The 57,671-nt window shown below is 73.9% G+C and carries 41 protein-coding genes and 1 rRNA gene (1 of these 42 running past the window's edge); 12 read left to right on the top strand and 30 right to left on the bottom strand.

The genetic code is table 11. From position 1 onward, the window contains the following. The 4 genes in view from ACFWP2_RS22250 to ACFWP2_RS22235 are tightly spaced (at most 9 nt apart) and all read right to left on the bottom strand, a layout consistent with a single transcriptional unit that may run on beyond the window. Window positions 1-1,590, bottom strand: the 5' portion of a protein-coding gene (locus ACFWP2_RS22250; RefSeq protein ID WP_380453989.1) for an IucA/IucC family protein. 234 nt of this gene lie to the left of the window's left edge; only the first 1,590 of its 1,824 coding nucleotides appear in the window; its start codon is at window positions 1,588-1,590; the stop codon falls past the left edge of the window. Then, the gene (locus ACFWP2_RS22245) at window positions 1,568-3,046 is read right to left on the bottom strand and encodes a lysine N(6)-hydroxylase/L-ornithine N(5)-oxygenase family protein (RefSeq protein ID WP_380453987.1); all 1,479 of its coding nucleotides are present in this window, start codon (window positions 3,044-3,046) and stop codon (window positions 1,568-1,570) included. The genes ACFWP2_RS22250 and ACFWP2_RS22245 overlap by 23 nt, the downstream gene beginning before the upstream one ends. A gap of 9 nt (window positions 3,047-3,055) precedes the next feature. Then, window positions 3,056-3,748, bottom strand: a complete 693-nt coding sequence (locus tag ACFWP2_RS22240; protein WP_380454126.1) for a GNAT family N-acetyltransferase — start codon at window positions 3,746-3,748, stop codon at window positions 3,056-3,058. Further along, window positions 3,640-5,436 (bottom strand): IucA/IucC family protein, encoded by a 1,797-nt coding sequence (locus tag ACFWP2_RS22235; protein ID WP_380453985.1) that lies wholly within the window; start codon window positions 5,434-5,436, stop codon window positions 3,640-3,642. Before ACFWP2_RS22235 ends, ACFWP2_RS22240 begins: the two co-directional genes overlap by 109 nt. Window positions 5,437-5,885: 449 nt before the next feature. Here ACFWP2_RS22235 and ACFWP2_RS22230 point away from each other — a divergent pair, with 449 nt between their 5' ends. Next, complete coding sequence (locus ACFWP2_RS22230) at window positions 5,886-7,082, top strand: trypsin-like serine peptidase (protein WP_380453983.1); 1,197 nt, start codon at window positions 5,886-5,888, stop codon at window positions 7,080-7,082. Window positions 7,083-7,153: 71 nt separating this feature from the next. Then, a complete protein-coding gene (locus tag ACFWP2_RS22225; protein ID WP_380453981.1) occupies window positions 7,154-8,275 on the top strand; it encodes a trypsin-like serine peptidase in 1,122 nt (373 codons plus the stop codon). A 124-nt stretch (window positions 8,276-8,399) separates the two neighbouring features. Here the strand turns inward: ACFWP2_RS22225 and hflX are convergent, their stop codons facing one another. The 5 genes from hflX to miaA all read right to left on the bottom strand — a co-directional run bounded on the left by hflX (window position 8,400) and on the right by miaA (window position 15,359). Continuing rightward, window positions 8,400-9,902 (bottom strand): GTPase HflX, encoded by a 1,503-nt coding sequence (hflX, locus tag ACFWP2_RS22220; protein ID WP_380453979.1) that lies wholly within the window; start codon window positions 9,900-9,902, stop codon window positions 8,400-8,402. Window positions 9,903-10,111: 209 nt separating this feature from the next. Next, on the bottom strand, window positions 10,112-12,343 hold the full coding sequence (locus ACFWP2_RS22215; RefSeq protein WP_380453977.1) for a RelA/SpoT family protein: 2,232 nt from the start codon (window positions 12,341-12,343) through the stop codon (window positions 10,112-10,114). Window positions 12,344-12,640: 297 nt separating this feature from the next. Further along, window positions 12,641-13,546, bottom strand: coding sequence for a diaminopimelate epimerase (gene dapF / locus ACFWP2_RS22210; protein ID WP_380453975.1), 906 nt, complete (start codon window positions 13,544-13,546; stop codon window positions 12,641-12,643). A 112-nt stretch (window positions 13,547-13,658) separates the two neighbouring features. Further along, window positions 13,659-14,171 (bottom strand): hypothetical protein, encoded by a 513-nt coding sequence (locus tag ACFWP2_RS22205; protein ID WP_380453973.1) that lies wholly within the window; start codon window positions 14,169-14,171, stop codon window positions 13,659-13,661. 228 nt (window positions 14,172-14,399) lie between these two features. Continuing rightward, window positions 14,400-15,359 carry a tRNA (adenosine(37)-N6)-dimethylallyltransferase MiaA gene (miaA, locus tag ACFWP2_RS22200; protein WP_380453971.1) on the bottom strand — a complete coding sequence of 320 codons (960 nt, stop codon included), beginning with the start codon at window positions 15,357-15,359 and terminating at the stop codon, window positions 14,400-14,402. Between the two features lie 186 nt (window positions 15,360-15,545). Here miaA and ACFWP2_RS22195 point away from each other — a divergent pair, with 186 nt between their 5' ends. Continuing rightward, entirely contained in the window at window positions 15,546-15,791 is a 246-nt protein-coding gene (locus ACFWP2_RS22195; RefSeq protein ID WP_360352935.1) for an antitoxin, read from the top strand. A 118-nt stretch (window positions 15,792-15,909) separates the two neighbouring features. Here ACFWP2_RS22195 and ACFWP2_RS22190 read toward each other — a convergent pair whose 3' ends face one another. Then, window positions 15,910-16,608 (bottom strand): class III extradiol dioxygenase subunit B-like domain-containing protein, encoded by a 699-nt coding sequence (locus ACFWP2_RS22190; protein ID WP_380453968.1) that lies wholly within the window; start codon window positions 16,606-16,608, stop codon window positions 15,910-15,912. An 80-nt stretch (window positions 16,609-16,688) separates the two neighbouring features. After that, window positions 16,689-18,191, bottom strand: coding sequence for a tRNA (N6-isopentenyl adenosine(37)-C2)-methylthiotransferase MiaB (gene miaB, locus ACFWP2_RS22185; protein WP_380453966.1), 1,503 nt, complete (start codon window positions 18,189-18,191; stop codon window positions 16,689-16,691). A 95-nt stretch (window positions 18,192-18,286) separates the two neighbouring features. Here miaB and ACFWP2_RS22180 point away from each other — a divergent pair, with 95 nt between their 5' ends. Continuing rightward, complete coding sequence (locus ACFWP2_RS22180) at window positions 18,287-19,306, top strand: TAXI family TRAP transporter solute-binding subunit (protein WP_380453964.1); 1,020 nt, start codon at window positions 18,287-18,289, stop codon at window positions 19,304-19,306. Window positions 19,307-19,365: 59 nt separating this feature from the next. Here the strand turns inward: ACFWP2_RS22180 and ACFWP2_RS22175 are convergent, their stop codons facing one another. After that, window positions 19,366-20,790, bottom strand: a complete 1,425-nt coding sequence (locus tag ACFWP2_RS22175) for a sensor histidine kinase (RefSeq protein WP_380453962.1) — start codon at window positions 20,788-20,790, stop codon at window positions 19,366-19,368. Window positions 20,791-20,796: 6 nt separating this feature from the next. Continuing rightward, the gene (locus tag ACFWP2_RS22170) at window positions 20,797-21,630 is read right to left on the bottom strand and encodes a response regulator transcription factor (RefSeq protein ID WP_380453960.1); all 834 of its coding nucleotides are present in this window, start codon (window positions 21,628-21,630) and stop codon (window positions 20,797-20,799) included. Window positions 21,631-22,022: 392 nt separating this feature from the next. Here ACFWP2_RS22170 and ACFWP2_RS22165 point away from each other — a divergent pair, with 392 nt between their 5' ends. The 5 genes from ACFWP2_RS22165 to ACFWP2_RS22145 all read left to right on the top strand — a co-directional run bounded on the left by ACFWP2_RS22165 (window position 22,023) and on the right by ACFWP2_RS22145 (window position 27,224). Then, entirely contained in the window at window positions 22,023-22,796 is a 774-nt protein-coding gene (locus ACFWP2_RS22165) for an amino acid ABC transporter ATP-binding protein (protein WP_380453958.1), read from the top strand. Window positions 22,797-22,911: 115 nt separating this feature from the next. Beyond that, entirely contained in the window at window positions 22,912-23,817 is a 906-nt protein-coding gene (locus tag ACFWP2_RS22160) for a glutamate ABC transporter substrate-binding protein (RefSeq protein ID WP_380453956.1), read from the top strand. Window positions 23,818-23,869: 52 nt separating this feature from the next. Then, window positions 23,870-24,520, top strand: a complete 651-nt coding sequence (locus tag ACFWP2_RS22155; protein ID WP_380453954.1) for an amino acid ABC transporter permease — start codon at window positions 23,870-23,872, stop codon at window positions 24,518-24,520. Next, a complete protein-coding gene (locus tag ACFWP2_RS22150; RefSeq protein ID WP_380453952.1) occupies window positions 24,517-25,365 on the top strand; it encodes an amino acid ABC transporter permease in 849 nt (282 codons plus the stop codon). Before ACFWP2_RS22155 ends, ACFWP2_RS22150 begins: the two co-directional genes overlap by 4 nt. Before the next feature lie 122 nt (window positions 25,366-25,487). Then, complete coding sequence (locus ACFWP2_RS22145) at window positions 25,488-27,224, top strand: FAD-dependent monooxygenase (RefSeq protein ID WP_380453950.1); 1,737 nt, start codon at window positions 25,488-25,490, stop codon at window positions 27,222-27,224. Window positions 27,225-27,279: 55 nt separating this feature from the next. Here ACFWP2_RS22145 and rny read toward each other — a convergent pair whose 3' ends face one another. The 6 genes from rny to ACFWP2_RS22115 all read right to left on the bottom strand — a co-directional run bounded on the left by rny (window position 27,280) and on the right by ACFWP2_RS22115 (window position 34,361). Then, window positions 27,280-28,749 (bottom strand): ribonuclease Y, encoded by a 1,470-nt coding sequence (rny, locus tag ACFWP2_RS22140; protein ID WP_380453948.1) that lies wholly within the window; start codon window positions 28,747-28,749, stop codon window positions 27,280-27,282. Between the two features lie 132 nt (window positions 28,750-28,881). Further along, window positions 28,882-29,952, bottom strand: a complete 1,071-nt coding sequence (gene recX / locus ACFWP2_RS22135) for a recombination regulator RecX (protein ID WP_380453945.1) — start codon at window positions 29,950-29,952, stop codon at window positions 28,882-28,884. Window positions 29,953-29,956: 4 nt separating this feature from the next. Continuing rightward, window positions 29,957-31,084 carry a recombinase RecA gene (recA, locus tag ACFWP2_RS22130; RefSeq protein WP_380453943.1) on the bottom strand — a complete coding sequence of 376 codons (1,128 nt, stop codon included), beginning with the start codon at window positions 31,082-31,084 and terminating at the stop codon, window positions 29,957-29,959. A gap of 196 nt (window positions 31,085-31,280) precedes the next feature. Continuing rightward, entirely contained in the window at window positions 31,281-32,507 is a 1,227-nt protein-coding gene (locus ACFWP2_RS22125) for an AI-2E family transporter (protein WP_380453941.1), read from the bottom strand. A 46-nt stretch (window positions 32,508-32,553) separates the two neighbouring features. Continuing rightward, window positions 32,554-32,748, bottom strand: coding sequence for a DUF3046 domain-containing protein (locus ACFWP2_RS22120; RefSeq protein WP_375877271.1), 195 nt, complete (start codon window positions 32,746-32,748; stop codon window positions 32,554-32,556). A 41-nt stretch (window positions 32,749-32,789) separates the two neighbouring features. Continuing rightward, on the bottom strand, window positions 32,790-34,361 hold the full coding sequence (locus ACFWP2_RS22115; protein ID WP_380453938.1) for a S8 family serine peptidase: 1,572 nt from the start codon (window positions 34,359-34,361) through the stop codon (window positions 32,790-32,792). Between the two features lie 209 nt (window positions 34,362-34,570). Here ACFWP2_RS22115 and ACFWP2_RS22110 point away from each other — a divergent pair, with 209 nt between their 5' ends. Continuing rightward, window positions 34,571-39,280 carry an ATP-dependent helicase gene (locus tag ACFWP2_RS22110; RefSeq protein WP_380453936.1) on the top strand — a complete coding sequence of 1,570 codons (4,710 nt, stop codon included), beginning with the start codon at window positions 34,571-34,573 and terminating at the stop codon, window positions 39,278-39,280. Window positions 39,281-39,394: 114 nt separating this feature from the next. Here the strand turns inward: ACFWP2_RS22110 and ACFWP2_RS22105 are convergent, their stop codons facing one another. The 9 genes from ACFWP2_RS22105 to ACFWP2_RS22065 all read right to left on the bottom strand — a co-directional run bounded on the left by ACFWP2_RS22105 (window position 39,395) and on the right by ACFWP2_RS22065 (window position 52,634). Continuing rightward, window positions 39,395-39,703, bottom strand: a complete 309-nt coding sequence (locus ACFWP2_RS22105; RefSeq protein ID WP_380453934.1) for a hypothetical protein — start codon at window positions 39,701-39,703, stop codon at window positions 39,395-39,397. Window positions 39,704-39,758: 55 nt separating this feature from the next. After that, window positions 39,759-40,127, bottom strand: a complete 369-nt coding sequence (locus ACFWP2_RS22100) for a helix-turn-helix domain-containing protein (protein WP_049660741.1) — start codon at window positions 40,125-40,127, stop codon at window positions 39,759-39,761. A gap of 318 nt (window positions 40,128-40,445) precedes the next feature. Further along, complete coding sequence (locus ACFWP2_RS22095; RefSeq protein ID WP_380453932.1) at window positions 40,446-40,958, bottom strand: CinA family protein; 513 nt, start codon at window positions 40,956-40,958, stop codon at window positions 40,446-40,448. 17 nt (window positions 40,959-40,975) lie between these two features. Then, complete coding sequence (gene pgsA, locus ACFWP2_RS22090) at window positions 40,976-41,614, bottom strand: CDP-diacylglycerol--glycerol-3-phosphate 3-phosphatidyltransferase (RefSeq protein WP_380453930.1); 639 nt, start codon at window positions 41,612-41,614, stop codon at window positions 40,976-40,978. Continuing rightward, the gene (gene rimO, locus ACFWP2_RS22085) at window positions 41,611-43,116 is read right to left on the bottom strand and encodes a 30S ribosomal protein S12 methylthiotransferase RimO (RefSeq protein WP_380453928.1); all 1,506 of its coding nucleotides are present in this window, start codon (window positions 43,114-43,116) and stop codon (window positions 41,611-41,613) included. The genes pgsA and rimO overlap by 4 nt, the downstream gene beginning before the upstream one ends. A 96-nt stretch (window positions 43,117-43,212) precedes the next feature. Further along, complete coding sequence (locus ACFWP2_RS22080; protein ID WP_380453926.1) at window positions 43,213-44,076, bottom strand: helix-turn-helix domain-containing protein; 864 nt, start codon at window positions 44,074-44,076, stop codon at window positions 43,213-43,215. A 282-nt stretch (window positions 44,077-44,358) separates the two neighbouring features. Next, entirely contained in the window at window positions 44,359-47,034 is a 2,676-nt protein-coding gene (locus ACFWP2_RS22075) for a DNA translocase FtsK (RefSeq protein ID WP_380453924.1), read from the bottom strand. Between the two features lie 158 nt (window positions 47,035-47,192). Further along, window positions 47,193-47,831, bottom strand: coding sequence for a two-component system response regulator (locus tag ACFWP2_RS22070; RefSeq protein WP_380454124.1), 639 nt, complete (start codon window positions 47,829-47,831; stop codon window positions 47,193-47,195). Between the two features lie 294 nt (window positions 47,832-48,125). Next, the gene (locus ACFWP2_RS22065) at window positions 48,126-52,634 is read right to left on the bottom strand and encodes a HAMP domain-containing protein (protein WP_380454122.1); all 4,509 of its coding nucleotides are present in this window, start codon (window positions 52,632-52,634) and stop codon (window positions 48,126-48,128) included. Window positions 52,635-53,208: 574 nt separating this feature from the next. Here ACFWP2_RS22065 and ACFWP2_RS22060 point away from each other — a divergent pair. After that, complete coding sequence (locus tag ACFWP2_RS22060) at window positions 53,209-55,773, top strand: SpoIIE family protein phosphatase (protein ID WP_380453922.1); 2,565 nt, start codon at window positions 53,209-53,211, stop codon at window positions 55,771-55,773. A 315-nt stretch (window positions 55,774-56,088) separates the two neighbouring features. After that, a complete protein-coding gene (locus tag ACFWP2_RS22055; protein WP_380453920.1) occupies window positions 56,089-56,652 on the top strand; it encodes a GPR1/FUN34/YaaH family transporter in 564 nt (187 codons plus the stop codon). A gap of 20 nt (window positions 56,653-56,672) precedes the next feature. Here ACFWP2_RS22055 and ACFWP2_RS22050 read toward each other — a convergent pair whose 3' ends face one another. Further along, complete coding sequence (locus ACFWP2_RS22050; RefSeq protein WP_380453918.1) at window positions 56,673-57,518, bottom strand: phosphatase PAP2 family protein; 846 nt, start codon at window positions 57,516-57,518, stop codon at window positions 56,673-56,675. A 61-nt stretch (window positions 57,519-57,579) separates the two neighbouring features. Next, window positions 57,580-57,671: ribosomal RNA gene (gene rrf, locus ACFWP2_RS22045) — 5S ribosomal RNA — on the bottom strand; the annotation flags it as partial.

Here is a 57,671-nt window from a genome sequence, read left to right as displayed (position 1 = left end):
CACCTCGGCGCGCAGCAGCGCCCAGAACTCGGTCTCGGGCAGCCCGGCCTGCGCCTCCAGCAGCGGGGCGAGGTAGCGGAAGACGCCGATGAACAGCCCGGAGTGGATGAACTGGCAGAGCCCCTGCGGGCTCTCCCGCAGCAGCACCTCGGCCACCTCGGCGGGCAGTCCGTCCAGTTCCGGCAGGTCGTGCGCGCTGAGGTTGACGTCGTCCACGAAGTCCTTGACCGCGAGCCGGACCGGCGCGTCGGTCGGGTCGAAGACCAGGATGGCGTTCTCGCCGTGGGGGGAGAAGACCAGCCCGTAGCGGTAGAGGAAGTGCAGCAGCGGGGGCATCATCGCGGCGAACAGCCGGGCGGTCCAGTCGCCGGGGAGCAGGCCGGAGCGGTCGATCAGCTCGGCGACGAGCGCCCGTCCGTCGGAGCCGGTCTGCAGCAGCGCGGCCAGGGTGCGGGCCCGCTCGCGGCCGTCCAGGAAGGGCCCGAGCGGCTGGCGCCAGATCGCGCCGAGCAGCTCCTTGTACTGGTACGGCGCCTCGGGCAGCTCGCGGTAGAGCGGGTGGTCGACGGTGACGGAGGCGATCTCGCCGAGCAGGATCACCCGGCACTCGTCGCGCAGGTACGGGTCGGCGTCGCGCAGCCCGAGCAGCCAGGCGGTGACGGTCGGCGCGGCCAGCGTGCGCTCGACCGGCAGCCCGCGCCAGACCAGGGTGTTCAGGACGGACAGCGGCAGCTTGACGGTGCAGCGTTCGGGGTGGGCGGTGTTGAAGAAGGAGCGGATGGACTGCTGGGGCAGCCGTGGGTCGCCGTCCGAGGGCAGCGGGACGATCTCCCCGGAGGCGATCCAGGGGGCGAACAGCGGCAGGATCGTCTCGTCCCACTGCCACGGGTGGACGGGCAGTAGCAGGTAGTCCCCCGCGGCCGGGCCGAGCACGGCGCGCAGCGCGTCCACGTCGTCCAGCTCGCGGGCGTACAGCTGTTCGGGCCGTTCCAGGCCGGGCACTCCGCGGTACTCGGCGAGCCGGCGGTGGACGGCGATCCAGGGCAGCGGGCGGGGGCTGCGGGCCTCGGGGGCCCAGCGGGCGGCGTCGGTGCCGGAGAAGCCGATCCGGCCCTTGTTGGGCACGATCCATGGGTGGCCGGTCTGCCGGCCCTCCAGGGCGGCGTGGTCGAGGTCGGCGAGTTCGGCGGCGGTCAGCGCGGTGGCGAGCTGGCGGGCGTCGGCGGTCAGGGTGGCGGAGAGCTCGCGGATCAGGTGGCCGGTGGTCTCGCCGCGCATGCCGAGGGTCTGCCGGGCGTACGGGAGGAAGCGCAGCGGGTCCAGGCCGTCCGGGCGGGTGCAGCGGACGGAGTCCGGGTCGACCTGCCAGCTGTCGTAGGCGCCGCGCCGGGCGGTGAAGCGGTACTCGGCCTCGGGCAGCTCCAGCCGGTACTCGCCGGGTTCCTCGCCGGGGACGGGCCGCAGCAGTTCCTCGTAGGCGAACTCGCCCAGCATCTTGGCCAGCAGGGCGCGGCCGGCCCGCTGCCAGTGCCCGGCGGTGAGGTGCGGGGGCAGGTGGAGCGGCGGTTCAGCGGCCGACGGTTGCGGCACGGGTCAACTCCTGGGGGCGGGGGACGACGGGGGTCTGTTCGCGGTCGTAGGGCGCGGGGTCGGAAGCGGGCGCGGAAGCGGGCACGGGGTCGGAAGCACGCACGGAAGCGGAAGCGGAAGCGGCAGCAGGCACAGGAGCGGGCGCGGGCGGCGCGAAGCCGGTCCAGGCGGTCCGGTCGGGCAGCCGGTGGACGGTGCGCCCGGTGACGGCGTTGAGGATCACCGCGGCCCGGTGGGCCCCGAGTCCGAGGTCGGGGGTGCCGACGCCGTGGGTGTGGAGTTCGGCGTTCTGGACGTACAGCCCGCCGGTGAGTTCGGGCCGGGTGGCGACCCGGTGGTCCAGGTCGACCCGGTAGCGCCCGGCCTCGTCCCAGTCGATCAGTCCGGCGAGCGGTTCGAGCGCGGCCGGGCGGGCCGCCCGGTACCCGGTGGCGAGCACCACGGCGTCGGTGCGCAGCAGGTGTTCGGCGCCGGAGTCGGTGTGCCGGCAGTGCAGTTCGAGGCCGCCGCCGGGGCCCGTCCGGGCGGCGGTGACGGCGGTGCCGGGGGTGATGTCGACCGGGGCGGTGTCGATCGGGCGGCCGATGGTGCGCTCGTAGAGGTGGTCGTGGATCTCGGCGAGGGTCTCGGCGCTGGCGGCCTTGTGCAGCTGCCACTGGGCGGCGACCAGCGCGTCCCGGACGGGTGCGGGCAGGCCGTGGAAGTAGCGGGTGTAGTCGGGGGTGAAGTGCTCCAGGCCGAGCTTGGAGTACTCCATGGGGGCGAGCGCCCTGGTGCGGGTGAGCCAGCGCAGCCGGACGCCGTCGTCCTCGTGGCGCCGGAGCAGGTCGAGGAAGACCTCGGCGCCGGACTGTCCGCTGCCGACCACGGTGATGTCCCGGGCGCCGGCCAGGTCGGCGCGGCGGTCCAGGTACTCGGCGGAGTGGAAGGCCCGCGGGTGGCCGGCCAGTCCGGTGAAGGCCTCGGGACGCACCGGCCGGGTGCCGACGCCGAGGGCGAGGTTGCGGGCCCTGACCTGGGAGCGCCGGCCGGTCGCGGTGTCGGTCAGCTCGGCGCGGTACCAGGGCGCGTCCCAGTGCAGGGCGGTGACCTCGGTGCCGAAGCGGCAGTTGGCCAGCCGTTCGGCGGCCCAGCGGCAGTAGTGGTCGTACTCGCGGCGCGGCAGCTGGAAGCGCTCGGCGAAGTAGAACGGGAAGAGCCGGTCCTGGTCGCGCAGGTAGTTGAGGAAGGACCACGGGCTGGTCGGGTCGACCAGGGAGACCAGGTCGGCGAGGAACGGCACCTGCATCCGGGCCCCGTCCACCAGCATGCCGTGGTGCCAGCGGAACTCCGGGCGCTGGTCGCAGAAGAGCGTGCGCAGGCCGGGGACGGGCGCGGCGAGCGCGGCGAGCGAGAGGTTGAACGGGCCGATGCCGACGCCGAGCAGGTCGTACGCGGGGGGTGTCGAGGTGTCCACAGGGGTGTCCTAGGCGGGGAGTTGGGCCTGCGCGGCGGGTCCGTCGGCCCGGTCGCGGACCATCAGGGCGGCGCGTTTGCCGGGCAGGTCGAGTTCGGCGGCGGCGCGGAATCCGGCCCGTTCGAAGGCCCGGACGGACCGCCGGTTGCGGACGTCCGGCTCGGCCACCACCCGTTCGCAGCGCGGATCGCGGCGAAGAATCAATTCTGCGAGGGAGGCGAGGAGGACGGCGCCCAGCCCCCGGCCGCGGCTGGCGGCGGGGCCGAGCAGCAGGTGCACGCCGGTGTCGTACGGCCGGGCGGGGTAGTGCGCGGCGAGCGGGTCGAGGTCGGCGCGGTAGACCTCCCAGTAGCTCATCGGCTCGCCGTCGAGCAGGCCGAGGCAGGGCAGGCTCCGGCCGTCGCCGTCCTGCTGGGCCCGGACGTGCCGTTCGGTGACCTCCGGCGGCCCGGCGAGCTCCCAGAAGGCGTCGACCTCCGGGTCGTTCATCCAGCCGGCGAGCAGGGCCAGGTCGGCGGGCAGCCGGACCGGGCCGAGCCGGAACTCGCCGGCCGGGGTGGGGACGGCGCCCCACCCGGGCAGGTCGTGCGGCATCAGGCGCCCGCCACCGGGTTGGGGATGTCCACGTACACGGACTGGCTGGCGACCGGGCCGACCAGCTCGTCCATGCCGTTGATCCGGGTGAGCAGGTTGGCCTTGCAGGGCAGCGTGGGCGCGTCCAGCAGCAGCGCGGGCAGCGCCGAGCCGGTGGCGGTGGCCCGCGGCCCGGCCAGGAACCGGCGCAGCGCCGCCAGCAGCACCGTTTCGTCGGCGAGCCGCTGGGAGCCGAAGGCGCCGATCAGGCCGAGCACGTGGTTGATGCCGAGGTAGTAGGCGAAGTGGTGGTCGATCACCGCGTCCGGCAGGAAGGTGTCGCTCTCCGCGCCGAGCCCGGGCAGCCGGGCGGCGAGCCTGCCGGTGGCGCTCTCCCGGTAGTAGTAGCCCTGGTTGTCGCGGTAGCGGCCGCCGCGGGGCCAGCCCTCGGCGTCCAGCAGCACCAGGCTGTTCTGCTGGTGGGCCTCCAGGGCGATGCCGCCCCGGCCGTCCAGCCAGAGGATGGGCAGCACGACCGCGTCCAGGTAGCGCAGGAACCATTCGGCGGCGACGGTCGGCAGCGGGCGGGCGCAGCGCAGGGCCAGCGCCCGCAGGATGTCGCCGAGCCGGGAGGGCACGGTGTCGCCGCTGCCGAGCGGTTGTTCGGCGACCAGCCCGGCGACGCACAGCGCGCGGTCGGTGGGCGCGAAGGGCTGGGCGCGCAGCACGGTGTCCAGGCCGCCCGGGTCGCCGAGGTCGGGGTGGTCGACGCCGATCCAGGCCGGGTCGCGGACGATGTCGAAGCCGGGGTGGGCGGCCCGCCACTCGGCGGCCAGTCCGCTCTCCAGCAGCCGGTGCATCTCCAGGCCGCGGTGCAGTTCCTTGCGCAGGTTCTCCCGGCGGGAGTTGGTGATCCGCAGGCCGAGCGAGAGCTTGAGCATCCACGGGGTGCCGGGCCGGTAGACGGTGCGCACCGAGGAGGTGGGGTACCAGGGTTCGCCGGCCGGGCCGAGGTCGTGCAGCAGCCCGTCGGCGAGCAGTGCGGCGACGGCCGGGCGGTGGGCGAGTTCGCGGGCCTGCCAGGGGTGCAGCGGGAGGGCGGCGGTGCCGGGCGGCAGCGCCGGGCCGCCGTCGAGCAGGCCGGCGGTGAGCTGCTCGGCGCTCTCGGCGACGGCGGAGCCGGCCGCCAGCAGCTCGCGGTCCACCGCGTACCAGTGCAGCTGGAAGGAGCCGTGCAGTTCGGGCGAGTAGGCGGCGCTCTGGGCCGGGCCGAGGCCGTCGCGGCTCTTGGGCGTGGGGTGCAGCGGGTGGCCGAGCAGCAGGGACTGCTCGGTGGCGAGGAAGTGCGAGCGCTCCGGGCCGCCGGGTGCGGCGGCGGTGCGGCGGTGGGCGAGGATATCGGCGGTGCGCACGACCGAGTCGGCGACCCGGCCGGCCAGGTCGGCGACCTGCCCGGGGTCGGGCCGTTCGGCGGCCGCGGCGGCGAGCAGCGCGGCGGCGGTGACGGCGTCCACGGGGGCCTCGGCGCCGCCCTCGCCGGCCGCGAGGGTGGCGGGCCCGAAGCGGTGCCAGCCGCCGGGCGACCAGTAGCGGACCGGGGCGGTGAGCCGGGCGGCCCCGCCGAGGACGGCGATCCGCAGCCGGCCGTCCGGGCCGGGCCGGGCTCCGGTCTCCCGCGTCCAGCAGCGCAGCAGGGCCTCCAGTCCGGCCTGTTCGGCGGCGACGGCCGGGTCGGGGTGCAGCAGCGGGTCGTGCCCGGAGGTCCGCTCCACGGTGGGCGGCGGTACGGGCGGGGCTCCGGTGAGGGCGGTGCTCAAGGCTGCTCCTTGGGGCGCGTGGGGGTGCGGACGCGCACTGTGGTGGAGGGGATCGGCGGGCGCTCTCACCGTCGCGTCAGGTAAGGGTTACCTATCCCTGACGGGTGATCACAAGGACCGCTCACTCGTCCGGGTGAGAATCGGCGATTGTGCACATTCGGGGCCGAATGCCCTGCTTGGACGGTGGACCGGCCGGGCCCGGATCACGGATCGGTGACCTCCGGCCCGCACCGCAACCCGGGGGGCGGGCACCGCCGTCCTCCTCCGCGATGGAAGACTCCAGGACGGCGGTCCGCCGCACCGCGGACCGGCCGGGCACGCACCGTCCCGGCGCGGAGCCACCGGCCGCGGCACCGCCCGGCCACCCGGCACCATCCGGTGACCCGGCGCCACCCGGTGCCCAGGCACCGCCCAGCACCCACCGCCCGAGCACAGGGGGAAGCGCACAGATGCCAACGATCCACCGGTCAGCCCTGGCCGCAGCCCTGGCCGCGGGCACCCTGTTCGCCGTGAGCGCCTGCGGGCCGGACGGCCCGGCGGGCAGCGGCGGGACCGTCGCCGCGCCACCGCCCTCCTCCGCGGCGTCCCCGGCCGCGGGCACGGGCGGAGCGATCGGCGGGATCACCCTCCCGTCCGGCCTGCCGACCGGCCTGCTGGAGGGGCTGCCCAGGACCTGGGACGACCTGAAGAAGTGGAAGTTCGAGGACTGGGACAAGTGGGCGTCCAAGCACGTCTTCAACAACCCGGTGGTGAAGGACTTCTGGGACCCGGACAAGATGGGCGACGCCAAGCCCGCCGACCCGGCCCCGCCCGCCGCCAAGCCCGCCCCCGCCACCCCCGGGCCGGCCACCGACGACGGGGTGACCGACCCCGAGCCCCCGGTGGTCAAGGCCGTGGCGATGCCCCGCCCGTACACCAAGCAGCCCTCCGGCAAGGTGTACTTCTCCGCCCAGGGCGGCCGCGGCAACTGCTCGGCGACGGTGATCACCGACCCGCAGCACCCGGGCAAGAGCAACCTGGTCTGGACGGCCGGCCACTGCGTGCACGAGGGCAAGGGCGGGAACTTCTACAAGGACCTGGTCTTCGTGCCCGCCTACAACAACTCGGGTGCCTCCAGCGGCGGCAAGCGGGCCCCGCTGTCCGAGCTGGCCCCGCTCGGCACCTGGTGGGCCGAGCAGGTCACCGCCTCGCCGCAGTGGATGGTCGAGGGCGGCGGCAGCGGCGACGCCGCCAACCAGTACGACTTCGCGGTCATGCGCGTGCGCAACCAGAACGACACCGGCAAGTCCCTGGAGGAGACGGTCGGTTCGGCCGTCCCGGTCTGGTTCGACGCGCCGCGCGACCAGCTCAAGGTCTCGGCCGTCGGCTACCCGCTCGTCAAGCCGTTCGACGGCCAGGAGCTGTACAAGTGCGACGGCGGCAAGCCGACCCGGCTCTCCTTCGACGCCAAGCGCCCGACGATGCTGACCATCGGCTGCAACATGACCCAGGGCGCCAGTGGCGGCGGCTGGTTCGCCACCATGCCCGACGGCAGGACGGCGCTGGTCAGCAACACCTCGATCGGCACCCAGGACCACACCACGCTGAGCGGCCCCTACCTGGAGGCGGTCGCCCGGCAGGCGCTGGACTGGATCTCCAAGAAGTAGCAGCCGTTCGAAGGAAGCGGCCGCCGGGGGGCGGCCAGGAACCACCAGCACAGCACGGGGGACGAGCCAGCATGCCGACAACCACCAGCAGGCGGCGCCGGGCCGCGACGGCCCGCGCCGCGCTGCTCGCCGCGCTCGCGCTGGGCGCGGCCGGGTGCGGCCCGGACGGCCCGGCCCGGCCCGCCACCGCTCCCCTGGCCCTGCCCCGGTCCGCGCCCACCAGCCTGGGGGACCTGACCGGCTGGAAGGTCGAGGACTGGGACCGCTACGTCGCCGACAGCGCCTTCGCCGGCGACGCGGCGCCCGGCTCCTGGACGGCGGCCCGGATGGACACCGCCAAGCCCCGGCCCACCCCGGAGTACTCGCTGGCCGCCCCCGCGGCGGCCGGCGTCGAACGGGACGCCCCGCCCGCCGCCGTCCCGGCCGAGCCGCAGCCGCACCCGTACGGCCGGGCCGGCGCGGTGGTCGGCCGGCTGTTCATGACCACGCCGCAGGGCGACGCGGCCTGCTCCGCCACCGTGGTCTCCGACCCGGTCAACCCCGGCCGCAGCAACCTCGTGTACACCGCCGCCCACTGCCTGCACGACGGCAAGGGCGGCGGCTGGCTGAAGAACCTGGTCTTCGTGCCCGGCTTCAACCGGGACGGCCGGATGGTCCACGGCAAGCCGAACCCGGACCAGCAGGCCGCCGCCCCGTACGGCCGGTGGACGGCGGTGCGCGCGCTGGTCTCGCCGACCTGGCTCCAGGAGGGCGGCGTCGGCGCCCGCAACCAGTACGACTACGGCGTGCTGCGGGTGCGCGGCGAGGACGGCTCCGGCAGGTCCCTGGAGGAGACGGTCGGCGGCTCGGTGCCGATCTGGTTCAACGCCCCGCGCGAGCAGATCACCGCGGCCGCCGCCCTCGGCTTCCCCGCCGAGCGGCCGTTCGACGGCCTGGAGCTGGAACAGTGCGGCTCCCCGGTCGCGCCCGGGCGGCTCTCCTTCGACCGGACCCGCCCGCCGATGTACGTGATCGGCTGCTCCATGACGGCCGGCGCCTCCGGCGGCGGCTGGTTCGTCACCAGGGACGGCAAGCCCAACCTGATCAGCGTCGGCGCGGTGGGCGACCGCAACCCGGCCGGCTACCAGGCCGGGCCCTCCCTGCACGACCAGGCCAAGCAGGCCTTCGACTACTTCGCCAAGAACGTCAGGTAGCCCCGCGGGCACGAACGTCGGGCAGCCCCGCGGGCAGGTACGTCAGGCAGCCCCGCGGGGGCACGGGAAAGGGCCCCGGGACGGACTCGACGTTCCGTCCCGGGGCCCTGCGCGTACCGCGGCCTCAGCCCTGCAGGGCCACCGCGAAATACTCCAGCTCGGCGGCCAGCTCGGCCTGCACCTTGGCGTGCAGCAGGGTGCCCTCGCCGGTGTGCTCGGTGGAGATCAGCTCCCCCTCGGCGTGCACCCGGGAGACCAGCGCGCCCTGGGTGTAGGGCACCAGGACCCGCACCTCGACCGCCGGACGCGGCAGCTCGTCGTCGATGAGCCGCAGCAGCTCCTCGATGCCCGCGCCGCTGCGGGCCGACACCACGATGGCGTGCGGCTCGCGGCGCAGCAGGCGCTGGAGCACGTGCGGATCGGCGGCGTCCGCCTTGTTGATCACCACGATCTCCGGCACGTTCTGCGCGTCGACCGAGACGATGACCTCGCGGACGGCGGCCAGCTGCGTCTCCGGCTCGGGGTGCGAGCCGTCCACCACGTGCAGGATGAGGTCGGCGTCGGCGACCTCCTCCATGGTCGAGCGGAAGGCCTCGACCAGGTGGTGCGGCAGGTGCCGGACGAAGCCGACGGTGTCGGCCAGGGTGTAGAGCCGCCCGCTCGGGGTCTCGGCCCGGCGCACGGTCGGGTCCAGGGTGGCGAACAGCGCGTTCTCCACCAGGACGCCCGCGCCGGTGAGCCGGTTGAGCAGCGAGGACTTGCCGGCGTTGGTGTACCCGGCGATGGCCACGGACGGCACCTGGTGGCGCTTGCGCTCCTGGCGCTTGGTGTCGCGGCCCTTCTTCATGTCGGCGATCTCCTTGCGGAGCTTCGCCATCTTCTCGCGGATCCGGCGCCGGTCGGTCTCGATCTTGGTCTCACCGGGACCACGGGTGGCCATGCCGCCGCCCGAGGTGCCGGAGCCACCGCCACCCATCTGCCGGGACAGCGACTGACCCCAGCCGCGCAGGCGCGGCAGCATGTACTGCATCTGCGCGAGCGAGACCTGCGCCTTGCCCTCCCGGGACTTGGCGTGCTGGGCGAAGATGTCCAGGATCAGGGCCGTCCGGTCGACGACCTTGACCTTGACCACGTCCTCCAGGTGGATCAGCTGCCCGGGCGTGAGCTCACCGTCGCAGACCACGGTGTCGGCGCCGCTGGCGGCGACGATGTCGCGCAGCTCCTTCGCCTTGCCGGAGCCGATGTAGGTGGCCGCGTCGGGCTTGTCGCGGCGCTGGATGACGCCGTCCAGCACCTGGGAGCCGGCCGTCTCGGCGAGCGCGGCGAGCTCGGCCATCGAGTTCTCCGCCTCCTCCAGCGTGCCGTCGGTCCAGACGCCGACGAGCACCACGCGCTCCAGGCGGAGCTGGCGGTACTCGACCTCGGTGACGTCTTCGAGTTCGGTGGAGAGACCGGCGACGCGGCGCAGGGCGGCTCGCTCGCTGCGGTCGTACTGGTCGCCGTCGTAGTGGTGGCCGAGGTCCTCGTCGATGGCCGCGAGGTCCTCGTCCATGAGGGCTTCCGCCCGCAGACCGTCGAGGCGGCGCGGAGCGTCGGCGTGGTCGCGGGTGTCGAACGTGGAGGTCATTCTGTCCTTTGGCTCGCTGGTACGGGTGGCCTTCGGGGACCGCGGTGGCGGTCCCGTACGGAGTCTGCCCAGCTGCCGCCCCGGCTACCGTCCGGGCGGGGTGAGCTACCCCTCGGGTCCTCGGGCTGCCGCCCGGGCTCCTGTGCCCGGACAACGCCGTGGACCGGCCGTGAATTCCCCATGATGGTCGCACGCCCCGCGCGGGCCGGTCATCCCCATTTCCCCCGGGCGGCCGGGCCGAGCGGCCGCTCCCCCGGTTCCCGGCCGCCCTCCGGGGCCTGCGGGCGGCTCACGTCGTACACCCCGGAGACCTTGAGCATCGCCCGCATCAGTCCGGGCAGGGCGGCCGGCTCGGGCAGTTCGACGGTGTAGGTGTGCCGGACCCGGGACTCCTGCGGCGGCTCGACCTCGGCCGAGACGATGCCGACGCCTGCGCCGGAGATCGCCGCGGTGAGGTCGGCGAGCAGCCGGGGCCGGTTCAGCGCCTCGGCCCGCAGGGTGACCCGGTGCCCGGCCGCCGGGGCGCCCTGCGGCTGCCAGCGGACCTCCAGCTCGGCCCGCCCGTCCGCGCGCATCCGCTCCCCCGCCGGGCAGCCGGTGCGGTGCACCGCGACCGCACCGCCGCGGATCGGGTAGCCGGCCACCTCGTCCGGCGGGACGGGGGTGCAGCAGCGCGCCAGCCGGACCGGGGCGCCGGGCCGCCCGGCCACCGCGACCGGGGCGGCCCGCCGTTCGGCGGCCGGACGCCCGGGCGGGGCGGGCTGGCCGCCGGCCGGGCCGGTGCGGACCACCGGCTGCCGGGCCGGGTGGTCCGCCAGCCAGCGCTCGATGGCCAGCCGGGCGGCCGGGGTGCGGGCGTGCGCCAGCCACTCGGGGGCGGGGCCGGAGGGCGGTCCGCCGCAGGCCGGGAGGGACTCGGTGAGCACCGCGATCTGGTCGCCGTCCTCCAGCACGGTGGAGAGCGCGGTGAGCCGCCCGTTGACCCGCGCGCCGATACATCGGTGGCCGGTCTCCTCGCCGAGCAGGTAGGCCGCGTCCACGCAGGTGGCGCCGGCCCTCAGCTGAAGCGTTTCGCCGCCCTCCGTCACCACGGTGATCTCGCGGTCGCCGGCCAGGTCGGCGGTGAGCGCGGACCAGAAGGCGTCCGGGTCGGGCGTCTCCTGCTGCCACTCCAGCAGCCGACTGAGCCAGCCCGGGCGGGCCGGGTCGGTGCGGTCCAGCTCGTCGGCGTCCTGCACGGCGCCGGCCGGGGAGGGGTCCCCGAGCGCGACCACCCCGGTCTCGGCCACCTCGTGCATCCGCCGGGTGCGGACCAGCACCTCGACCACCGCGCCGCCGCTGAGCGCCACGGCGGTGTGCAGCGACTGGTAGAGGTTGAACTTGGGCGCGGCCACGAAGTCCTTGAACTCCCCGGGCAGCGGCGTCCAGCAGGTGTGCAGCTCGCCGAGCACGGCGTAGCAGTCGGCGTTCTCCTCGACCACCACCAGCAGCCGCCCGAAGTCGGCCGGCCGCGGCCCCTGCGGCCGGCCGTCCGGCCCGGGCACGGCGGCCCGGCGCAGCAGCACCCGGTGCAGCGAGACGCAGTGCCGGGGCCGGACGGTCACCTCGGCGGCCACCCCCGCCTCGGCCAGCTGGCGGGCCAGCTGCCGGGCGAAGGGCTCCAGCAGGCCGTCCGGCTCGGCCTCGTGACCGGTCATCAGGGCGCGGGTGCGGGCGTGCTCCTCGGGGTGCAGGGTGGCGAAGACGATGTCCTCCAGCTCCGCCTTGAGCACCTGGATGCCGAGCCGCTCGGCCAGCGGGATCAGCACGTCCCGGGTGACCTTGGCGATCCGCGCCTGGCTGGCCGGCTTCATGTGCCGGATGGTGCGCATGTTGTGCAGCCGGTCGGCCAGCTTGATCACCATCACCCGGACGTCGTCCCCGGTGGCGACCAGCATCTTGCGGAAGGTCTCGGCCTCGGCGGCGGCGCCGAAGTCGACCTTCTCCAGCTTCGTCACCCCGTCGACCAGGTAGGCGACTTCGGGCCCGAACCCGGCCCCCACCTGGTCCAGCGTCAACTCGGTGTCCTCGACCGTGTCGTGGAGCAGCGAGGCGACCAGGGTCGTGGTCCCGGCGCCGAGTTGGGCCAGGATCATGGTGACGGCCAGCGGGTGGGTGATGTACGGCTCGCCGCTCTTGCGCTTCTGGCCCCGGTGGCTGGCCTCGGCGAGCCGGTACGCCCGGGCGAGCAGGCCGAGGTCGGCCTGCGGGTGGTGGCGGCGGTGGACCCGGACGAGCGGTTCCAGGGCGTCCGGCACGGGTGGCCGGCCGGTCGCGAGCAGCGCCGCCCGCCCGGCCCGGCCGAGGGCGGCCAGGCCGAGCTCTCCGAGGGGCCGTCTGGCCCCGGCCTGCCGTACGGTCGTCGGCTGCCCCGTCAGGGACTGCCCGGCTTCCATGGTCATCGGCACCTCCGGCAACGGTCGCCGGGCGCCGCCCCGTCCGAGGGGGTGATCTCGACACCCCTCCCCATGGGGTGATCGACCCGGTGGTCCATGCTACCGAGCAGAGCACGTTCCGCGACGCCCTGATTCCCGTCCGCGACCGGTATCACCCGATCGGGGGGATTCGTCACCGCACGAATTGGGCAAACCGGGCTCCCCGCCCTGGGGCCCGTCGTCAAACTCCCGTCGTCCGCCCCGCGGACGGGAGTTCGCGGGGCGGACGACGGGAGTCGCGGGACGGGAGTCCGCGGACCGGCCCTACCGCACCGACTCCCACCAGCGCCCGTCCAGCCGCCCCTCGGCCACGATCACCGCCGGCCCGGTCATCTCCACTCGGCCGTCCGGGTGCTCGGTGATGACCAGCCGGCCGCCCAGCACGTCCACGGTGTACGCGACCGCCTCACCGGTGACCGCCGGGTCGGCGCCGTCCCGGCGGATGGCCGCCACCGCCACCGCGCAGGCACCGGTGCCGCAGGAGCGGGTCTCGCCCGAGCCGCGCTCGTGCACCCGCATCGCGACGTGCCGCGGCCCGCGGTCCACCACGAACTCGACGTTGACGCCCTCCGGATAGGCGCCCGCGGGGCTGGTGAGCGGCGCGGCGAACAGGTCTCCGGCGTGGTCCAGGCTCTCCACGAAGGCCACCGCGTGCGGGTTGCCCATGTTGACGTTCAGGGCCGGCCAGCGCCGCTCGCCGACCGCGACCTCGATGCCGTCCGGCCCGGGCAGCCGGGCCCGGCCCATGTCGATGGTGACGTCGCCGGGCGTGCCGTCCTCGGCGGCCTCGGCGACCTTCGCGGTGAGCACCCCGGAGCGGGTGGCGACGGCCAGCTCGCCCGGCTCGGCCAGGCCGGCCTCGACCAGGAAGCGGGCGAAGACCCGCAGGCCGTTGCCGCACATCTCGGCGACGCTGCCGTCGGAGTTGCGGTAGTCCATGAACCACTCGGCCCGGTCGGCCATCCCGGCGGCCGCCGGGTCGGCGGCGGCGCGCACGACGCGCAGCAGCCCGTCCCCGCCGAGGCCGGCCCGCCGGTCGCACAGCGCGGCGACGGTCTCGGGACCGATCTCCAGCGTGCCGTCCGGGTCCGGGACGATGACGAAGTCGTTCTGGGTGCCGTGCCCCTTGAAGAAGGGGATGCCGCCCTGCCGGGGAGAGGATGCGCTCACCCCTCCGATGGTACCGAGCGGCGATCCGCCCGCCCGGGCCGGGAGCGGCTCAGCGCGGAAGCGGCTCAGCGGGGAACGGCTCAGCGCGGAAGCGGCTCAGCACGGGACCGGCTCAGCGCAGGTAGGCGACCCGCCAGACCGCGAGCGCGCAGGCGGCCACCGCGATCAGGGTGTAGACCACGATCGCCTTCCAGCCGGCCCGCTGCCCGGAGCCCCGGCGCGGCAGCCCGGGCCACTTGTAGCCGGCGTGCCGGGCGGCCATCGCGCCCCAGCCCATCGAGGCGGCGGTGAACAGCAGCCCGAGCATCCCGACCATGGTGGCGCGCGCCCCGGCCGAGCCGAAGGCGAGCGGGAAGGCGAACATCAGCGAGCCGAGGGTGCCCAGCAGGGCGATCGGCAGCGTCTGCCACCAGCGCAGCCGGCGCAGCGGGCGGATCTCCCGCTCGTGCACCGCGGCGTCGGGCGGGGTGCGGGTGTCCAGGGCGGGCACCGCGGCCGCGTAGGAGGTCGGCGCCTCCAGTCCGGTCAGCACCGGGAGGTCGCCCATCGTCGACTCGTCGAACTCCTCGGCCGGTGCGGTGACGCTGCCGCTCTGGCCGGATTCGGGGCCGGTACCCGTCGACACACGGCCTCCCCTGACAGTTCGACACGAGCGGACTCGCGGCCTGGCACGGTCGGCCCGTTCGGCCGACCCCTACGGCATCGATGATGGCATGTCCAGAGAGGCGTTCCGGGCCTGACCGGGGTCGACGGGTGATCCGTGGCCATCACGTGATCGGGCCGTGACCGCCGGTTCGTCCTGCACGGTCTCCTGCGCGCGCAGGTGCACTGCCCGATTGGCCGAAAACCCGTCCTACGCGGCCGGAACTCCCTGACGGCCGATCAGTTCGAGGGATCGTTCCAGCAGCTCGACGGGGTCGGTGCCGGCTGGCCGGGAGAGCCAGTCGATGCGGTCGTCGCGGCGGAACCAGGACTCCTGACGCCGCGCGAAGCGCTTGGTGGCCCGGACGGTCTCGGCCCGGGCCTCGTCCTCGGTGCACTCGCCGGCGAAGTGGTCGAGCACCTGCTGGTAGCCGAGCGCCCGGGAGGCCGTCCTGCCCTCGCGCAGCCCGGCCTTCTCCAGCTCCCGCACCTCGTCCAGCAGTCCGGCCTCCCACATCCGGTCGACCCGCAGCGTGATCCGCTCGTCCAGCTCCGGGCGCGGCACGGCGACACCGATCTGCGCCGTCTCGTACACGGCGGTGTTGCTCGGCAGGTTGGCGGTGAACGGCTGCCCGGTGATCTCGATGACCTCCAGGGCGCGGACGATCCGCCGACCGTTGCTCGTGAGGATCGCCTCGGCGGCCGCCGGGTCCAGCTCGGCCAGCCGCCGGTGCAGCGCGTACGGGCCGGCCTCGTCGAGCTCGGCCTCCAGCCGGGCCCGCACCGCCGGGTCGGTGCCCGGGAACTCCATCTCGTCGATCGCCGCGCGGACGTACAGCCCGGAGCCGCCGACCAGGACGGGCGTGCGGCCGGCGGCGAGCAGCCGGTCGATCTCGGCGCGGGCCAGCCGCTGGTACTCGGCGACGCTGGCGGCCTCGGTGACGTCCCAGATGTCCAGCAGGTGGTGCGGCACTCCCCCGCGCTCGGCCGTGGTGAGCTTGGCGGTGCCGATGTCCATGCCCCGGTACAGCTGCATCGAGTCGGTGTTGATCACCTCGCCGTCGAGGCTGCGGGCGATGGCGACGGCCAGGTCGGACTTGCCGGCGGCGGTCGCGCCGACGACGCAGACCACACGGGGAGGGGCGACACGCGGGGTACGGGAGCTGCTCACCGTTCCAGTCTCCCAAAATCGCCGGGTGGCCGGAGACCGGGCTGCCGCCCGCCCGCGGCTGCGCGACGATATGACTGTTTCCCGGACATTTTCCGGCTGTTTCCCCGGTTCCCGGTTGGGCCCGGTTTGCGAACTCTTCGCCGGGCCCGGTCGTTGAGCGGGAAACAGCCGACGAAGGAGATCGCCATGGGCCTGATGGACAACCTCAAGGGCAAGGCCGAGGAGCTCAAGGACAAGGCCAGCGAGTTCGCGGGCAAGCACAGCGACCAGATCGAGAAGGCCGTGGACAAGGCCGGTGGCGCGATCGACAAGGCGACCAAGGGCAAGTACAGCGACAAGATCGAGCACGGCGCCGGCAAGGCCAAGGGCGCGGTCGGCGACTTCGCCCACAAGCCGAAGCCGGGCGACGAGGGGCAGCCCCCGCAGGCCTGATGACCTGATGACCTGATGGCCTGGTGGCCTGGTGGCCTGCTCCCGCGGCCCCGCTCCGGCGGATCCGGCCCGGAAGTCCCGCCCGGCCCGGCCCGGCCCGGCCCGGCCTGGTCCGGTCCTAGGACCAGGACGCCACGAAGTACCCGACCCCGTACGGCGCGTCCTGGTAGCCCAGCCGCCCGCTGAGGCCGGCGCCCTCCGCGGCGCCGGCCAGCACCTGCCAGGGCGCCCGGCCGTCGGCCTTGAGCTCGGCGGCCAGGCCCGGGTCCAGCGCGGCCAGGGCGGGCAGGTCGGCCGTGCCCAGGGCGGCGGCCAGGGCGGTGTCGAAGCCCTCGGCCCGCTCGTCCAGGTAGCCGGGGGCCTTCACCGAACGGCAGGCGCTGCCGTCGCCGAGCACCAGCAGGGCGACCCGGTCGGCGAGGCCGGCCAGGCCCTGGCCGAGACCGAGCATCCGGTCGGCGGGGGCGTCGGCGGGCACCGCGCAGGCGTGCGTCGGCAGGGTCACCCCGGCGCGCTCCAGCAGCCAGGCGCCGACGGTCAGCGAGGGGGCCAGCTCCGGCCCCTCGACCCGGCCGCCGGGCAGCTTGGCGACCAGCGGCACCCCGTAGCGGTGGAAGGAGCCGGCTCCGCCCTCGGTCCAGACCTCGGCCGCCGGCCCGGTGCCGACCACCACGACCAGCTGCGGCCCGGCCGCGACCAGCGCCGCCAGCGCCTCGTCGCAGGCCGCGCGCAGGGCGTCCAGCTCGGGCGCGGCCCCGGCGGCGACCTCGGGGACGAGCAGCGGCGGACAGGGGCACACGGCGGCGGCTACCAGCATGTGGATCACTCTAGCCGGGAAGCCGAACGGCCCGGCGGGAGCCGCGAAGCTCCCACCGGGCCGCCCGGAACACCCGTACGTCAGTCGCCGCAGCAGGCCCCGCCCGCCGGAGCGGCCAGCGGCAGGTCGGCCGGGGCGCCGATCTTCGGCAGGCCGAGCATCACGCCGGCCGGCTTGGCGGCGGGCGCGGCCTGGCGCTTCTCCCAGGCGTCGCCAGCGCGGGTGCGGCGCACCGCGAGCGCCGGGCCCTCGGCGAGCAGGTGGTGCGGGGCGGCGTAGGTGATCTCGACGGTCACCATGTCGCCCGGGCGCACCGGCTCCTCGGGCTTGGCGAAGTGCACCAGTCGGTTGTCGGGGGCGCGCCCGGAGAGCCGCCGGGTCTGGTCGTCCTTCTTGCCCTCGCCCTCGGCGACCAGGACCTCCAGGGTGCGGCCGACCTGCTTCTTGTTCTCCTCCCAGGAGATCTCCTCCTGGAGGGCGATCAGCCGGTCGTAGCGGGCCTGCACGACCTCCTTCGGCACCTGGTCCTCCATCTCCGCGGCGGGGGTGCCCGGGCGCTTGGAGTACTGGAAGGTGAAGGCGTTGGTGAAGCGGGCCTCGCGGACGACGTGCATCGTCTCCTCGAAGTCCTCCTCGGTCTCGCCGGGGAAGCCCACGATGATGTCGGTGGAGATGGCCGCGTCCGGCATCGCCTCGCGGACCTTGCGGATGATCCCGAGGAAACGCTCCTGCCGGTAGGAGCGGCGCATCGCCTTGAGGACGCGGTCCGAGCCGGACTGCAGCGGCATGTGCAGCTGGTGCATCACGTTCGGGGTCTCGGCCATCGCGGCGATCACGTCGTCGGTGAAGTCACGGGGGTGCGGCGAGGTGAAGCGGATCCGCTCCAGGCCCTCGATCTGGCCGGCGGCGCGCAGCAGCTTGGAGAAGGCCTCGCGGTCGCCCAGGTCGGAGCCGTAGGCGTTGACGTTCTGGCCGAGCAGGGTCACCTCGATGACGCCCTCGTCCACCAGCGCCTCGATCTCGGCGAGGACGTCGCCGGGGCGGCGGTCCTCCTCCTTGCCGCGCAGCGCGGGGACGATGCAGAAGGTGCAGGTGTTGTTGCAGCCGACCGAGATGGCGACCCAGGCGGCGTACGCGGACTCGCGGCGGGTCGGCAGGGTGGAGGGGAAGGTCTCCAGCGACTCCAGGATCTCGACCTGGGCCCTGCGCTCGACCGCGGCCCGCTCCAGCAGCGCCGGCAGGTGGCCGATGTTGTGGGTGCCGAAGACCACGTCGACCCAGGGGGCGCGCTTGACGATGGTCTCGCGGTCCTTCTGCGCCAGGCAGCCGCCGACGGCGATCTGCATGCCCTTGTGACGGGTCTTGACCGGCGCGAGCTGGCCGAGGTTGCCGTACAGCTTGTTGTCGGCGTTCTCGCGCACCGCGCAGGTGTTGAACACCACCAGGTCCGGGTCGCCCTCGGGCCCGGCCTTGACGTACCCCGCGTCCTCCAGCAGGCCGGACAGCCGCTCGGAGTCGTGGACGTTCATCTGACAGCCGTGCGTGACGACCTTGTAGCTCTTCAATCCGCTCTCACCGCTCACCAGACCAGGGTACGGGCAGCGGCGAAGGGCTTTTTCCGGAGCTTCCACCACCCGTTCCACTCCCGTTCGGCCGGAGCGCCTGGCAGTATCCCTGCATGGCCCCCACCACCCCGTCCCGTCTCGGCGCCGCCGTCCGCACCGCGGCCCGCAGCCCGCTGTGGCGCACGGTGCTGGTGCTGGTGCTCCTGGTGGCCGGCTTCGGCGGCTGGTGGCTGTCGGCGGGCCGCTCGCCCGGGTACCCGCGCGGCGAGGTCCGCTTCGCCACCGGGGTGCAGCGCGGCGTCTACGACCGGTACGGGCAGCTGCTCCAGGCCCACGTCTCCCGGGCCATGCCCGGGGTGCGGCTGGCCCTGGACAACTCCGAGGGCTCGATCGACAACCTCACCCGGGTGCTCAACGGCCGGGACACCTTCGCGATAGCCACCGCCGACGCGGTCGCCGAGTACCAGGACCCCGGCAAGGAGAAGCTGCGGGCCATCGCCCGGCTGTACGACGACTACCTGCAGCTGATCGTCCCGGCCTCCTCCCCGGTGCGCCGCACCGCCGACCTCAAGGGCCTGCGGGTCGGCGTCGGCCTGCCGCAGTCCGGGGTGAACCTGGTGACCAAGCGGCTGCTGGGCGCGGCCGGGCTGGACCCGGACCACGACATCGTCCCGGTGCCGAAGGGGATCGGCGAGGCCACCGACGACCTGCGCGCGGGCAGGCTGGACGCCTTCTTCTGGTCCGGCGGCCTGCCCACCAGCGCGCTCACCGACCTCTCCGACCACTTCCCGATCCGGGTCGTGCCGCTGAGCGACCTCTCCGAGGCCCTGCACAAGGCCGAGGGCGGCGGCACCGACGCCTACCGGGCGGCCACCATGCCCAAGGGCACCTACCCGAACGCCGAGCCCAAGGACGCCGTCGCCACGGTGGCCGTGCCCAACCTGCTGATCACCCGGGACGACGCGGACCCGGGCCTGGTCGAGGGCATGACCCGCGCGGTGATCGACAGCCGGGACCAGATCGGGGCCCAGGTGCACGCGGCCCAGCTGGTCGATCTGCGCACCGCCGTCTACACCGACCCGCTCCCGCTGCACACCGGCGCCGCGCGCTACTACCGCTCGGTGAAGCCGTAGGGCGCTCTCCGAGGCCGTGGGGCGCTCGGTGGAACCCCGCGACCAGCGGCGCCCGGCGGCTACTTCTCCGGCCGCGGCACCGCCAGCGTCACCGCGAGCCCGGTCGGCTTGACCGGCGCGAAGCCGAGCGTGCCGCCGCCGGCCGCCAGCAGGGTGCGGGCGATGGACAGCCCGAGCCCCGAACCGTCCACGTTCTGGTGCCGCGTGCTGCGCCAGAACCGGTCTCCGGCCCGGGACAGCTCGTCCTCGGTGAGGCCGGGCCCGGTGTCGCTGACGGTCACCGCGACCTCGTCCCGGCGCACCGCCACCCGCAGCCGCACCTCGCTGCCGGCCGGGCTGAACTTGAGCGCGTTGTCCAGCACGGCGTCCAGGGCGGAGCCGAAGCCGATCGGGTCGGCCATCCCGATCGCCAGCGCCGGGCCGTCCCAGCGCAGCCCGATCCCGCGCTGCTCGGCCACCGGCCGCCAGGCGTCCACCCGGGACAGCGTGAGCTCGGCGAGGTCGGTGCGCTCCGGTTCGGGGCGGGCGTGCTCCGCGGTGGCCAGGCCGAGCAGGTCGTCCAGCACCCGGGCCAGCCGCACGCCCTCCTCCCGTACCCCGCTGAGCTCCTCCTCGTGGCCCTCGGGCAGTTCCAGACCGAGCAGCTCGACCCGCAGCAGCAGCGCCGACAGCGGGTTGCGCAGCTGGTGCGAGGCGTCCGCGACGAAGGCCTTCTGCTGGTCCATGGCGAGCACCACGTGGTCCGCCATCTCGTTGAACGAGCGGGCCAGTCGCTGGAGTTCGGGCGGCCCGCCGCCGGGGGCGACCCGGGCGGCCATCCGGCCGGTGGCGATGTCGTGGGTGGCCCGGTCCAGGGTGCGCACCGGGCGCAGCACCCACTCGGTGAGCCGGACGGCGAGCAGCACGGCGACGATCATCGCGGCGGCCTCGCCCGCGCCGATCACCAGCCACTGGTGCACCACCCGGGTGCGCAGCGCCTGGGTCGGGGACTCGCTGAGCACCACCGCGACCACGTCGCCGTCGCGCACCACCGGGGCGGCGACGGTGATCGTCCGGTCCGGCGTCCACGGCCAGACCTGCGGCGGGTTGTGGCTGCGCCGCCCGTCCAGTGCCTCCTGGAAGGCCTGGGCCCCCCAGCCTCCGGAGGGCACCCGCCAGCCGTCCGGGGCGGCCGAGATCGCCTGGCCGTCGCGCTGGAAGATGCCCAGGCGCACGCCGTACAGGTCGTGGTAGCGGCGGACCTCGGCGTCGATCGCGCGCTGCCGGCTGACGTCGCCGGGGGCGGGTTCCGGGTCGCCCTTGCGGGCGGAGTCGGCGGCGCCGGAGGTGGGCAGGTCCTGGGCCAGGCGGGCGGCGTCGTCGAGCCGGTCGACGACCACCTTGGTCTGTTCGGCCGCCGCGACCGCCGCCGCGAGCGGCAGCCCCAGGGCGGCCAGGACGCAGAGCATGAGGGCGATCAGGATGCCGAGCAGGCGGGTGCGCACGTGCGGTCAGTGCTCCGCGGGGGCGGACGAGGCGGAGGCGGACGAGGCGGGGGCCGGCGAGGCGGGGACGGGCGAGGCCGAGGCGGGCGAGCCGGACGGCGCCGGGGCGGGTTCGGCCGCGGCGGGCGTCGGACAGTCGGGGATCAGCCGGTAGCCGACCCCGCGCACGGCCTCGACCAGGCCGGGCAGCGCCAGCTTGTTGCGCAGCGAGCCGATGTGCACCTCCAGGGTGCGCCCGTTGCCCTCCCAGCCGCTGCGCCAGACCTCGCTGAAGATCTGCTCGCGCCGGTAGACCACGCCGGGGCTCTGGGCGAGCAGCGCGAGCAGGTCGAACTCCTTGCGGGTGAGCGGCACGTCGCGGCCGTCCACGCTGACCCGGCGGCGCTCCCGGTCGATCCGGATGCCGCGGGACTCCAGCGGGCCGCGCTGCTGCGGCACGGTGTCGGGCGCGGGCACCGACACCGCCGCGGGGGCGGCGCCGCGGCGGGCCACGGCGTGGATGCGGGCGAGCAGTTCGCCCATGTCGTACGGCTTGGTGACGTAGTCGTCGGCGCCCAGGTTGAGGCCGTGGATCCGGGAGCGGACGTCGGCGCGGGCGGTGACCATGATCACCGGAACGCCGCTGCCGGCCCTGATCCGGCTGCACACCTCGAAGCCGTCGCGGTCGGGCAGCCCGAGGTCGAGCAGCACCACGCGGTACGGCTCGTTGCCGTCCGGCACCAGGGCGTCCAGCGCCTCGTGGCCGCTGCGGGCGTGCCGGACCTGGAAGCCGTGCCGGCCCAGCACCGCGACCAGCGCGGCGGCCACGCGTTCGTCGTCCTCGACGAGCAGTAGTCGCATCCTGTTCTCCTCCTTCCCCCACCTGATCACCGATGATCACCGGGCCGATCGTTCAGGGCCCGGTCCTGCGCAGTATGGGCCAGTGAACGGCCCGGCGCCAGGTTCGACCGCCCACCGGGCCCGGGGGGAACGGGGAGCACCAGAGCGGATTCCCGCTGTGACATGCCCCGTCGGCGCCCGCGCGAACAGCGCATGGGCGCCGTGTGGCCGTTTCGTGATCCTCAAGTTCCGCTCAGATCGGCTGACGGGGCGCGCTCGCGGCTCCTAAGGTCGGCCCACCGGGGGCTGCGGCTCCGCCGGCCGCGGCCCCCGGATTCGTACCACCACTGCCGCCCAAGGGAGTTGAGACCCTCTCGGGCAGGCTTGATTCGACGACAGAGGGAGCAGGCGCGATGACCGAGAGCCCGGTCGAGGACTCCACCCCCGCAGCCGCCCCGCTGGTCGTGCTGAGCAACGTCAACAAGCACTACGGCGCGCTGCACGTACTGCAGGACATCGACCTGGAGATCGCCCAGGGCGAGGTGGTCGTGCTGATCGGCCCGTCCGGCTCGGGCAAGTCGACGCTCTGCCGGACGATCAACCGGCTGGAGACGATCGACTCCGGCGCGATCACCATCGACGGCCGGCCACTGCCCGACGAGGGCAGGGAACTGGCCCGGCTGCGCGCCGAGGTCGGCATGGTGTTCCAGAGCTTCAACCTGTTCGCGCACAAGACCGTGCTGGAGAACGTGGTCATCGGCCAGGTGAAGGTGCGCAAGGTGCCCCGCCCGGAGGCCGAGAAGACCGCCCGGGGCCTGCTCGAGCGGGTCGGCGTCGGCGCGCAGGCGGACAAGTACCCGGCCCAGCTCTCCGGCGGCCAGCAGCAGCGCGTGGCGATCGCCCGCGCGCTGGCCATGAAGCCCAAGGTGATGCTCTTCGACGAGCCCACCTCGGCGCTGGACCCGGAGATGGTCAACGAGGTGCTGGAGGTCATGCGCCAGCTGGCCGCGGACGGCATGACGATGGTCGTCGTCACCCACGAGATGGGCTTCGCCCGCTCCGCCGCCAACCGGGTGCTGTTCATGGCCGACGGGAAGATCGTCGAGCAGAACACCCCCGACGCCTTCTTCACCGCGCCGCGCTCCGAGCGCGCCAAGGACTTCCTCTCGAAGATCCTCCACCACTGACGCTTCGAGACCCGCGGGCCCGGCCCCGGCCACCGCGCCGACCGGCCCTGCCCGTGCACGCCTTCCAGACGCCAGAGCCCGGTTGACACCGCGGCCCAGCCCCAGGAGAACCCTCATGAGGACTTCCCGCACCCTCGCCGTCGCGCTCTGTGCCGTCGCGCTCACCGCCACCGCCGCCTGCGGCAAGGACGGCACCCCCGGTGCCACCGCCGCGAGCAGCGGCGCCGGCGCCCCGGCGCTGCCGACCTACACGGTCAAGACCGACGTCAAGGTCGACTCCGCGGTCCTCGCCGAGGCCAAGAAGCGCGGCCAGCTGATCATCGGCGCCAAGGCCGACCAGCCGAACCTCGGCTGGGAGGACGTCGCCAGCGGCGACCGCAGCGGCTTCGACATCGAGATCGCCAAGATGATCGCCGCCGACCTCGGCTTCACCCCGCAGCAGATCAAGTGGCAGACCCTGGTCTCCTCGCAGCGCGAGCCGGCCATCGCCAAGGGCCAGATCGACTTCTACGTCGGCACCTACAGCATCAACGACGAGCGCAAGAAGAGCGTCTCCTTCGCCGGCCCGTACTACATCGCCGGCCAGGACCTGCTGGTGAAGGCCGACAACACCTCGATCACCGGCCCGGAGAGCACCGGCGGCAAGAACGTCTGCACCGCCACCGGCTCGACCTCGATCAAGAACATCCAGCAGTACAACCCGAAGGTCACCCAGTTCGACACCTACTCGGCCTGCGTCGAGAAGCTGATGTCCGGCGAGGTCGACGCGGTCACCACCGACGACGCGATCCTCAAGGGCTACGCCTCCAAGTACGCCCCCAAGCTCAAGGTGGTCGGCAAGCCGTTCACCAAGGAGAACTACGGCGTCGGCCTCAACAAGGACGACAAGGCGCTGCGCGACGCGATCAGCGACGCCCTCAAGGCCCACGAGGACAACGGCGACTGGAAGAAGGCCTACGACGCGACCCTGGGCGCCTCCGGCTCCGCGGCGCCGGACGTCCCGGCCCTCGACCGCTACTGATCCGCCCGCCGTACGTCGAATCCCGACCATGAACTGAGAGGAGGGCCGCCGGATGGGGTTCCTGTTCGAGGACGACAACTTCGCGTTGTTCCGCGACGGCTTCCTACAGACGATCGAGGTGAGCGCGCTCAGCGCTCTGCTCGCCCTGCTGCTGGGCACCCTGCTGGCGGCCTTCCGGGTCTCCCCGGTGCCGGTCCTGCGCGCCTTCGGCACCGCCTGGGTGACGCTCTTCCGCAACACCCCGCTGACCCTGCTGTTCTTCGCCGTCACCTTCGGCCTGCCGCCGCTGGGCGTGCACTTCAGCCACCTGGCGTTCGCGGTGCTGGCGCTCGGCGGGTACACCGCCTCGTTCGTCTGCGAGGTGATCCGCTCCGGCATCAACACCGTGCCGCTCGGCCAGGCGGAGGCCGCCCGCAGCCTCGGCATGAACTTCGGCCAGACCCTCACCCTGGTCGTCCTGCCGCAGGCCGCCCGGACCGTCCTGGGCCCGATGAGCAGCGTGTTCATCGCCCTGCCCAGGAACTCGGCGATCGCCGGCGCCTTCAGCGTCGCCGAGCTGTACAGCGCCCAGCAGACCTTCTCCGAACGCGGCTACTCGATCTTCGCCATCTTCTTCTGGGTGGCCTGCGCCTACCTGCTGATCAGCGCGACGGTCGCCACGTTCTTCCGGTTCCTGGAATCCCGACTGGCGGTGGCCCGATGAGCTTGTTGAACCGCCAGGCCTCGGCGAGTGTCCTCTACGACACCCCCGGCCCGAAGGCCCGCACCCGGTACCGCGCGTTCGGCGTGCTCTCGGTGCTCGCCATCGCCGGTCTCCTCTGGTACGTCTTCAGCGCGCTGAACGACAACGGCCAGTTCGACGCCGGTCTCTGGGACGCCTTCCAGTACACCTACGTCCAGCAGCAGATCGTGGACGGCCTGCTGTCCACCCTGGAGGCCTTCGGGCTCGCGGCGGCCTTCTCGCTCACCCTGGGCGCACTGCTGGCGGCCGGTCAGCTCTCCGACCACCGGCCGGTCCGCTGGTTCTGCACGGCCTTCACCCAGTTCTTCCGGGCGATGCCGCTGCTGATCCTGATCGTCGGGCTCTACTACGCCTTCTTCGCCAAGCAGCCGATGTGGGCGCTGGTGCTCGGCCTCACCCTCTACAACGGGGCGGTCCAGGCCGAGATCATCCGCAGCGGCGTCAACGCCGTCCCGCGCGGCCAGGGCGAGGCGGCGTACGGGCTCGGCATGCGCAAGACCCAGGTGATGACGTCGATCCTGGTGCCGCAGGCCGTCCGCTCGATGCTGCCCTCGATGATCGGCCAGCTGGTCGTCACCCTCAAGGACACCTCGCTCGGCTTCATCATCACCTACCACGAGCTGCTGTTCGTCGGTAAGAAGATCGCCAGCCAGCCGTTGAACGCCGCGGGCTTCCCCTACATCCCCGTGGTGCTCGTGATCGGCCCGATCTACATCGCGATGTGCCTGTTGTTGACCGCGCTCGCACGCTGGATCGAAGCACGCGGCCGTCGCGGCGCGAACCGGCGCACTTCAGCTTCTGCTTGACGGACACGCAGGTGAACTGTTGCATTGCTCTTCGTGACACCTCCCGGGAGCATCCACGCGGCATATGCGGCAGCGGTAACTGACCCCGGCCGATCGGCCGGTTCGTGCCCGGAGGTTCCCTCATGGACCCGGTGATCGTGGTCGGGGCCGGACCGGTCGGTCTGGCCCTGGCCCTCGCCCTGGCGCGGCACGAGGTGCCCACCGTCGTCCTGGACGAGGGCTCCGGACTCTGCCCCGAGGGCCCGCGCAGCCTCGTGCTCGGCGCCGACACCGCCGCCTTCCTGACCCGGATCGGCTACCCGCGGGCCGTCTCGGACTCCGCGCTGTGGGACTCCTTCGCCATCTGGCGCCGCCGCCAGGAGGTGCTGCGGATCGACCTCACCGACTCGCCCACCTTCCACCTCCCCCAGCACCGCCTCCAGCGCGGGCTGCGCGACGCGCTGACCGGCACCCCGTTGATCAGGCTGGTCCCGCTCAACCGGGTCGTCGAGCTCGAACAGGACCGGGACGGCGTCAGCGTCCGCACCACGGGCACCCAGGACGGCTCCGCCACCTGGTGGCGCGGCAGCCACCTGGTCGGCTGCGACGGCGCCAGATCCACCGTCCGCAAGCTCCTGAAGATCCGTTTCCCCGGCCGCCCGGCGGTCGACCGCAACGCCATCGCCACCGTCCGGGTCGACCTGCCCTTCGACGGCGCCCGGCTGCACCGCGAGCCCCCGTGGCGGGGCGACCGCGAGGCCTCCGCCCGTCCGCTTCCGGACGGCGTCTGGCGGCTCGACTGGCGGCTGCCCCCCGGCCGCCCCGCCGCCGAGACGGTCGACCCGCACGCCACCTGGCCCGGCATCGTCACCGGCGACACCCTGCTCACCCGGGTCACCTCCACCCTCACCGGCTGGTGCGGCGAGCTGCCCCGGTTCGAACTGCTGGCCGCCGCCGACCACACCGCCCAGCAGCGGCTCGCCGCCCGCTTCCGGTTCGGCCGCTGCTTCCTGGCCGGCGACGCCGCTCACCTGCACGGCGCGCTCGGCATGCAGAACCTCACGGACGGGCTGCGCGACGCCGACAACCTCGCCTGGCGGCTCGCCCTCGCCTGGCACCTCCACTCCGGCGGACCGCAGCCAGGCGGATCGCTGCTCGACGGCTACGAGGCCGAGCGGCGCGGGGCGGTCGGCGCCCGGCTGCGCGCCGTCGACCAGTCCATGCCGCTGCTGCGCCCGCTGCGCGGCTGGCAGCAGACCCGGCGCTCGCTGCTGGTCGGCGGCTTCCGCAAGCACGCCCCGCTGCTCGCCGACGGCCAGCTCGGCACCGGCCGGTTCGGCGGCGCGCCCGCCTACCCGGCGGCGCCCTCCGGCGTCCCCGGCCGGGTCCCGGTGCAGCGCGGCACGCGCGGCACCACCTCGCTCAGCGAGCTGCTGCCCGCCACCGCCCCCGGCGTGCTCGTCCCGGACCTGCCGGTGCTCGCCGACGACGGCACCCCGGACCACCTGCACGCCCGGCTCGGCACCACCTTCCTGCTGCTGCTGGTCGCCCCCGGCACCGCCGTCTGGTCCTCCGAGCACTGGCTCGGCGCCGGTCTGATGCCCCGCCTCGCCGAGGTCGCCGCCGCCCTGCCCGTCCCCGCCGAGGTGCTGGTCACCGAGGACTACCCGGGCGCCGGGCCGCACACCGTTCTGCTGATCCGCCCGGACGGCCACCTCGTCGGCGTCACCCAGGGCGCCGTCGCCGAGGACCTCCTCGCCCTCGCCGACCGCGCCCGCGGCGGCCCGGCCACGCTCACCCCGGCCGCCGACCCGGCCGCCGACCGGGCCGAGCAGCCCGCGTCCCGGCAGGTGGACTCCCCGAGCCAGGGCGTGTCCTAGGGCCTAGGGCGCGCCGGACGCGCCGGCGCCCGTCGGACGTCCTGAAGCCTGTGCCCTAGCCGGCCACCGCCGTGGCCCGGCTCTCGCGGACCACCGTCACCCGGATCCGGCCCGGGTAGGTCAGCTCGGTGGAGACCTGGCGGGCGACCTCACGGGCGATCAGTTCCGCCCCCAGGTCGTCCACCGCGTCCGGGCGGACCATCACCCGCACCTCGCGGCCGGCCTGCATCGCGTACACCTCGGCCACGCCCTCGTACGAGCGCGCGATCTCCTCCAGCCGCGCCAGCCGCCGGACGTACAGCTCCAGCGACTCCTTGCGCGCGCCCGGCCGGCCGCCCGAGCAGCCGTCCGCGGCCTGGGTCAGCACGGCCGTCACGGTGCGGGGATCGACCTCGTTGTGGTGGGCGGCGATCGCGTGCACCACCTCGGCGGACTCGCCGTGGCGCCGGGCGAGCTCCGCGCCCACCGCGGCGTGGCTGCCCTCGGACTCGTGGGTGAGCGCCTTGCCGATGTCGTGCAGCAGTGCCGCGCGCCGCACCGGTTCCGGGTCCACCCCGAGTTCGGCGGCCATCATCCCGGCCAGGTGGGCGGACTCCAGCAGGTGCCCCAGCACGTTCTGCCCGTACGACGCCCGGTACCGCAACGAGCCCAGGGTGCGGACGAGTTCGGGGTGCATCCCGCCGACCCGCGCCTCCAGCAGGGCGTCCTCACCGGCCCGGACACAGCGCTGCCCGACCTCCTCGCGGCTGCGCTCGTGCAGGTGCTCGATCCGGGCCGGGTGGATCCGGCCGTCCTCGACCAGCTGCTCCAGGGTGAGCCGGGCGGCCTCCCGGCGGACCGGGTCGAAGCAGGACAGCTGCACCGACTCGGGGGTGTCGTCGACGATCAGGTTCACGCCGGTGACCGCCTCGAAGGCGCGGATGTTGCGGCCCTCCCGGCCGATGATCCGGCCCTTGATGTCCTCGTTCGGCAGCCGCAGGACGGTGACGGCGCTCTCCGCGGTCTGCTCCGTCGCCAGCCGCTGGATCGCCCCGGCGACGATGTCCCGGGCCCGGCGCTCGCCCTCCTCCTTGGCCTCGCGCTCGATCTCCCGGACGGTGACGGCGGCCTCCCGCCGGACCGATTCCTCGGCCTCCCGCAGGAGTTCGGAGCGGGCCTGCTCGGCGGAGAGCCCGGCGGCCCGTTCCAGCGCCGCCACCCGGTGGGCGACCAGCGCCTCGGACTCGCTCCGGGACCGCTCCAACTCGGCCGATCGCTCGGTCAGTTCGTCCTCGCGGCGGCGCAACCTGCGCAGTTCCTCGAGCACGTCCCGCTCGCGCCGGGCGAGTTCGGCCCGCTGCCCGGCGCTCTGCTCCTCGGCCCGCAGGCGGAGCTGTTCGGCCTCGGCCAGCGCGCGGTGCCGGGCCGCCCGGAGCCGTCCGACCGCCAGCCCGGCGGCCACCAGGAACACCAGCAGGAGGAACACGGCCGTTCCGGCGACCGCCACCAGCGAGCCGCTCGGGCCGGTGCCCGCCGAGATCCCCATTGCCGCCCACTCCCCCGTCGCCACGCGGGCCGCCGTCGGAGGCGCCCCGGGAACTGAAGGCGAGGCTAGGTCGGGGTCACGAAACGGTCAAGAGTTGACCAGGTTCACTCCAGGACGCCTACAGAACTGCCACTACTCCCGACCCGGCAGTTCACTCTGCTCCTCCTCCAGCGCACTGCGCACCACCCGGAACGCCAGCCCCTCGGAGTAGCCGCGCCGGGCCAGCATCCCGACCAGCCGCCGGGTGCGCACCTGGGTGTCCAGCCCGCGGGTGGACCGCAGCTTGCGCTCGACCAGTGCCCGGGCCGCGTCCGTCTCGTCGTCGTGGTCGAGCTGGGCGACGGCCTGTTCGATCAGGTCGGCGGCGACGCCCTTGGTGCGCAGCTCCTGGGTCAGCGCCCGCCGGGACAGGCCCCGGACGGCGTGCCGGGACTCCACCCAGGCCGCGGCGAAGGCCGCGTCGTCGATCAGCCCGACCTCTTCGAGCCGGGTGAGCACCTCGTCGGCGACCTCGTCCGGGATCTCCCGCTTGCGCAGGGCGTCGGCGAGCTGCCTGCGGGTCTTGGCGGCGCCGGTCAGCAGCCGCAGGCAGATGTCCCGCGCGCGGGACTCCGGATCGACCGACTCCTCGGCCTGCTTCCGGGAGGTACGGCCGGCGCCCTCCTGCCCGGACGCACCGGACGCACCGGACGCACCGGACGCACCAGCCGACCCGAACGCACCGGACGGCCCGGACAGCCCGGCCGCGGAACGGCCCCGACGCGCGCCGCGCCGGGAGGCCGAGGCGGCCGCACCCCCGTGACCGGCCGCCTCGCCTCCGCCCCGCCCGCTCCCCAGGGCCGCCGGTGTCGAAGCGGGCCCGTCCAGGTCGGGTTCCTCGGCCGCCAGGGCCGAGCGCCGCCGTCGGCGGCCGGTGGGCAGCTCGGAGGCGGAGACCAGGCCGAGCGCCTCGACCGAGGCCTCCGCCGACTCCGGCCTGGGTGCCGCGCCGCGCCGCGCCCGGGCCGGAGCCAGGTCGAACTCCGGCTCGGAGCCGGATGCCCACTGCGTGGTGGACGGGCGGTCGCGCCGGGAGAGCCGCCCCCCGGGCCTCTCGGCCACCGGCTCCGGTTCCTCCGCGACCGCGGCGAACCAGTCCGGCGGCCCGTAGTCGTCGTCCTCCGGGCCCGCCGGGCCGCCGCCCACCGTGTCGTACTGCGTCAACGGCTCAGGCCTTGGCCGCCGCCGTCTTCTTCGCCGCGGCCGTCTTGGTGGCGGTCGCGGTGATCGGCTTGGCGGCGCCGTCGGCGGCGGCGGCAGCAGCAGCAGCCTCGGCCCCGCCCTCGGCCGGCTCCTCCACCTTCGGGCCGATGCCGAGCTTGCCCTTGATCTTCCGCTCGATCTCGTCGGCGAGCTGCGGGTTGTCCCGCAGGAAGTTGCGGGCGTTCTCCTTGCCCTGGCCGAGCTGGTCGCCCTCGTAGGTGTACCAGGCGCCCGACTTGCGGATGAAGCCGTGCTCCACGCCCATGTCGATCAGGCCGCCCTCGCGGCTGATGCCCACGCCGTAGAGGATGTCGAACTCGGCCTGCTTGAACGGCGCGGCGACCTTGTTCTTGACCACCTTGACGCGGGTGCGGTTGCCGACCGCCTCGGTGCCGTCCTTCAGGGTCTCGATCCGGCGGATGTCGAGGCGGACCGAGGCGTAGAACTTCAGCGCCCGGCCACCCGTCGTGGTCTCCGGCGAACCGAACATCACGCCGATCTTCTCGCGCAGCTGGTTGATGAAGATCGCGGTGGTGTTCGACTGGTTCAGCGCACCGGCGATCTTGCGCAGCGCCTGGCTCATCAGCCGGGCCTGCAGACCGACGTGCGAGTCGCCCATCTCGCCCTCGATCTCGGCGCGCGGCACGAGCGCCGCGACCGAGTCGATGATCACCAGGTCGATCGCGCCGGAGCGGATCAGCATGTCGGTGATCTCCAGCGCCTGCTCACCGGTGTCCGGCTGGCTGACCAGCAGGGCGTCGGTGTCCACGCCGAGCTTCTTGGCGTACTCCGGGTCGAGCGCGTGCTCCGCGTCGACGAACGCGACCGTGCCGCCGGCCTTCTGGGCGTTGGCGGCCAGGTGCAGGGTCAGGGTGGTCTTACCGGAGGACTCGGGGCCGTAGATCTCGACCACGCGGCCGCGCGGGATGCCGCCGACCCCGAGGGCGACGTCCAGGGCGGTGGATCCGGTGGAGATCACCTCGACCGGCTCGTTGGCCTTCTCGCCGAGGCGCATCACCGAGCCCTTGCCGAACTGCCGCTCGATCTGGGCGAGAGCGGTCTCCAGGGCCTTCTCGCGGTCCGTACCTGCCATGGCTTTTTCCCTCGGGTTCTGTGCTGTGCGCTTCATCGTCCTCGACGCTAGCGCGTCCCACTGACAAACGGGCCCGACCGGGCTCCGCCTGTGGAAAACTCCTCGCCGGAGAGTACAAAGAACATCTGTTCGATTCAAGCCTCGCACGTCCGGGCCGCGCCGCTCCCGAGGACGCCCCCGGGAGCGGCGTCCCGGGTCACTCCCCGCGTCCCGGCCCCTCCCCGCGGACCATCCGGCGCAGCCGCCGGGCCGCCTCCCGGCGCAGCTCCCGCCGGGCCCGCTGCTGCTCTCCCCGGTCGATCCGCGGATCGGTGGCCACCTCGTACCGCCGCACGTACGTCCCGACGAAGCCCTGGAGCGTCGCCGCCGCCGGGATCGCGATCACCGCGCCCACCGCGCCGAGCAGCGCCGCCCCCGCGATCACCGAGCCGAAGGCCAGCGCCGGGTGCACGTCCACCGTCCGCGCGGTGATCCGCGGTTGCAGCAGGTAGTTCTCGATCTGCTGGTAGACCACCACGAAGCCCAGCACCCACAGCGCGTCCACCGGATCCACCGTCAGCGCCACCAGCACCGGCAGCGCCCCGGCCAGGTACGTCCCGATGGTCGGCACGAACTGCGACATGACGCCCACCCAGACCGCGAGCGCCGCCGCGTACGGCAGGTCCAGCACCGTGAACATCACCCAGTGCCCGACGGACGACACCACCGCGAGCAGTGCCCGGGAGTACAGGTAGCCGCCGGTCTTGGCGAGCGCGATCTCCCAGGCCCGCAGCACCTCGGCCTGCTTGGCGGGCGGCAGCATCGAACAGACCGTCCGGCGCACCCGCGGGCCCTCGGCGGTGAAGTAGAAGGTGAACAGTCCGACCGTGAAGGCCTGGAAGAGCCCGCCGATCAGGGTGGAGGAGACGCCCCAGACGTTGTCGGCGGCCTGCTGGACGTAGGTCTCGATGGTGCCGGAGTCCTTGAGCAATCGTTTCTGCAACTCACCCAGCGAGAGGTCCTGGTGGAAGGTCCGGTTGATCCAGCCGATCAGGTTGTCGACCAGGTGCGGCAGGTCCCCGGCGATCTTCGCCACCTGGTCGACCAGCAGCGTGCCGAGCGCGGCGAGGAAGCCCACCACCGCCACCCCGACCGCCACGAACACCAGGAAGGTCCCCACGCCCCGGCGCACCCCCCGCGCCGCCATCCGGTCCACGGCCGGCTCCAGCGCCAACGACAGGAAGAACGACACCAGCAGCATCACGAACAGGTCGATCAGCTGCCGGAACGCCCAGTCGGCGAGCTGGAACAGCCCCACCAGCACCAGGAACAGCACCATCGCCCGCGGCAGCCAGCGCGGCATCCCGCCGCCCCAGAGCCCCCCGCCCGCGGGGGCGTCCTCGGTGCCCCGGTCCGAATTCTTCTGCTCCGCGCTATTTGTCACCCGGACAGTCTGTCCCATGCCGCCCGGAGGTCCGACAGTTTTATCGCTAGCGCAGCACCCCGGAGACGCCCTGGGTGTCGCAGACCACGCGCCAGACGTCCTTGGCCTCCCAGCCCGCCTCCAGCGCCTGCCGCACGGTCCGCCCGCCCAGCTCGCTCATCACGTGGTCGGTCGCGAACGACTCCGCGTACCCCTCCCCGAAGTGCGCGTACATCCGTCGCCAGAACTCCGTCAGCCTCATGCCTCGAGTATCCAGGACCGCGCCCGCCGCACGCCGCCCCCTCAGTGCGGCAGCACCACCAGGCCCGCCCCGAAGTACTGCCGGTCCCCGCACCCGAACGCCCCCGCGGGACACCCCGGGGCCGCCGTCCCCGCCAGCGCCCCGGCCAGGCCGTCCGCCCCCAGTTCCGGATGCAGCGCCGCCACCACCGCCACCGCCCCGGTCACGTGCGCGGCCGCCATCGAGGTCCCGGCCAGCGCCGCGAACCGCCCGTCCGGCCAGTCGGAGACGATCGCCCCCTGCGGTCCGCCGTCCGGGTCGCCCCCGGGCGCGGCCAGCGAGACCCGTCCGCGTCCGTAGTTGGAGTAGCCCGCCGGGTGCCCGTCCCGGTTGACCGCGGTGACGGTGACCACCCCGGGCAGCTCGCCGGGCAGCCGCACGCACTCGGTGCCCAGGTGCCGGACGGGCGCCGGCCCCGACACCCGGTCGTTGGGGCTCCGTTCGTCGGTCCGCCCGGCACCGAGGTCCTGCCCGTCGTTGCCCGCCGAGGCGACCACCACCGCCCCGGCCCGCCGGGCGTACCCGGCGGCCCGCCCGACGGCCGCGATCAGTGCGGCCTGGTCCCGGTCCTCGGGGCAGTTGTACTTCCACGGGTCGGCGAAGTAGCTGTTGTTGATCGCCCTGGCCCCGTGGTCGGCGGCCCAGAGCAGGCCGCAGACGATGTTCTCGACGTAGTACTGCCCGAGCGGCCCGAGCAGCCGGACGGCGGCGATCCGTACGCCCGGGGCGACCCCGGTGACGCCGCGGCCGTCCCGGGTGGCGCCCACGATCCCGGCGACGTGCGTGCCGTGCCCGCTCTCGACCACCCCGGGGTCGGGCCGCCAGGCGCCGGTGCGGGCATCGGGCCGGCCGTCCGCGCAGGAGGCGGAGGCCTTCGGATCGACGGCGGCGCGCAGGTCCGGGTGGGTGTCGTCGACGCCGGAGTCCAGCACGGCGACCAGCACCCTGCGCAGCGCGTCGGCGGCCGGCACCGCACCGCCGGACACCGCCGGGGCACCGCCCGCCCGGACGCCGGCGCCCCCGACCATGGCGAGGTTCCAGGCGCCCGCCTCCGCCGGATCGGGCACCGTCACCGTCCCCGAGTCCGCCCGGTCGCCCCCGGGCCGGAGCCCGTCCCCGCTCCGGCCCGCCCCCCGCCCCGCCGCCCCCGCACGCGCACCCGTCGCCGTCGCCGTACCCGCACCCGTCGAGAAGTCCCCGGTCCCCACCACCGCCCGCGGCGGCGCGACCACCGGCGCGGTCCTGGTCGCCCCGGCGGCGGCGATCCCGGGCCGGGCCCGCACCCGGTCGGCGAACGAACCGGTGGCGTACACGAGCACAGCCCCGATCTGCGGGTACTCCTGGACCACCTGCCCGCCGGCCGCCCGGCTCTCCGCCCCGGCCCGGGCGGCGCCGGCGGCGTCCTCGCCCTCGGCCAGCACCAGGTAGCTGAGGTACGCCCGCCCCGCCCCGGACACGTACGGGACGGCGCCACCCACCACGAGCGCCGTGAGCAGCATCGCGAGCAGCGCCCGGGCGGGCCCGCCGACCCGGCGGCGCCGGGCGGTCCTGCCCCGCGCGTGCACCTGCGCCATCGCACGGTCTCCGCTCGTCGGTCCGGTGGGTCACGGCTGGATCAAGCCCCGGTTCATCACCATATGAGCGGATCGTCCTTTCTGCTCCCCGGCTTGCACCCCTCCTGATCCGCACCCCACGCACCGCCCCGGCACCGCCCCCGCGCCCGCCCCCGTGCCCCGCCCGCGCCCCACGCCCGGATGTCAGTCCCACCCGGCACCATGGGGGCATGGCGCCCCAGACCCCGACCCCTCCCCGCCACGACCCGCTGGCCGGCTTCGCCCCCGCCACCCGGGCCTGGTTCACCGGTGCCTTCTCCGCCCCCACCGCCGCCCAGTCCGAGGCCTGGCGGGCCATCCAGCGGGACACGGACGTCCTGGTGGTCGCCCCCACCGGTTCCGGCAAGACGCTGGCCGCCTTCCTCTCCGCCCTCGACCACCTCAGCAGCACCCCTCCCCCCGCCGAGCCCAAGCGCCGCTGCCGGGTCCTCTACGTCTCGCCGCTCAAGGCCCTCGCGGTGGACGTCGAACGGAACCTGCGCGCCCCGCTGGCCGGCCTGCGCCAGGCCGCCGTCCGGCTCGGCCTGCCCGAGCCCGAGGTCCAGGTCGCCATCCGCTCCGGCGACACCCCGGCCGCCGACCGCCGCCGCTTCGCGACCCACCCGCCGGACATCCTGATCACCACCCCCGAGTCGCTGTTCCTGCTGCTCACCTCCGCCTCCCGGGAGGCCCTGCGCGGCGTGGACACGGTGATCCTGGACGAGGTTCACGCCGTCGCCGGCACCAAGCGCGGCGCCCACCTCGCGCTCAGCCTGGAGCGGCTGGACGAGCTGCTGGACCACCCGGCCCGCCGGATCGGCCTGTCCGCGACGGTCCGCCCGGTCGAGGAGGTGGCCCGCTTCCTGAGCCCCGGGCGCGGCGCCACCGTGGTGCAGCCCGCCTCCGCCAAGGACTTCGACCTCTCGGTGGTCGTCCCCGTCCCCGACCTCGACGACCTGCCCGCCGCCCCGGCCACCGGCGGCGCCGCCGGCAGCGACCCGCAGCGGCAGTCCTCGATCTGGCCGCACGTCGAGGAGCGGATCGTCGACCTGGTCGAGGCCCACCGCTCGACCATCGTCTTCGCCAACTCCCGCCGACTGGCCGAGCGGCTGTGCAACCGGCTGAACGAGATCGCCCACGAGCGCGCCACCGGCACCGCCGTCCCCGAGGCGCACGCCCCGGCCCAGCTGATGGGCGGCTCGGGCGCGGCCAAGGGCGCGCCCCCGGTGATCGCCCGGGCCCACCACGGCTCCGTCTCCAAGGAGCAGCGCTCGCTCGTCGAGGAGGAGTTGAAGGCCGGCCGGCTGCCCGCCGTGGTCGCCACCTCCAGCCTGGAGCTGGGCATCGACATGGGCGCCGTCGAGCTGGTCGTCCAGGTCGAGTCCCCGCCCTCGGTCGCCTCCGGCCTCCAGCGGGTCGGCCGGGCCGGCCACCAGGTCGGCGCCGTCTCCACCGGCGTCTTCTTCCCCAAGTACCGGGGGGACCTCGTGCAGTCGGCCGTGGTCACCGAGCGGATGCGGGCCGGCCGGATCGAGGCGCTGCGCATCCCGCGCAACCCGCTGGACGTGCTCGCCCAGCAGCTGGTCGCGATGACGGCCCTGGACACCTGGCCGGTGGACGAGCTGCTCGCCGTGGTCCGCCGCGCCGCCCCCTTCGCCACCCTCCCCCGGTCCGCTTTCGACGCCGTGCTCGACATGCTGGCCGGCCGCTACCCCTCGGACGCCTTCGCCGAGCTGCGCCCCCGCCTGGTGTGGGACCGGGTGGCCGGCACGGTGACCGGCCGCCCCGGCGCCCAGCGGCTGGCCGTCACCTCCGGCGGCACCATCCCGGACCGCGGCCTGTTCGGCGTCTTCATCGCCGGATCGGCCGCAGCCGATGCGAAGGCGGGGAAGAAGGGCGGCGGAAGGGTCGGAGAGCTCGACGAGGAGATGGTCTACGAGTCCCGCGTCGGCGACGTGTTCACCCTCGGCACCACGTCCTGGCGGATCGAGGAGATCACCCACGACAAGGTGCTGGTCACCCCGGCCCCCGGCGTCCCCGGCCGGCTCCCGTTCTGGAAGGGCGACACCCTCGGCCGCCCGCTCGAACTCGGCCGCGCCCTCGGCGCCTTCACCCGCGAACTGGGCGCCCTGCGACCGGAGGCCGCCACCGAGCGCCTCAAACGGGCCGGCCTGGACGACTGGGCCGCCGCCAACCTGCTGGACTACCTGGCGGAGCAGCGCGCCGCCTGCGGACACCTCCCGGACGACCGCACCATCGTGGTCGAGCGCTTCCGGGACGAGCTCGGCGACTGGCGGATCGTCATCCACTCCCCCTTCGGCGCCCAGGTGCACGCCCCCTGGGCGCTCGCCCTCGGCGCCCGGCTGCGCGAGAAGCACGGCCTGGACCCCCAGGTCATGCACGCCGACGACGGCATCGTGCTCCGCCTGCCCGACGCCGATCTGCTCGCCCCCGACTTCGACTTCAGCACCCCGTCGGAACACGCCGCGTCGGACGAGGCCCCGGTCGGCGCCGACGCCGCCCTGTTCGATCCCGGCGAGATCGAGCAGCTGGTCACCGACCAGGTCGGCGGCTCCGCCCTGTTCGCCTCCCGCTTCCGGGAGTGCGCCGGCCGCGCCCTGCTGCTCCCCCGCCGCAACCCCGGCCGCCGCACCCCGCTCTGGCAGCAGCGCCAGCGCGCCGCCCAGCTGCTCGAAGTCGCCTCCGAGTACGGCTCGTTCCCGATCGTCCTGGAAGCCGTCCGGGAGTGCCTGCAGGACGTCTTCGACGTCCCCGGCCTGGTCGAGCTGATGGGCGATCTGGAGTCCCGCGCCGTCCGCCTGGTCGAGGTCACCACCCCGGAGCCCTCGCCGTTCGCCCGCTCGCTGCTGTTCGGCTACGTCGCCCAGTTCCTCTACGAGGGCGACTCCCCGCTCGCCGAGCGCCGCGCCGCCGCCCTCTCGCTCGACTCCCGGCTGCTGTCCGAACTCCTCGGCCAGGCCGAGCTGAGCGAACTGCTCGACCCGCAGGTGCTCGCCGAGCTGGAGGCCGAGCTCCAGCGCCTCACCCCCGAGCGCCGGATCAGGGACGCCGAGGGTGTCGCCGACGCCCTGCGCCTGCTCGGCCCGCTCAGCGAGGCCGAGTTGACGCTCCGCGGCGCCGAGCCGCTGTGGGCCCTGGAGCTGGAGGCGGCCCGCCGGGTGATCCAGGTCCGGATCGCCGGCGAGCAGCGCTGGGCCGCGATCGAGGACGCCGGACGGCTGCGCGACGCGCTGGGCACGCCGCTGCCGGTCGGCGTCCCGGAGGCCTTCACCGAGCCGGTCAAGGACCCGCTGGGCGATCTGATCGCCCGCCACGCCCGGACCCACGGCCCGTTCACCGCCGCCGAGGCCGCCGCCCGCTACGGCCTGGGCACCGCCGTGGTCACCGGCACCCTGCACCGTCTGACCGCCGCCGGCCGCCTGGTCCAGGGCCACTACCTCCCACCCGCCGAGCACCACACCGCCGCCGCCGAATGGTGCGACGCCGAGGTGCTGCGCCGGCTGCGCCGCCGTTCGCTGGCCGCCCTGCGCCAGGAGGTCGAGCCGGTCCCGCCGCGCGCCCTGGCCGCCTTCCTCCCGCAGTGGCAGCACCTGTCCGGCCACCGGCTGCGCGGCCCGGACGGCCTGCTGCGGGTGGTCGAGCAGCTCCAGGGCACCGCCCTGCCCGCCTCCGCGCTGGAGAAGCTGATCCTCCCGGCCCGGCTCACCGACTACTCCCCCGGCCTGCTGGACGAGCTGACGGCGGCCGGCGAGGTCGGCTGGTGCGGGGCCGGCGCCCTGCCCGGCAAGGACGGCTGGCTCACCCTGCACCTCGCCGAGAACGCCCACCTGCTGCGCCCCGAGCCCGTCCCGCCCGCGCTCACCCCGGTGCACAGCGCCCTGATGTCCGCGCTGGCCGGCGGCTACGGCCTGTTCTTCCGCCAACTCGTCCAGCAGCTCCCGGAGGAGACCGCCGAGCCGGAGGTCGTCGAGGCGCTCTGGGACCTGGTCTGGGCCGGTTACGTCACCAACGACACCCTCGCCCCGCTGCGCGCCCTGCTCGGCTCCGGCCGGACGGCGGGCGCCACCGCCCACCGCGCACCGCGGTCCACCCCGCGCGGCCGCTACGGCGGCGCCGGCCGCGCCTTCGGCCGGGTCGGCGGCGCCCCGCGCAGCGGCCCGCCGACGGTGGCCGGCCGCTGGTCGCTGCTGCCCGCCTTCGCCGCCGACCCGACGGTCCGGGCCACCGCCCAGGCGCAGAGCCTGCTGGACCGGCACGGCCTGCTCACCCGGGGCGCGGTGGCGGCCGAACGGGTGCCCGGCGGCTTCGCCGGGGTCTACCGGGTGCTCGCCGCGATGGAGGAGCGCGGCCGGGCCCGCCGGGGCTACTTCGTCGAGGGCCTGGGCGGCGCCCAGTTCGCCATGGAGGGCGCGGCCGACCGGCTGCGCTCGGTGAACGGCCGGCTGGAGCGGGCCCGGGCCGCCGAGTGGCCGGCCGCCCCGGCCGGCGAACCGCCGCAGACCCTGGTGCTGGCCGCCGCCGATCCGGCCAACGCCTACGGCGCCGCCCTGCCCTGGCCCGAACCGCCCACCGCCCCGGGAGGCAAGGAGTCCACCGCCCACCGTCCGGGTCGCAAGGCGGGCGCCCTGGTGGTCCTGGTGGACGGCGAGCTGGCGCTGTACGTCGAGCGCGGCGGCAAGTCCCTGCTGGCCTGGCCGGAGGACGAGGCCACCCGGGCACTGGCGGCCGGGGCGCTCGCGGCCGCCGTCCGGGAGGGCGCGCTCGGCGGCGTCACGGTCGAGCGGGCCAACGGCGTGCCCGCCCTCGGCTCGGACCTGGGCCGCGCCCTGGAGGAGGCAGGCTTCCACGCCACCCCGCGCGGGCTGCGGCTGCGTCCCTGACCGCGCCTTCCGATCCCCGGCGCGGGAACCGACCCCGGCGCGGGAACCGCGCGGGGGCGGCGGAACGCCGGAGGCCGCGGGGTCGACGACCCCGCGGCCTCCGGCCACGTCGAATCACCCGATCGGCGGCGGCGGTGCGTCCACCGGGTCCGCCGGGCCCAGCGGCTCCGCGCGCGGGCGCCGGGCCGGGCCGGTGGCGTTCCGGTCGGCGTGGACCGGGATGAGACCGAGCCCCCAGCCGCCGGCCGCGAGCAGCCCCAGCACCGCACCGTCGGTCAGCTGTCCGCGGACCACCAGGAGCCACCAGAGGAACCCGGCCACCGAGACCGCCAGCAGCCACCGCACCGGACGCCGTACCCGCGGGAACAGCCGCGCCCGGGCCCGTATTCGGACCATCGGGCGCGTCTGCGCGTCTGTTCGCACGACCGCCCTCCCTTCGCTCGCCCCGGGCAGGGACGCCCGGGAGTCGAGGCCGGGATCAGGCGGCGACCACGTCCATCGCGGCGGCCTTGGGCGACATGTTCGCCCGGTCGGTGCCGGGGGCGGGCAGCGGAACCGGTTCGAGTACCGGCCTCAGCAGATCACCTTCGGAGAGGGTGGCCATCGCCGCAAGTTCGGCGAGCGACAGCTCGTCGCTGACCTCGCGCATGACTTCGGACATCCGGACGTCGAGTGCGTCGCAGATGGCGGAGAGCAGCTCCGACGAGGCTTCCTTCTGGCCCCGCTCGACCTCGGAGAGGTATCCGAGCGAAACCCTGGCGGCCGCCGACACCTCGCGGAGTGTGCGGCCCTGGCGCTGGCGCTGCCGACGCAGTACATCGCCCAGTAGGCGACGGAGCAGGATCATCGGTGCCTCCCTCCTCGGACTGCGGATCGAGATGTCACGTCCCCACCGTACCGCCTTGCCCGCTTCGCGTGCGGGGACCCTGGTCGTGTTCACTCTGGGCTGCAAGGCCGTCCCCCTCCTCGTTCCGGTGTCCTGCCCGGGTTCGCGGGCCCGTCGTGGTACCCGTAGCGGCTCACCCGGCCACCGTCACGCAACTCGTTCGCCACCTGGTTTCTGCCCAACCAGGCTGTTGGATGTAACACGATCCTCCAGCTGTCCCATACCCGCGCGCCAGATCGCCGGATCTCGGTTCGGTGGAGATCCCCTCCAGCCGGGCCCCTACCGGGCGAAACGACCGACCAGCAGCTCCAGCGCGGCGGTCACCGCCCCGTGACGGATTGTGGCACGACCGCCCGACAGCCGGGGAGAACTGACCAGAGTTCCCCCCGGGCCGGCGACCGCCAGGTGTACGGTGCCCACCGGCTGCCCGTCCTGCGGGTCCGGCCCGGCCACCCCGGTGGTCGCGAGCCCGTACGTGGCCCCCAGCAACCCGCGCACGCCCTCGGCCATCTGCCGGGCCACCACCGGGTGGACCGGTCCGTACACGTCCAGCAGGCCCTCGTCCACCCCGAGCACCGAAGCCTTCAGTTCGGTCGCGTACGCGGTGACCGAACCCCGGAAGGTCGTGGACGCCCCGGGGACGTCCACCAGGGCGGCGGCCAGCAGACCCCCGGTCAGCGACTCGGCGACGGCCAGCGTGCCGCCCTCGGCCCGCAGCGCGGCGTGCGCCCGCTCGGCCAGCTCGTAGTCCCGCGCCACCGCGTCCGGCGCCGCCACGTCCCGCTCCGCCACCAGGTTTCCCCCGTCGCTCAGCGGCCCGCCCGGGCCGCGGCCTGTCCCTCGCGGCGCAGTCGCAGCGCCTGTCCGATGTAGTCCAGCGCGGTGCCGACGGTCAGCAGCACCGCCAGGCCCATCAGCACGGCCCGCCCGGTGGCCAGCCAGCCGGTCAGGGCCAGGACGTACATGCCGACCGCGGTGCCCTGGGTCAGCGTCTTGAGCTTGCCGCCGCGGCTGGCCGGGATGACCCCGTAGCGGATCACCCAGAACCGCATCAGCGTGATGCCGAGCTCGCGGGCCAGGATCACCACGGTGACCCACCAGGGCAGGTCGCCGAGCAGCGAGAGGCCGATCAGCGCCGAGCCCATGATCGCCTTGTCGGCGATCGGGTCGGCGATCTTCCCGAAGTCGGTGACCAGGCCCTTGCGCCGGGCCAGTTCACCGTCGAACAGGTCGGTGATCATCGCGATCGCGAACGCGGCCCAGGCGACCGAGCGCCACTTGGGGTCGTGCCCGCCGCCGGCGAACAGCAGCGCCACGAAGACCGGTACCAGCAGCACCCGGACCATCGTGAGCACGTTGGCGATGTTCCAGACCCCCGGGGCGGACGGCGCCGCGGCCACCGGTCTGCCCGGGTGGGCCGCGGCCGGGGCGCCCGGCCCCTTGGTCATTCCCCGGCTCCCGAGGCCTCGACCCCCGCGGTCCCGGGCAGTCGCACCTGCTCCAGCGCCTCGGCGATCAGGTCCACGCCCTCGCTGGCGACCACCTTGGCCCGCCAGAACTGGCCGACCTCGGGGGCGTCGACGCCCTCCAGGGTGGTCAGGCCGTCGGTCTCCGGGGCCTGGTGGGCGGCGCGGCCCTCGACCACACCGTCCTCGATCGACTCGATCAGCACCTCGACCTCGGTGCCGATCCGCTGCTCGGCCCGCTGGGCGGTCATCTCCTCGGCCAGCCGGCTCAGCCGGTCCAGGCGGTCGGCGATCACGTCCTCGGCGAGCTTGCCGTCGTAGGTCGCGGCCTCGGTGCCGTCCTCGTCCGAGTAGCCGAAGACGCCGATCGCGTCCAGGCCGGCGTGCGTGACGAAGCGCTCCAGCTCGGCGAAGTCCTCCTCGGTCTCGCCGGGGAAGCCCACGATGAAGTTGGACCGGGCGCCGGCCTGCGGGGCCTTGCCGCGGATGGTCCCCAGCAGTTCCAGGAACTGGTCGGTGGAGCCGAAGCGGCGCATCCGGCGCAGCACCGCGGGCGCCGAGTGCTGGAAGGACAGGTCGAAGTAGGGCACCACGTCGGCGGTCCCGGTCATCGAGTCGATCAGGCCCGGGCGCATCTCGGCCGGCTGGAGGTAGGAGACCCGGACCCGCTCGACGCCCTCGATCGCGGCGATCTCGCCGAGCAGCGTCTCCAGCAGCCGGATGTCGCCGAGGTCCTTGCCGTACGAGGTGTTGTTCTCGCTCACCAGGACGATCTCGCGCACGCCCTGCCCGGCCAGCCACTGGGCCTCGTTCAGCACGTCGGAGGGGCGGCGGGAGATGAAGGAGCCGCGGAAGGCCGGGATGGCGCAGAAGGAGCAGCGGCGGTCGCAGCCGGAGGCGAGCTTGACCGAGGCCACCGGGTTGTCGTCCAGCCGCTTGCGCAGGGTGCGCGGGCCGGAGGCGGGGGCGAGGCCGTCGGGCAGGTCGGCGATCGGCTCGGCGGGGGCCTCGGCGCCGTGGCCGGGCAGCGCCACGGACTCGGCGGCGGACTGCCGCTCGGCCGGGCTGATCGGCAGCAGCTTGCGGCGGTCGCGCGGCAGGTGCGGCGCGTGGTGGCCGCCGGAGAGGATGGTCTGCAGGCGGTCGGAGATGTTGGTGTAGTCGTCGAAGCCGAGCACGCCGTCCGCCTCGGGCAGCGCGTCGGCGAGCTCCTTGCCGTACCGCTCGGCCATGCAGCCGACCGCGACGACGGCCTGGGTGCGGCCGTGTCCCTTGAGGTCGTTGGCCTCCAGCAGGGCGTCCACGGAGTCCTTCTTGGCGGCCTCGACGAAGCCGCAGGTGTTGACCACGGCGACGTCCGCTTCGGCGGCGTCGTCGACGAGCAACCAGCCGTCGGCTTCCAGTCGCCCGGCGAGTTCCTCGGAGTCCACCTCGTTGCGGGCGCATCCGAGCGTGACAAGGGCGACAGTGCGGCGTTCAGGCATAGGGCCAAGATTAACGCGCGGGCTCCGGTGCCGTTCGCCCCGGAGGCCGCGCGCCTCGGATCAGCTGATCATCAGCGGGCCTCGCGCCCCCTGTGGTCAGCCCGCCTGCGGGTCTCCGGGGGTGTACGTGACGTGCACCACCTGGCCGTCCTTGCCGAGGAGGCCGAGGTCCTTCCCGTTGACGTACGCGTGCACGGCCCCGCCGTTGCCGAGCACCAGCTTGATCTGCTTGGGGTCGGTGAAGGTCTGGTCCTGGCCGTTGCCGATGTTGTTCTGGAACAGCGACTTGCCGTTGCCGTCCATCGCCGAGACCCAGCTGGTGCCCTCGGCGACCAGCTTCACGGTGACCTTGTCGGCCGGGACGGCGGCGATCGCGGCGGCGCTCGGCGCGGGCGCCGGCGGCTGGACGGCGGGCGTGGCGGCGGGGGCCACCGAGCCGGTCCCGGAACCGCTGGGCAGCGGCGCGCTGGCCGAGCCGGCGGTCCCGCGCCCGCCGTTGCCGCTCACCAGGTTGAAGCCGATCAGCGCGACCACGGCGACGATCGCGGCGACCATGGCGGCCGCCCAGTTCGGCCGGCCGCGGCGGGGCACCTTGATCGGGCCGCTGTCGATCAGCTGGGTCGCCGGGCGCCTGGCGGCGGGCGGGCCGCCGTGCGCGGCGTCGTACCGGGCCACCAGGGCCTCGCCGTCCAGGCCGATCGCCCGGGCGATCAGGCGGATGTGCCCGCGGGCGTAGAAGTCGCCGCCGCAGCGGGCGAAGTCGTCCGCCTCGATGGCATGGACGATCGGCACCCGCACCCGGGTGGCGGTGCTCACCTGGTCCACCGTGAGCCCCGCGTCGATCCGGGCGGTGGACAGCACCCGGCCGATGCTCGGGGCATCGGCCGCCTGCGTCAGGTCGTCGGTCGGCTCGACGGACGACGTGGCGTTCTCGCGGTCGGAGGACTTGCCGATGGTCACGGGGCACGCCTTTCGAGCGGATGGCCACCTGCTGGGGAACAGTCTAGGGGCGCTGGCGGATCGTTTCTCAAGCGGAACGGGCCCGAATGCGCGCACCCGATCCGACCGGGGTCCGGCACCGCGCTGACGGGTCGTCAGCGCGGCCGCGCGGGGAGCCCGGGGTTCGCTTTCCGCCGTGTGACGCGGTGTACGTACGTTCGGTTCCCCACACGGCGCCTACCCTCCTCCGAACGAGTGACACCCGGGTCAGGACACGGGCCAGCCCCCGACCGGACCCGTCCGTCAGCCCCGAAGGGTGATCAGCACCCCGTCCAGCTCGTCCGGCTTCACCAGCACGTCGCGGGCCTTGGAGCCCTCGCTCGGGCCGACGATCCCCCGCGACTCCATCAGGTCCATCAGCCGGCCCGCCTTCGCGAAGCCGACCCGGAGCTTGCGCTGGAGCATCGAGGTCGAGCCGAACTGGGTGGAGACCACCAGCTCGGCCGCCTGGATCAGCAGGTCCAGGTCGTCGCCGATCTCCTCGTCGATCTCCTTCTTCGGCCCGGCACCGGCCATCACGTCGTCCCGGTAGACGGCGGTCAGCTGGTCCTTGCAGTGCTGCACCACCCTGGCGATCTCCGCCTCGGTGACGAACGCGCCCTGCATGCGGACCGGCTTGCTGGCCCCCATCGGCAGGAAGAGCGCGTCGCCCTTGCCGATCAGCTTCTCCGCGCCGGGCTGGTCCAGGATGACCCGGGAGTCGGCCATCGCGGAGGTCGCGAAGGCCAGCCGGGACGGCACGTTGGCCTTGATCAGGCCGGTGACCACGTCCACCGAGGGCCGCTGGGTGGCGAGCACCAGGTGGATGCCGGCCGCGCGGGCCAGCTGGGTGATCCGGACCACCGAGTCCTCGACGTCGCGCGGCGCGACCATCATCAGGTCGGCCAGCTCGTCGACGATCACCAGCAGGTACGGGTACGGCGTCAGCTCGCGCTCGCTGCCCAGCGGCGGGGTGACCTTGCCCGCCCGCACCGCCGCGTTGAAGTCGTCCACGTGCCGGAAGCCGAACGCCGCGAGGTCGTCGTAGCGCATGTCCATCTCGCGCACCACCCACTGGAGGGCCTCGGCGGCCTTCTTGGGGTTGGTGATGATCGGCGTGATCAGGTGCGGGATGCCCTCGTACGCGGTCAGCTCGACCCGCTTGGGGTCGACCAGCACCATCCGCACCTCGTCCGGGGTGGCCCGGGCGAGGATCGAGGTGATCAGGCAGTTGATGCAGGAGGACTTGCCCGCGCCGGTCGCGCCGGCCACCAGGATGTGCGGCATCTTGGCGAGGTTGGCCATCACGGTGTGGCCCTCGACGTCCTTGCCCATGCCGACGACCATCGGGTGGGTGTCCTCGGCGGCCGTGCGCGAGCGCAGCAGGTCGCCGAGGTTGACCATCTCGCGGTCCCGGTTGGGGATCTCGATCCCGACCGCGGACTTCCCGGGGATCGGGCTGATGATCCGCACGTCCGGGCTGGCCACCGCGTACGCGATGTTCTTGGCGAGCGCGGTGATCCGCTCCACCTTGACCGCCGGGCCGAGCTCGACCTCGTAGCGGGTGACCGTCGGCCCCCGGGTGAAGCCGGTGACCTTGGCGTCCACCTTGAACTCGGCGAAGGTGCCGGTGAGCTGGGCGACCACCTCGTCGTTGAGGGCGCTGCGGGCCTTGGCCGGGCCGCCGCGCTCCAGCAGGTCGAGCGAGGGCAGGGCGTAGGTGATGCCCTCGCCGAACTGCAACTGCTCCATCCGCACCGGTGCCGCGCCGTGCTCCTCGGGGGCGCCCGGGCGGCCGCCGCGGGCGGCCGGGACGGCGGGCTCCTCCGGCGGGGCGGTGCGGTCCTGCACCTGGTGCATCATGTCCGCCACCGCGGAGGAGGCGGGCACGCCGTAGACCAGGGCGCCGTCCAGGTCCGCGGCGGCGCCGGCGGCGAGGTCGCGGGTGGCGTACGGGTCCAGCGGCTCCTTGTCCAGGGAGATCCGCTCGGCGTCCTCCGGCTCCTCGGTCTGCTTGCGCCGGCGGCGGCGCCGGCGGGCGGCCACCTCGTCCGAGGGGTCGTCACCGTCGGTCTCCACGGTGAACGGCAGCGCGTCGGGGTCGGCGTCCTCCGGCGGGTCGGTGGACAGCTCGCGCTCCGGCGTGCGCCCCCAATGGAGCTCGTCCTCGGGCCTGGGCTCGACCACGCCCAGCCGTATGCCGATCCCCCGCACCCGCTCGCCGATCCGGTTGATCGGGGTGGCGGTGACCACCAGCAGGCCGAAGAAGGCCAGCAGCAGGAGCAGCGGCACGGCGAGCGCCGGCCCGGCGGCGGCCATCATCGGGGTGGACGCGGCCCAGCCGATGATTCCGCCGGCCGCCCTTATCCGGGAGGCGCCGCTGCCCATCATGGGCGCGCCGCAGCCGATGTGGACCAGGCCCAGGACGCCGACCAGCAGCGCGCTCAGCCCGATCATGATCCGCCCGTTGGCCTCCGGCAGCTCCGGATGGCGCCAGAGCCGGATCGCCATCGCGGCCAGCAGGAACGGCACCAGCACGTCGAGCCGGCCGAACAGCCCGGACACCACGGCGGTGGCCCCCTCGCCCAGCCAGCCCTGGGGGCTGAACCAGGTGCCGGCCGCGGTCACCAGCGCGAGCGCGAACAGCAGCAGGCCCACGCCGTCCTTGCGGTGGTCCGGATGCAGGTTCTTGGCACCGTCGCCGAAGCCCCGGAAGATCGCGGCGATCGGGCTCCCCAGGGCGTTGAGCGCGCCCATCAGCACCGACCTGGACGGCTTCGGCGCGGGCGGGGCCGCCTTCGCCGCCGTCTTCTTCGCGGGAGCCGCCTTCTTCGCCGCCGCCTTCTTCGCGGGCGGCTTGCCCGGGGCCTTCGCCGCGGCCTTCTTGGACGGTCCCGGACTCGTCTTACGTGCTGCGTTCCCGGGCGTGCGAGTGGCCATGGGTCAGCAGCCTACCGGGGCGGACGACCACTGCACATGCGCCCGAGCCCGGGCGCCCGGACGTGTCGCAGACACACCGTCACCCTGACCGGGATTCACCCGGTCGCCACACCGGACCACCCGGACGGGTGAACCACCGCGTGGGGATCAGGACGGGATCAGGAACTGCCCGGGCGCATCGCGTCCAGGGCCCGGCGCAGCCCGGCGAGCTTGCGCTCCAGGTGCGCGGTGGTGGCGGCCACCCCGGCGTCCTCGCCCCCGTCCAGCTGCTTGCCGAGCGCCTCCGCCTGCTCCTCGACCGCCGCCAGCCGCGCGGACAGCTCGCCCAGCAGCGCCCCGCCGAGGGCCTGGTCGTCGCCGCCCTCCTCCAGTTGCAGGCGCAGCAGCGCGGCCTGCTCCTTCAGCTGGCAGTTCTTCGCGTACAGGTCGACGAAGACGGAGACCTTGGCGCGCAGCACCCACGGGTCGAAGGGCTTGGAGATGTAGTCCACCGCACCGGCCGCGTAGCCGCGGAAGGTGTGGTGGGGGCCGTGGTTGATCGCGGTCAGGAAGATGATCGGGATGTCCCGGGTGCGCTCGCGGCGCTTGATGTGGGCGGCGGTCTCGAAGCCGTCCATCCCCGGCATCTGGACGTCCAGCAGGATCACCGCGAAGTCGTCGGTGAGCAGCGCCTTCAGCGCCTCCTCACCGGAGGCCGCGCGGACCAGTGTCTGGTCCAGGGCCGAGAGGATCGCCTCCAGCGCCAGCAGGTTCTCCGGTCGGTCGTCGACCAGGAGGATCTTGGCCTTCTGCATCAGGGCTCGCCCTCCTGTCGCCTGCCTGCCGCCCGGTGCAGGCACCCGCGTACTGCCCACCGCTACCCCGGTCATGCTAGCCGCACCCCCTCGCCCGGCACATCGCCCCGTCGTGACCCGATCCGGAGCGGCGCGCAGTCCGTGCTCCGGCGCACGCTCACCAGCGTGTCGCCGTCCGGTCACTGTTCGCAACGATCGGTGACCCTACCCGGTTCCCGGGCCCGACCGCCAGCAAACCGACCGCCCGGACGGCGTGAACCCCGGGGCCCGGTCCGGGGTTCACGCCTCCCGGCGCGGTCACGCGCGGCCGCCGTTCAGCCACTCGCGCATCACCGTCAGCAGGTGGTCGGTCTCCACCGGCTTGGTGATGTGGTCGGTGGCGCCCGCCTGCAACGACTTCTCCTTGTCGCCCTTCATCGCCTTGGCGGTCAGCGCGATGATCGGCAGGCCGGCGAACTGGGGCATCCGGCGGATCGCCTCGGTGGTCGCGTAACCGTCCATCTCCGGCATCATGATGTCCATCAGGACCAGCGCCACGTTCTCGTGCTGCTCCAGCATCTCGATGCCCTCGCGGCCGTTCTCCGCGTACAGGACGGTCAGGCCGTGCTGCTCCAGCACGCTGGTGAGGGCGAACACGTTGCGGACGTCGTCGTCCACGATCAGCACCTGCTGGCCGTCGAAGCGCCGGTCGCCGTTGACCGGGCGGGGCTGGACGTGCTCCACCGTCCGCGGCCCGGCGGCGCTCTCCAGGGCGGCGCTGCGCCGGCGCTCCACGGCGCCGCGGCGGCGCTCCTCGGCCAGCTCGCGGACCTCCTGGGCCCAGTGGTCGGCCGGGTTCTCGCCGACCGGCACCGGCAGGCCCACCGGGGTCACCCCGACCGAGGCGCGCGGCGCCAGGCCGCTCGGCACGATCTGGCGGGGCTCGCCGACGGCCTCCGGGGCCTCGGTGCGCAGCGGCAGGTAGAGCGTGAAGGTGGAGCCCTTGCCCAGCTCGCTCTCGGCGTGGATCTCGCCGCCGAGCAGCCGGGCGATCTCCCGGCTGATGGACAGTCCGAGGCCGGTGCCGCCGTACTTGCGGCTGGTGGTGCCGTCGGCCTGCTTGAACGCCTCGAAGATCTCCCGCAGCTTGTTGCCGGGGATGCCGATGCCGGTGTCGGAGACCGCGAAGGCGATCAGCTCGTCGTCCGGCCCCTTGATCGAGCCGGACTCCAGCAGCCGCTCGCGCACGTGCTGCGGGACCTCCGCGCCTGCCGGACGGATCGAGAAGTCGACGGCTCCGGCGTCGGTGAACTTCACCGCGTTGGAGATCAGGTTGCGCAACACCTGCTGGAGCCGCTGCTCGTCGGTGTGCAGGGTGACCGGCAGGGCGGGCGAGACCCGGACGGCGAAGTCCAGGTTCTTGTCCAGCGCGACCGGCTGGAAGGTGGCCTCGACGTAGTCGACCAGCTGGACCAGCGCGATCCGGGCCGGGCGGACGTCCATCTTGCCGGCCTCGACCTTGGACAGGTCGAGGATGTCGTTGATCAGCTGGAGCAGGTCGGAGCCCGCGCCGTGGATGGTGTCGGCGAACTCGACCTGCTTCGGCGAGAGGTTGCCCTCGTTGTTGTCGGAGAGCAGCTTGGCCAGGATCAGCAGCGAGTTGAGCGGGGTGCGCAGCTCGTGCGACATGTTGGCGAGGAACTCGCTCTTGTACCGGGAGGCCAGGGCGAGCTGTTCGGCCCGCTCCTCCAGGACCTGCCGGGCCTCCTCGATCTCGCTGTTCTTGATCTCGATGTCGCGGTTCTGCTGGGCGAGTTGCTCGGCCTTCTCCTGCAACTCCTCGTTGGTGCGCTCCAGTTCCTCCTGACGCGCCTCCAACTCGGCGGAACGCATGGAGAGTTCGGCGGTGAGGCGCTGGGACTCCAGCAGCAGGCCCTCGGTCTTGGTGTTGACGCTGATGGTGTTGACGGTGACGCCGATCAGGTCGGCGATCTGGTTCAGGAAGTCCAGCGCGACGGTGGTGAAGGAGCTGAAGGTGGCCAGCTCGATCACGCCCAGCAGCCGGCCCTCGAACAGCACCGGCAGCACCACGATGTGGGCCGGGGAGGCCTCGCCGAGCCCGGAGGCGATCTTCAGGTAGCCGGGCGGCGCCTCCTTGAGGATGATCGCCCGCTTCTCCACCGCCGCCTGGCCGATCAGCGACTCGCCCGGGCGGAAGGTGGTCGGCATCGCCCGCCGCTGGTAGCCGTAGCTGCCGATCAGGCGCAGCACGGTGTCGTTCTCGTCGTCGTCCTCGGTGATCAGCTCGGCGGTGCGGCCGGCCGGCTGGGCGAGGAAGAAGGCGCCGTGCTGGGCGGAGACCACCGGGGTCAGCTCGGTCATGATCAGCGAGGCGACCGCCTCCAGGTCCCGGCGGCCCTGGAGCAGACCGGAGATCCGGGCCAGGTTGGTCTTGAGCCAGTCCTGCTCCTGGTTGGTGCGGGTGGTCTCGCGCAGGTTGGCGATCATCTGGTTGATGTTGTCCTTGAGCTCGTCGAGCTCGCCCGCGGCGTCCACGTCGATCCGCAGGCTCAGGTCGCCCCTGGTGACCGCGGTGGCGACCTGGGCGATCGCGCGCACCTGCCGGGTCAGGTTGTTGGCCAGTTCGTTCACCGACTCGGTGAGGTCCTGCCAGGTGCCGTCCACCCCGGGCACCCGGGCCTGGCCGCCGAGCCGCCCGTCGGTGCCGACCTCGCGGGCCACCCGGGTGACCTCGTCGGCGAACGCCGAGAGCTGGTCGACCATGGTGTTGATGTTGGTCTTGAGCTGGAGGATCTCGCCGCGCGCGTCGACGTCGATCTTCTGCGAGAGGTCGCCGCGGGCGACCGCCGTGATCACCAGCGCGATGTTCCGCACCTGTCCGGTGAGGTTGTTGGCCATCTGGTTGACGTTGTCGGTCAGGTCCTTCCAGATGCCGGCCACGCCCGGCACGCTCGCCTGGCCGCCCAGGGTGCCGTCGGTGCCGACCTCGCGGGCCACCCGGGTGACCTCCACCGCGAAGGAGGACAGCTGGTCGACCATGGTGTTCAGGGTCGCGGCGAGCGCCGCCACCTCGCCCTGGGCGTCGATGGCGATCTTCTTGGAGAGGTCGCCACGGGCCACCGCGCCGGCGACCTCGGCGATGTTGCGCACCTGTCCGGTCAGGTTCGACGCCATGAAGTTGACGTTGTCGGTCAGGTCCTTCCAGATGCCCGACACCCCGCGCACCCGGGCCTGGCCGCCGAGGATGCCCTCGGTGCCCACCTCGCGGGCCACCCGCGTCACCTCGTCGGCGAACGCCGACAGCTGGTCGACCATGGTGTTGACGGTCGTCACCAGCTCCAGGATCTCGCCCCGGGCGTCGACGGTGATCTTCTTGGAGACGTCGCCGCGCGCCACCGCCGTGGTCACCTCGGCGATGTTCCGGACCTGGCTGGTCAGGTTGTTGGCCATCAGGTTGACGGAGTTGGTCAGGTCCTTCCAGATCCCGGCCACGCCGGGCACGCTGGCCTGGCCGCCGAGGATGCCCTCGGTGCCGACGTCCCGGGCGACCCGGGTCACCTCGTCCGCGAAGGCGCCCAGCTGGTCCACCATCGTGTTGATGGTGTTCTTCAGCTCCAGGATCTCCCCGCGCGCGTCGACCTGGATCTTCTGCGACAGGTCTCCCTTGGCGACCGCGGTCGTCACCTGGGCGATGTTCCGCACCTGATCGGTGAGGTTGTTCGCCATGAAGTTGACGTTGTCGGTCAGGTCCCGCCAGACCCCGGCCGCCCAGGGCACCTGCGCCTGGCCGCCGAGCCGTCCCTCGGTGCCCACCTGGCGGGCCACCCGGGTCACCTGCTCGGCGAAGCCGGAGAGCTGGTCGACCATCGTGTTGATGGTGTTCTTCAGCTCCAGCATCTCGCCGCGCGCGTCCACCTCGATCTTCTGCGAGAGGTCCCCGCGCGCCACCGCCGTGGTCACCTGGGCGATGTTGCGGACCTGGCCGGTCAGGTTGTCGGCCATGAAGTTCACCGAGTCGGTGAGGTCCCGCCAGACCCCGGCCACGCCCGGTACCTGGGCCTGCCCGCCGAGCCGGCCCTCCGTCCCCACGTCCCGGGCCACCGCGGTGACCTGGGCGGCGAACCCGTTGAGCTGGTCCACCATCGTGTTGACGGTGTTCTTCAGCTCCAGCATCTCACCGGCCACCTCGACGGTGACCTTGCGGGACAGGTCGCCCTTGGCCACCGCCGTCGTCACCTGGGCGATGTTGCGCACCTGGGCGGTCAGCCGGCCCGCCATGGTGTTGACCGAGTCCGCCAGGTCCTTCCAACTGCCGGACACGCTGCGGACCTTGGCCTGACCGCCGAGCTTGCCCTCGGTGCCGACCTCGCGGGCCACCCGGGTCACCTCGTCGGTGAACTCGGAGAGCTGGTCCACCAGCCCGTTCACGGTCCGCCCGATCTTCAGGTACTCGCCGCGCAGCGGGTGGCTCACCCCGTTGCTGTGCAGCGAGCGCAGCTCCATCTTCTGGTCCAGGTCGCCCTCGGCGATCGAGGTGAGCACCCGGCCCACCTCGGCCATCGGACGGGCCAGGTCGTCGATCAGCGCGTTGCAGTTGTCGACCGCCGCCATCCAGGCGCCCTCGCCCGCACCGGTCTCCAGCCGCTCGTTCAGCCGGCCCTCGCGGCCCACCGCGCGCCGGACCCTCGCCAGTTCACCCGTCAGGTGCTGGTTGCGCTCGGCGACCTCGTTGAACACCGCGGCGATCTCGGCCAGCGGCCCGTCCCCCGGGACGGTCAGCCGGCGGCGGAAGTTGCCGTCCCTCATCGCGGTCAGCGCCGACAGCAGCTTGCGCAGCTCGGCGGGCTCCGCGCCACGACCGTGGCCCGGGGCCCGCCGGCCGGCCGCGTTCCGCGGCACGGCCCCGGGGCGCCCACCGCGCGTGGCGGGCGGCGTCGTTCCGGTTGCGTCCTTGGTGGCCGAACTCAACGGGCCCCTCCCACATCGTGAACTGTCCGGTGACCGACCGTGCCGGTGCGGCACGCACCCGGGCACCGGCCCGGCTGGGCTGCGTGCCGACGGTCCTCGACGCGCCGGCACCCACACGACCGTACTGCTCGCACCGGCCGTCGCGGACCCCCCAGTCTGGCAGCACCGGCACCGGGTGCACGGCCGGTTGCGCTCGGTTCGTACCGCACCGTCCGAAACAGGTGGGCAGAATCACTCTCTGGTGCCTGTTTCGACTCCCCGCCCCCACGGGGAACCAACCGGAAAGTAGGGTGGAGCGCTGCACCGGGCCACGACCCGACCCAGCGCCGCCGCTCACCCCGACGGCGCGCACGGGGAGTCGGCGCCGCACCCCGGACAGCCAGGGCAAGAGCAGCAGAGGAGAAGTGGCAACGTGGTCACCGCGCGCGCAGCCGCCACCTTCGACCCCGACGGCCGGTCCGCGGCCGCCGCGCGGGGTTTCGTCCGGGACGCGCTGCTCGGCTGGGGCCTGCCCGAGGTCGTCGACGACGCGGTCGTGCTGGTCAGCGAGCTCGTCACCAACGCCGTCGTGCACGCCGGCACCGACGCGGAGGTCTGCTGCCTGCGCGAGGAGGAGAGCGTCCGGATCGAGGTCACCGACCACCACCCCGAGCGCGGACTGCCCTCGCTCGGCGGCGGTCCGGTCACCGGCTCCGACCGGTACGCCGACCCGGACGGCGAGGGCGGTCGCGGCCTGCTGATGTGCTCCGCCCTCGCCGAGCGGTGGGGCGTCGAGTACGCGGCCGGGCGCAAGACCGTCTGGTTCCGCCTCGCGCTGCCCGCACAGGTGCTCGGCACCCGCTACGCCGTTCCCGCGACGCCCGGCAGCGATCTGCCCAGCGGCCCCGGCCCGGTGCACGTCGCCGTCGTCCAACTCGACGAGGACGGCCGGGTGCTGGCCTGGAACCCGGACGCCGAGGCGCTCTTCCAGTACCCCGCCGCGGCCGTCCTCGGCCGCCCCTGGGCCGACCTCGCGGTCTGGCCCGAGTCCCCCGGCACCCGCGGCCCCGGCCTGACCGACACCCTGCGGATGGCCCGCTGGGAGGGCGGCTACGGCATCCGCCGCCGGGACGGCCACGAGGTCGAGGTGTACGGCGCCCAGGTCCGGCTGCGCGACACCGAGGGCGTCCCCTCCACCCTCTGCCTGCTCGTCCTCGAACCCGACCGCGCGGTGCTGCGCTCCCCCGCCCGGGCCCTGCCCGGCGAGCGCCCCGACCCGGCCGGGCCCCGGCTCGACCTGCTGGCCGGCCCGGTCGCCACCGACGACCTCGACACCCTGCTCCAGCGCACCGTCGAACGCGCCCGCGACCTGCTCGACGGCGACGCCGCGTACCTGCTGCTCACCACCGACGACGAGGCCGAGTTCGAGGTCCGCGCCGCCACCGGCCTCACCGCCGGACACCGCAGACACACCCGCTTCCCGGTCGGCACCGGCAACCGCTACGACTCCGCCCGGCTGCCCTCCGTCCACGAGGACCTCTCCACCCGGCCCACCGGCCTGCCCCTGCTCTCCGACAGCGGCATGCGCTCCCTGATCACCGTCCCGCTCAAGGTCGAGGGCCGGCTGATCGGGTCGCTCGGCATCGCCGCCGCCGTGCCCGGCCGCTACGACAACGAGGACGCGCTGCGCCTCCAGTTCGCCGCCGACCGGGTCGCCCTCGCCGTCGAGAGCACCCGGCTGACCGAGCTCGAACAGCTGCGCCGCGGCTCGCTCTCCTTCCTGGTCGAGGCCTCCGACCTGCTGGCCGGCACCCTCGAACACGAGCAGACCCTCGCGCTGATGGCCCAGATGGCCGTCCCCACCCTCGCCTCCTGGTGCGCCGTCTACACCACCGCCGACCACTCCTCCCCGGCCAGGCTCGCCTTCGTCCTGCACGAGGACGAGGACCGCATCGACCCGCTGCGCGACCTCCTCGACAAGACCCCCGTGCCGGAGGCCGGCCCCGCCCACGGCGTCCGCTTCTGGACGGCCCCCGCCGAAGCCGCCGAGGCGGGCGGCCTCACCGACGGCCCGGAACTCGCCGGCCTGCTCGGCGAGACCGTCGTGCTCGCGCTGACCGCCCGCAACCGCGTCATCGGCCTGCTGGTGCTCGGCGTCCCGGCCGGCGTCAGGTTCCGCCAGGAGATCCTCGAACTCGCCGAGGACCTCTCCCGCCGGGCCGCCCTCGCCCTGGACAACTCCCGCCTCTACTCCGAGCGCACCGCCACCAGCCAGGCCCTCCAGCGCAGCCTGCTCCCGCCGGACCTGCCGGAGATCCCCGGCGTCGAGGTGGACGTGTACTACCAGGCGGCCGGCGAGGGCAACGAGGTCGGCGGCGACTTCTACGACCTGTTCACCATCCGCGAGGGCACCTACGGCTTCGCCATCGGCGACGTCTGCGGCACCGGCCCCGAGGCCGCCTCGGTCACCGGCCTGGCCCGGCACTCGCTGCGGCTCCTCGCCCGCGAGGGCCTGGACGCGCCGCAGGTGCTGCGCCGGCTCAACGCGGCCATCCTGGACGAGGGTTCGCGCAGCCGCTTCCTCACCCTGCTCTACGGCGAGCTGACGCCCCGCCCGGACGGCAGCACCGAGCTCTCCCTGGTCTGTGCCGGCCATCCGCTGCCGCTGCGGCTGCGCACCGACGGCCAGGTCGACCGCGCCGCCACCCCGCAGCCGCTGCTCGGCGTCATGGACGACCTCGACCTCACCGCCGAGCACCTGGTGCTCGCCCCCGGCGAGGTCCTGCTCTGCGTCACCGACGGGGTCACCGAACGCCGCGAGGGCCGGCGGATGCTGGGCGACGACGGCCTCGCCGAGGTGCTCACCGGCTGCACCGGCCTGACCGCCGGCGCGGTCGCGGCGAGGGTGCAGCGCGCGGTCGAGCGCTTCGCCCCGGAGCCGCCGTCCGACGACATGGCGATCCTGACCCTGCGGGTGCCCACCCAGCGCAAGGCCTGAGCGCTCCGCGGCCGACCCGCGGCGCAGTACGGACGCGGTGTCGGCGCGGTGCTGACGCAGTCACAAATTGTTATATTCACAATGGTGCAATCGGGGAGGGGTCGGGTAGACCGATCCCACCGGAGATTCCCTCCGGCGGGGACGCGACCAGCGGCTCTCCGCTGGCCCATCACTTCCGATGGCCCACCTCCTTCGACCGCGGCCCGCGCACACTCTCAGCCGTGCGCCCTCGGCGCGGTCGCGCGCATCCACTCATCGAGACGACACCACAGCGTCACTGCGCCCTGCGCGCGCCCAGAGTGAAAGGAGCCTCCGGTGAGCAACGACGCTACCGGGGCAACGAACGCCCGCTCCACCGGAGCCGACGCGGGTAACCTCGGCTACCTCGCGCTCGGTCTCACACTGCTCGCCTACGGCCTGCTCTCCACCGGCATCCTGCACGACGCCGGAGTCGGGAACGCGGCCCACCTCGCCCATCTCCTCGGCGGCGTCACCCTCTTCATCGCGGGCCTCTGGCAGCTCCGCGGCGGCGAGGGCTTCACCGGAACCGCCTTCACCACCCTCGGCGCCTTCTGGGCGACCTGGTCGGCGGCCGGCGGCGCGGGCAAGAACGCCGCCGGACTCTTCCTGCTGCTGTGGGCCCTGCTCGCCCTCACCCTCACCGCCGCCGGCTGGGGCGCGGGCCTGCTCAGCCGCGCCGTCTACGGCCTGCTGACGGTCTCCCTGCTGCTCTCCGCCATCGCCAGCTTCGGCGGCTACGGCGGCCTGGCCAAGACCGCCGGCTGGATCGCGGCCGCCTCCGGGCTCGCCGCCTGGTACGGGGCCGCCTCCGCGCTGAGCAACGGCTCCTGGGGGAAGATCAGCCTGCCGGTCAAGTAACCGGCCGGGACCGGCCTCGGTCAACCGACCTGCTCCAACCGCTCCTCCGCGGTGCCGCGGGGCCCGACCTCCGTCCGGGCGGAGGCCCGGCCCCGTCGGCGTGCCGCCAACGCCAGCACGGCGTAGGCGAGGAGCAGGATCGCCACGGCCACGATGCCGTCCGACCAGAAGTGATTGGCCGTCACCACCACCACGGCCACCGTCAACAACGGATGCAGCACCATCACCCAACGCAGCGAACTGCGCGACACCCGGATCACCGCGACCGCTGCCAGCACGCACCAGGCGACGTGCACCGAGGGCATCGCCGACAGCTGATCGGCCACCACCACACCGCCGACCGCGCCGCCGTAGACCGACTGCCCGTACTGGGCGGCCACGTCGACGAAGCCGCTCTCCGGCAGCATCCGCGGCGGCGCCACCGGGATGAACTGCACCAGCAGGCAGACCGCGGTCGTGATCACCACCGTGTTGCGCACCCACGCGTAGCGCTCGCGGTGCCGCACGAACACCCAGAGCAGGACGCCCAGCATCACGGCGAAGTGCATGACCGCGTAGTAGTAGTTCGCCAGTCGCACCAGCACCGGGTACGGCGTGACCGCCTTCTGCCAGGAGGCCTCGTCCGGCAGCCCGACCACCTGCTCGGTGTGGTGGATCCAGCTCGCGCGGTCCAGCGCGTGGTCCGTGCTCATCACCGAGAGGTGCCCGACCAGCTGCCAGAGCGCGAACAGCGCCAGCAACGTGCCGGCCTCCCGCAGCAGCGCGGACAGCGCCGGCTTCCGGCCCTTCACCGCGGCGTACGCGCCCGCATGGAGACCGATGGCGGCGGCCCCGGCCGACTGCCAGGTCAGGGTCAGGTTCTGCATTGGCAGAGGGTAACGCAAAAAACCCCTGATCCGAATGGATCAGGGGTTTTTTGGAATGATTGTTCGGCGGCGTCCTACTCTCCCACAGGGTCCCCCCTGCAGTACCATCGGCGCTGTGAGGCTTAGCTTCCGGGTTCGGAATGTAACCGGGCG

The sequence above is a fragment of the Kitasatospora sp. NPDC058444 genome (assembly GCF_042721415.1).
Lineage (GTDB): Bacteria > Actinomycetota > Actinomycetes > Streptomycetales > Streptomycetaceae > Kitasatospora.
The sequence above is the reverse complement of the archived record's forward strand: the minus strand, read 5'-3'. Positions and strand labels throughout refer to the sequence as shown.

Coding starts and splice junctions, on each gene's coding strand:
- ACFWP2_RS22230 (WP_380453983.1), top strand. CDS start 5,886: ATGCCAACGATCCACCGGTCAGCCCTGGCCGCAGCCCTGGCCGCGGGC.
- ACFWP2_RS22225 (WP_380453981.1), top strand. CDS start 7,154: ATGCCGACAACCACCAGCAGGCGGCGCCGGGCCGCGACGGCCCGCGCC.
- hflX (WP_380453979.1), bottom strand. CDS start 9,902: ATGACCTCCACGTTCGACACCCGCGACCACGCCGACGCTCCGCGCCGC.
- ACFWP2_RS22215 (WP_380453977.1), bottom strand. CDS start 12,343: ATGACCATGGAAGCCGGGCAGTCCCTGACGGGGCAGCCGACGACCGTA.
- ACFWP2_RS22195 (WP_360352935.1), top strand. CDS start 15,546: ATGGGCCTGATGGACAACCTCAAGGGCAAGGCCGAGGAGCTCAAGGAC.
- ACFWP2_RS22190 (WP_380453968.1), bottom strand. CDS start 16,608: ATGCTGGTAGCCGCCGCCGTGTGCCCCTGTCCGCCGCTGCTCGTCCCC.
- ACFWP2_RS22180 (WP_380453964.1), top strand. CDS start 18,287: ATGGCCCCCACCACCCCGTCCCGTCTCGGCGCCGCCGTCCGCACCGCG.
- ACFWP2_RS22170 (WP_380453960.1), bottom strand. CDS start 21,630: ATGCGACTACTGCTCGTCGAGGACGACGAACGCGTGGCCGCCGCGCTG.
- ACFWP2_RS22165 (WP_380453958.1), top strand. CDS start 22,023: ATGACCGAGAGCCCGGTCGAGGACTCCACCCCCGCAGCCGCCCCGCTG.
- ACFWP2_RS22160 (WP_380453956.1), top strand. CDS start 22,912: ATGAGGACTTCCCGCACCCTCGCCGTCGCGCTCTGTGCCGTCGCGCTC.
- ACFWP2_RS22155 (WP_380453954.1), top strand. CDS start 23,870: ATGGGGTTCCTGTTCGAGGACGACAACTTCGCGTTGTTCCGCGACGGC.
- ACFWP2_RS22150 (WP_380453952.1), top strand. CDS start 24,517: ATGAGCTTGTTGAACCGCCAGGCCTCGGCGAGTGTCCTCTACGACACC.
- ACFWP2_RS22145 (WP_380453950.1), top strand. CDS start 25,488: ATGGACCCGGTGATCGTGGTCGGGGCCGGACCGGTCGGTCTGGCCCTG.
- rny (WP_380453948.1), bottom strand. CDS start 28,749: ATGGGGATCTCGGCGGGCACCGGCCCGAGCGGCTCGCTGGTGGCGGTC.
- recA (WP_380453943.1), bottom strand. CDS start 31,084: ATGGCAGGTACGGACCGCGAGAAGGCCCTGGAGACCGCTCTCGCCCAG.
- ACFWP2_RS22120 (WP_375877271.1), bottom strand. CDS start 32,748: ATGAGGCTGACGGAGTTCTGGCGACGGATGTACGCGCACTTCGGGGAG.
- ACFWP2_RS22115 (WP_380453938.1), bottom strand. CDS start 34,361: ATGGCGCAGGTGCACGCGCGGGGCAGGACCGCCCGGCGCCGCCGGGTC.
- ACFWP2_RS22110 (WP_380453936.1), top strand. CDS start 34,571: ATGGCGCCCCAGACCCCGACCCCTCCCCGCCACGACCCGCTGGCCGGC.
- ACFWP2_RS22100 (WP_049660741.1), bottom strand. CDS start 40,127: ATGATCCTGCTCCGTCGCCTACTGGGCGATGTACTGCGTCGGCAGCGC.
- pgsA (WP_380453930.1), bottom strand. CDS start 41,614: ATGACCAAGGGGCCGGGCGCCCCGGCCGCGGCCCACCCGGGCAGACCG.
- rimO (WP_380453928.1), bottom strand. CDS start 43,116: ATGCCTGAACGCCGCACTGTCGCCCTTGTCACGCTCGGATGCGCCCGC.
- ACFWP2_RS22075 (WP_380453924.1), bottom strand. CDS start 47,034: ATGGCCACTCGCACGCCCGGGAACGCAGCACGTAAGACGAGTCCGGGA.
- ACFWP2_RS22065 (WP_380454122.1), bottom strand. CDS start 52,634: ATGAGGGACGGCAACTTCCGCCGCCGGCTGACCGTCCCGGGGGACGGG.
- ACFWP2_RS22050 (WP_380453918.1), bottom strand. CDS start 57,518: ATGCAGAACCTGACCCTGACCTGGCAGTCGGCCGGGGCCGCCGCCATC.